47 protein-coding genes and 1 pseudogene (1 of these 48 running past the window's edge) are annotated in these 57,671 nt (G+C 42.0%); 26 read left to right on the top strand and 22 right to left on the bottom strand.

The features are described 5' to 3' along the window. The 4 genes from JWG44_RS14685 to JWG44_RS14670 all read left to right on the top strand — a co-directional run. Nucleotides 1-325, top strand: partial view of an ABC transporter permease gene (locus JWG44_RS14685; protein ID WP_232371658.1) — the end only. 1,982 nt of this gene lie to the left of the window's left edge; 325 of the gene's 2,307 nt are visible here — the last part of the coding sequence; its start codon lies off the left edge, out of view; the stop codon is at nt 323-325. A gap of 2 nt (nt 326-327) precedes the next feature. Beyond that, nucleotides 328-1,200 (top strand): efflux RND transporter periplasmic adaptor subunit, encoded by an 873-nt coding sequence (locus JWG44_RS14680; RefSeq protein ID WP_205275758.1) that lies wholly within the window; start codon nt 328-330, stop codon nt 1,198-1,200. A gap of 683 nt (nt 1,201-1,883) precedes the next feature. After that, the gene (locus JWG44_RS14675) at nt 1,884-2,450 is read left to right on the top strand and encodes a Panacea domain-containing protein (RefSeq protein ID WP_205275757.1); all 567 of its coding nucleotides are present in this window, start codon (nt 1,884-1,886) and stop codon (nt 2,448-2,450) included. Nucleotides 2,451-2,456: 6 nt separating this feature from the next. After that, entirely contained in the window at nt 2,457-2,837 is a 381-nt protein-coding gene (locus JWG44_RS14670; protein ID WP_205275756.1) for a hypothetical protein, read from the top strand. A 122-nt stretch (nt 2,838-2,959) separates the two neighbouring features. Here the strand turns inward: JWG44_RS14670 and JWG44_RS14665 are convergent, their stop codons facing one another. From JWG44_RS14665 to JWG44_RS14650, 4 genes are read right to left on the bottom strand one after another with little or no spacing between them, the layout of a single operon-like run. Further along, entirely contained in the window at nt 2,960-3,229 is a 270-nt protein-coding gene (locus tag JWG44_RS14665; RefSeq protein ID WP_232371657.1) for a hypothetical protein, read from the bottom strand. Then, a complete protein-coding gene (locus tag JWG44_RS14660; RefSeq protein WP_205275755.1) occupies nt 3,222-3,773 on the bottom strand; it encodes an RNA polymerase sigma factor in 552 nt (183 codons plus the stop codon). Before JWG44_RS14660 ends, JWG44_RS14665 begins: the two co-directional genes overlap by 8 nt. Then, nucleotides 3,763-4,200 carry a Spy/CpxP family protein refolding chaperone gene (locus JWG44_RS14655; protein WP_205275754.1) on the bottom strand — a complete coding sequence of 146 codons (438 nt, stop codon included), beginning with the start codon at nt 4,198-4,200 and terminating at the stop codon, nt 3,763-3,765. Before JWG44_RS14655 ends, JWG44_RS14660 begins: the two co-directional genes overlap by 11 nt. 58 nt (nt 4,201-4,258) lie before the next feature. Further along, entirely contained in the window at nt 4,259-5,098 is an 840-nt protein-coding gene (locus tag JWG44_RS14650) for a sterol desaturase family protein (RefSeq protein ID WP_205275753.1), read from the bottom strand. Nucleotides 5,099-5,207: 109 nt separating this feature from the next. On the opposite strand from JWG44_RS14650, the gene JWG44_RS14645 reads away from it, so the two are divergent. Continuing rightward, nucleotides 5,208-5,678 carry a MarR family winged helix-turn-helix transcriptional regulator gene (locus JWG44_RS14645; RefSeq protein WP_205275752.1) on the top strand — a complete coding sequence of 157 codons (471 nt, stop codon included), beginning with the start codon at nt 5,208-5,210 and terminating at the stop codon, nt 5,676-5,678. 7 nt (nt 5,679-5,685) lie between these two features. Here the strand turns inward: JWG44_RS14645 and JWG44_RS14640 are convergent, their stop codons facing one another. The 3 genes from JWG44_RS14640 to JWG44_RS14630 form a co-directional block, all read right to left on the bottom strand. Continuing rightward, nucleotides 5,686-6,363: a response regulator gene (locus JWG44_RS14640; RefSeq protein ID WP_205275751.1), complete on the bottom strand. Its 678-nt coding sequence runs from the start codon at nt 6,361-6,363 to the stop codon at nt 5,686-5,688. A 134-nt stretch (nt 6,364-6,497) separates the two neighbouring features. Continuing rightward, nucleotides 6,498-7,799, bottom strand: coding sequence for a GAF domain-containing SpoIIE family protein phosphatase (locus JWG44_RS14635; protein ID WP_205275750.1), 1,302 nt, complete (start codon nt 7,797-7,799; stop codon nt 6,498-6,500). 515 nt (nt 7,800-8,314) lie between these two features. Beyond that, a complete protein-coding gene (locus JWG44_RS14630) occupies nt 8,315-9,601 on the bottom strand; it encodes a lectin (RefSeq protein WP_205275749.1) in 1,287 nt (428 codons plus the stop codon). 505 nt (nt 9,602-10,106) lie between these two features. Here JWG44_RS14630 and JWG44_RS14625 point away from each other — a divergent pair. Further along, nucleotides 10,107-11,201: a PAS domain-containing sensor histidine kinase gene (locus tag JWG44_RS14625; RefSeq protein WP_205275748.1), complete on the top strand. Its 1,095-nt coding sequence runs from the start codon at nt 10,107-10,109 to the stop codon at nt 11,199-11,201. A 369-nt stretch (nt 11,202-11,570) separates the two neighbouring features. Beyond that, nucleotides 11,571-12,665: an SH3 domain-containing protein gene (locus JWG44_RS14620; RefSeq protein WP_205275813.1), complete on the top strand. Its 1,095-nt coding sequence runs from the start codon at nt 11,571-11,573 to the stop codon at nt 12,663-12,665. Between the two features lie 558 nt (nt 12,666-13,223). On the opposite strand, the gene JWG44_RS14615 is transcribed toward JWG44_RS14620, so the two are convergent. The 5 genes from JWG44_RS14615 to JWG44_RS14595 all read right to left on the bottom strand — a co-directional run bounded on the left by JWG44_RS14615 (nt 13,224) and on the right by JWG44_RS14595 (nt 20,100). Continuing rightward, nucleotides 13,224-14,300, bottom strand: a complete 1,077-nt coding sequence (locus tag JWG44_RS14615) for an NAD-dependent epimerase/dehydratase family protein (protein WP_205275747.1) — start codon at nt 14,298-14,300, stop codon at nt 13,224-13,226. Nucleotides 14,301-14,334: 34 nt separating this feature from the next. Beyond that, nucleotides 14,335-15,258, bottom strand: a complete 924-nt coding sequence (locus JWG44_RS14610) for an MBL fold metallo-hydrolase (RefSeq protein WP_205275746.1) — start codon at nt 15,256-15,258, stop codon at nt 14,335-14,337. Between the two features lie 154 nt (nt 15,259-15,412). Further along, the gene (locus tag JWG44_RS14605; RefSeq protein ID WP_205275745.1) at nt 15,413-17,740 is read right to left on the bottom strand and encodes an FAD-binding oxidoreductase; all 2,328 of its coding nucleotides are present in this window, start codon (nt 17,738-17,740) and stop codon (nt 15,413-15,415) included. After that, nucleotides 17,737-18,699, bottom strand: coding sequence for a class I SAM-dependent methyltransferase (locus JWG44_RS14600; RefSeq protein WP_205275744.1), 963 nt, complete (start codon nt 18,697-18,699; stop codon nt 17,737-17,739). Before JWG44_RS14600 ends, JWG44_RS14605 begins: the two co-directional genes overlap by 4 nt. Before the next feature lie 291 nt (nt 18,700-18,990). After that, nucleotides 18,991-20,100 (bottom strand): catalase family protein, encoded by a 1,110-nt coding sequence (locus tag JWG44_RS14595; protein ID WP_205275812.1) that lies wholly within the window; start codon nt 20,098-20,100, stop codon nt 18,991-18,993. A 335-nt stretch (nt 20,101-20,435) separates the two neighbouring features. On the opposite strand from JWG44_RS14595, the gene JWG44_RS14590 reads away from it, so the two are divergent. Further along, entirely contained in the window at nt 20,436-20,774 is a 339-nt protein-coding gene (locus JWG44_RS14590) for an STAS domain-containing protein (RefSeq protein ID WP_069606120.1), read from the top strand. An 8-nt stretch (nt 20,775-20,782) separates the two neighbouring features. After that, complete coding sequence (gene rdgB / locus JWG44_RS14585) at nt 20,783-21,376, top strand: RdgB/HAM1 family non-canonical purine NTP pyrophosphatase (protein ID WP_205275743.1); 594 nt, start codon at nt 20,783-20,785, stop codon at nt 21,374-21,376. A 13-nt stretch (nt 21,377-21,389) separates the two neighbouring features. On the opposite strand, the gene JWG44_RS14580 is transcribed toward rdgB, so the two are convergent. The 3 genes from JWG44_RS14580 to JWG44_RS14570 all read right to left on the bottom strand — a co-directional run bounded on the left by JWG44_RS14580 (nt 21,390) and on the right by JWG44_RS14570 (nt 26,325). Continuing rightward, nucleotides 21,390-21,746: an LA_3696 family protein gene (locus tag JWG44_RS14580; RefSeq protein ID WP_205275742.1), complete on the bottom strand. Its 357-nt coding sequence runs from the start codon at nt 21,744-21,746 to the stop codon at nt 21,390-21,392. A gap of 340 nt (nt 21,747-22,086) precedes the next feature. After that, the gene (locus JWG44_RS22325; protein ID WP_232371656.1) at nt 22,087-24,126 is read right to left on the bottom strand and encodes an adenylate/guanylate cyclase domain-containing protein; all 2,040 of its coding nucleotides are present in this window, start codon (nt 24,124-24,126) and stop codon (nt 22,087-22,089) included. Between the two features lie 564 nt (nt 24,127-24,690). After that, nucleotides 24,691-26,325 (bottom strand): ABC-F family ATPase, encoded by a 1,635-nt coding sequence (locus tag JWG44_RS14570; RefSeq protein ID WP_205275741.1) that lies wholly within the window; start codon nt 26,323-26,325, stop codon nt 24,691-24,693. A 111-nt stretch (nt 26,326-26,436) separates the two neighbouring features. Here JWG44_RS14570 and JWG44_RS14565 point away from each other — a divergent pair, with 111 nt between their 5' ends. Then, complete coding sequence (locus JWG44_RS14565) at nt 26,437-28,293, top strand: OmpA family protein (protein ID WP_205275740.1); 1,857 nt, start codon at nt 26,437-26,439, stop codon at nt 28,291-28,293. A gap of 581 nt (nt 28,294-28,874) precedes the next feature. After that, nucleotides 28,875-31,313 carry a transglycosylase domain-containing protein gene (locus tag JWG44_RS14560; protein ID WP_205275739.1) on the top strand — a complete coding sequence of 813 codons (2,439 nt, stop codon included), beginning with the start codon at nt 28,875-28,877 and terminating at the stop codon, nt 31,311-31,313. Here the strand turns inward: JWG44_RS14560 and JWG44_RS14555 are convergent. Then, entirely contained in the window at nt 31,291-32,850 is a 1,560-nt protein-coding gene (locus JWG44_RS14555) for an ABC transporter substrate-binding protein (RefSeq protein WP_205275738.1), read from the bottom strand. The two genes, JWG44_RS14560 and JWG44_RS14555, sit on opposite strands and share 23 nt — an antisense overlap. Here JWG44_RS14555 and JWG44_RS14550 point away from each other — a divergent pair. From JWG44_RS14550 to JWG44_RS14540, 3 genes are all read left to right on the top strand, one after another. Beyond that, the gene (locus tag JWG44_RS14550) at nt 32,850-34,745 is read left to right on the top strand and encodes an ABC transporter ATP-binding protein (RefSeq protein ID WP_205275737.1); all 1,896 of its coding nucleotides are present in this window, start codon (nt 32,850-32,852) and stop codon (nt 34,743-34,745) included. The two genes, JWG44_RS14555 and JWG44_RS14550, sit on opposite strands and share 1 nt — an antisense overlap. A 17-nt stretch (nt 34,746-34,762) precedes the next feature. Next, nucleotides 34,763-35,794 carry a tetraacyldisaccharide 4'-kinase gene (gene lpxK, locus JWG44_RS14545; protein ID WP_205275736.1) on the top strand — a complete coding sequence of 344 codons (1,032 nt, stop codon included), beginning with the start codon at nt 34,763-34,765 and terminating at the stop codon, nt 35,792-35,794. Between the two features lie 262 nt (nt 35,795-36,056). Then, nucleotides 36,057-37,379, top strand: a complete 1,323-nt coding sequence (locus JWG44_RS14540) for an LA_0442/LA_0875 N-terminal domain-containing protein (RefSeq protein ID WP_205275735.1) — start codon at nt 36,057-36,059, stop codon at nt 37,377-37,379. On the opposite strand, the gene JWG44_RS14535 is transcribed toward JWG44_RS14540, so the two are convergent. The 3 genes from JWG44_RS14535 to JWG44_RS14525 are packed head-to-tail and all read right to left on the bottom strand — an operon-like array spanning nt 37,361 to nt 38,937. Then, nucleotides 37,361-37,690, bottom strand: coding sequence for a helix-hairpin-helix domain-containing protein (locus JWG44_RS14535; RefSeq protein WP_205275734.1), 330 nt, complete (start codon nt 37,688-37,690; stop codon nt 37,361-37,363). The two genes, JWG44_RS14540 and JWG44_RS14535, sit on opposite strands and share 19 nt — an antisense overlap. Beyond that, complete coding sequence (locus JWG44_RS14530) at nt 37,687-38,448, bottom strand: HesA/MoeB/ThiF family protein (RefSeq protein ID WP_205275733.1); 762 nt, start codon at nt 38,446-38,448, stop codon at nt 37,687-37,689. The genes JWG44_RS14535 and JWG44_RS14530 overlap by 4 nt, the downstream gene beginning before the upstream one ends. 15 nt (nt 38,449-38,463) lie before the next feature. Further along, complete coding sequence (locus JWG44_RS14525; RefSeq protein WP_205275732.1) at nt 38,464-38,937, bottom strand: HEAT repeat domain-containing protein; 474 nt, start codon at nt 38,935-38,937, stop codon at nt 38,464-38,466. A gap of 617 nt (nt 38,938-39,554) precedes the next feature. Here JWG44_RS14525 and JWG44_RS14520 point away from each other — a divergent pair. The 3 genes from JWG44_RS14520 to JWG44_RS14510 all read left to right on the top strand — a co-directional run bounded on the left by JWG44_RS14520 (nt 39,555) and on the right by JWG44_RS14510 (nt 44,167). Further along, a complete protein-coding gene (locus tag JWG44_RS14520; protein WP_205275731.1) occupies nt 39,555-41,870 on the top strand; it encodes a M48 family metallopeptidase in 2,316 nt (771 codons plus the stop codon). A 404-nt stretch (nt 41,871-42,274) separates the two neighbouring features. Continuing rightward, nucleotides 42,275-43,435 (top strand): LptF/LptG family permease, encoded by a 1,161-nt coding sequence (locus JWG44_RS14515; protein ID WP_205275730.1) that lies wholly within the window; start codon nt 42,275-42,277, stop codon nt 43,433-43,435. A gap of 207 nt (nt 43,436-43,642) precedes the next feature. Further along, complete coding sequence (locus JWG44_RS14510; RefSeq protein ID WP_205275729.1) at nt 43,643-44,167, top strand: LIC10415 family protein; 525 nt, start codon at nt 43,643-43,645, stop codon at nt 44,165-44,167. 356 nt (nt 44,168-44,523) lie between these two features. Here the strand turns inward: JWG44_RS14510 and JWG44_RS14505 are convergent, their stop codons facing one another. Further along, the gene (locus JWG44_RS14505; RefSeq protein WP_205275810.1) at nt 44,524-45,849 is read right to left on the bottom strand and encodes an adenylate/guanylate cyclase domain-containing protein; all 1,326 of its coding nucleotides are present in this window, start codon (nt 45,847-45,849) and stop codon (nt 44,524-44,526) included. A 558-nt stretch (nt 45,850-46,407) separates the two neighbouring features. Between JWG44_RS14505 and JWG44_RS14500 the strand changes: the two genes are divergently transcribed. After that, nucleotides 46,408-46,914, top strand: coding sequence for an Ig domain protein (locus JWG44_RS14500; protein ID WP_232371655.1), 507 nt, complete (start codon nt 46,408-46,410; stop codon nt 46,912-46,914). Between the two features lie 262 nt (nt 46,915-47,176). Here the strand turns inward: JWG44_RS14500 and JWG44_RS14495 are convergent, their stop codons facing one another. Further along, a complete protein-coding gene (locus JWG44_RS14495; protein ID WP_205275728.1) occupies nt 47,177-47,875 on the bottom strand; it encodes an O-methyltransferase in 699 nt (232 codons plus the stop codon). After that, nucleotides 47,872-49,056: an acyl-CoA dehydrogenase family protein gene (locus tag JWG44_RS14490; RefSeq protein WP_205275727.1), complete on the bottom strand. Its 1,185-nt coding sequence runs from the start codon at nt 49,054-49,056 to the stop codon at nt 47,872-47,874. Before JWG44_RS14490 ends, JWG44_RS14495 begins: the two co-directional genes overlap by 4 nt. A gap of 79 nt (nt 49,057-49,135) precedes the next feature. Between JWG44_RS14490 and JWG44_RS14485 the strand changes: the two genes are divergently transcribed. From JWG44_RS14485 to JWG44_RS14450, 8 genes and pseudogenes are all read left to right on the top strand, one after another. Continuing rightward, a complete protein-coding gene (locus JWG44_RS14485; RefSeq protein ID WP_205275726.1) occupies nt 49,136-49,438 on the top strand; it encodes an LIC10362 family protein in 303 nt (100 codons plus the stop codon). An 83-nt stretch (nt 49,439-49,521) separates the two neighbouring features. Beyond that, a complete protein-coding gene (locus JWG44_RS14480) occupies nt 49,522-50,283 on the top strand; it encodes an electron transfer flavoprotein subunit beta/FixA family protein (protein ID WP_205275725.1) in 762 nt (253 codons plus the stop codon). 11 nt (nt 50,284-50,294) lie between these two features. Then, on the top strand, nt 50,295-51,254 hold the full coding sequence (locus JWG44_RS14475; RefSeq protein WP_205275724.1) for an electron transfer flavoprotein subunit alpha/FixB family protein: 960 nt from the start codon (nt 50,295-50,297) through the stop codon (nt 51,252-51,254). Between the two features lie 93 nt (nt 51,255-51,347). After that, the gene (locus JWG44_RS14470; protein WP_205275723.1) at nt 51,348-51,941 is read left to right on the top strand and encodes a LolA family protein; all 594 of its coding nucleotides are present in this window, start codon (nt 51,348-51,350) and stop codon (nt 51,939-51,941) included. Nucleotides 51,942-51,945: 4 nt separating this feature from the next. Continuing rightward, on the top strand, nt 51,946-53,778 hold the full coding sequence (locus JWG44_RS14465) for a hypothetical protein (protein ID WP_205275722.1): 1,833 nt from the start codon (nt 51,946-51,948) through the stop codon (nt 53,776-53,778). Beyond that, a complete protein-coding gene (gene trpS / locus JWG44_RS14460; protein ID WP_205275721.1) occupies nt 53,775-54,743 on the top strand; it encodes a tryptophan--tRNA ligase in 969 nt (322 codons plus the stop codon). Before JWG44_RS14465 ends, trpS begins: the two co-directional genes overlap by 4 nt. Nucleotides 54,744-55,365: 622 nt before the next feature. After that, the gene (locus JWG44_RS14455) at nt 55,366-57,318 is read left to right on the top strand and encodes a ComEC/Rec2 family competence protein (protein ID WP_205275720.1); all 1,953 of its coding nucleotides are present in this window, start codon (nt 55,366-55,368) and stop codon (nt 57,316-57,318) included. Beyond that, nucleotides 57,281-57,616, top strand: a pseudogene (locus tag JWG44_RS14450) (rRNA adenine N-6-methyltransferase family protein); the annotation flags it as partial. The gene JWG44_RS14455 and the pseudogene JWG44_RS14450, both read left to right, overlap by 38 nt. Nucleotides 57,617-57,671: the final 55 nt, after the last annotated feature.

Below are 57,671 nucleotides of genomic sequence, written 5' to 3'. Positions count from 1 at the left end.
TTCCTTATCCGAAAGGGTTTTCGAATTGGGCAGTTTAAGAATCCTCGGTTTTACAAGGGACGAAGTTTTTAGAATTTTAGCGGGAGAATTGGGGTTCGAGATCATCGCCTCTCTGCCGATCGGCTGCGTTCTTGGATACGCGTTCGCATATCTTTTGATGACGACCGTGGAGACGGAAGGATTCAAAATTCCTCTGATTATCTCGTATCGAACCTACGCCGTCGCAATTCTTATGACGTTAGGAACTTCAGTGCTGAGTTATTTTATTTTGTATTCAAAAATCAAAACCATGGATCTTTTATCGATCCTAAAGATAAGGGAATAGATATGAATTGGAAAGAAGACTGGAAGGCGATCGTTTCGAATCAAAAATTCAAAGTTGCAATCGGTATAGGAATTCTCGTTTTACTTTTGTGGTTTTTATTAAAACCCAAACCGGTTATATCCGAAACGGCAAAGATCCTAAAAGGAACCTATCAACAGATCATCGAAGAAGAAGGAATCACTAGGGTTCAGGAAAAGTTTACGATCTATTCTCCCGTAAGCGGGGTTCTCAAAAGAATCCATAAAAACGCCGGGGAATCAGTAAACAAAGGAGAAACCCTCGCGATCGTAAAATGGGACATCGATCGATCCGTAAAATCGCCTATCAACGGTAAGGTGCTGAAAGTGATTCGAGAAAGCGAGGGACCGATCGAGATGGGAGCCCCTCTTCTCGAAGTCGGAAACACGGATCGACTGGAAATTTCAGTGGAAGTTCTCACGCAGGAAGCGGTTCATCTTCAGCCCGGAAATCCCGTGGAAATCGAAGGCTGGGGCGGCGGGAAACTCGAAGGTAAATTAAGAATGGTGGAGCCTGCCGCCTTTACAAAAATTTCATCCTTAGGCGTGGAAGAACAAAGAGTAAGAGCGATCGTGGATTTTGATCCGCCTTCGACGATGGGTGAAGGGTTTCAAGTTCGTTGTAAAATCATAAGCGATAAAAAAGAAAACCAAACGATCGCTCCCACTGCGGCTTTGTTTCGCGAAGGCGACGATTGGTTCGTCTTTCAAGTTTTAAAAAACAAGGCGAGAAAAACCAAAGTTAAGATGGAGGCCAGAAGCGGGGAAAACGCGTTGATCATCGACGGTCTCAAAGAAGGAGACGAGGTGATTTTATATCCGGGCGAAGGCGTTCAAGAAGGCGCAAAAATTCGATAGACGATGGAGCACCCTTTCTCAAAAGAAGGAATATTCTAAAATTACGATTTTCGAATGAATGACTCAAATTCAAACGAAATCGATCGTAAACAATTAAAAAAAGACCGCTCCGGATACTAAGGGTTGGAGTTCTTCTCCAATCATTCCTAAAAACGCAAGAATCCATCTCGCCATGGTTTTGCCGGAATCAGCTTGATTTTTTTACCGGGCTCGGAGGAAAACGTATTTGCAATCTCGATTTTATTTTTTTCGCAAACGTTCAAACAAGAATCTTCGAGAACTCGTAAGCCCGTTATTCCTTCGGATCGAAGAAGAGATTTTAGTTCGTTATTGATTCTACTCTTTCCTAAAAAATTTTCTCCCGGAATTTTCGCCGCACACTGGGAACAGACCAAGATCGATCTCTCCCATCCTCCTCCATCCACCGTTTCTATAACGTCGGAAGCTTTTTCTTAATCTAGGAATTAGCGTCGATTCAAAAAATTGAACATTGAGTTCTCCTTAAAGGAAAGACAACCCGAACCAATTCCTGAATTTTTTCAGGATTTAGAGAATTAAAAAGGGAGAATGTTTTGGGACCAGAAATATTAAAAAAGAATTGCGAATATAGCAGTCCTTGTTTTACAATGGCTAAACGGATATTTAGTATTTTTTATGAATAGGTTTTCAATAGGAGCAACTAAATGATCAGATTTAAATTTTCCGAACATAAAGCAACGGAAGCAGTTTCAGTTCTTTTGCTTCAAAAAAATTCTGTTGATCGAAATAACTATACTAAAATTTTAAAACTGCTCTATCTAATAGATAGAGAGGCATTAAGAAAATGGGGTAAGCCTGTTACAGGCGATGATTTAATTTCGATGCCTAATGGAACTTTGTTAAGCAAGACTTATAATTTAATAAAGTTTCATATTTCAGATACAGGATTTTGGTCAAAATACATTTCAAAGAAAAATGGGTATATTATTGAATTAACAGAAAACCCTAATATACGTTATTTATCCATTGCTGAACTAAAGCTTATCGAAACAGTGGTGGATCAGTATAAAAACTATAGTTATAGTGATATGATTACCTACACTCATTCACTGCCAGAATGGAGTGATCCAAGAACAAATGGTCTTCAAGTCGAGAATATTGATAATGAAGATGTATTGAAATACCTTGATTACTCTATTGAAGATATAAAAGAAATAAAATCAGAAACAGAAAACCAGAATTATGTAAAATCCGTTTTACTTGGTGAATAATTTATTTTGAAGAAAGGCTCAACATTTCTTTCATTGACTCCGGGTAGTCGAGAAAAACATCTTTATTGTATTATTACAGATCCAGATAAAAATGGAAAAGTTATAATTGTAAATTTTACAAAAAGACACTTGGAATCTGATACGTCTTGTATCGCGAAAAAAGGAGAACATAGATTCTTAAATAAATATACTGAATCTATTGTGCAATATTCAGAAGCAACAGTTGTTCTTCTATCTAATATTGAAAATGCTATTCAATCTAGCCCAGACAATTTCTTTAAGCATGATGATTTATCAACTGAACTTTTAAATAGAATAATTTCAGGTGCGGAAATTTCAGAATTTTTAAATCGCTCTTGCTGGAACTTTTTTAACCGAAAAAAATAATAAATGAATTTTAAGGTACGATAACTTTAAAAACAATTTAGATCCTTCCGGAAAAATACGAACGCCGGAAAGATCCGGCTTCGGGTAAGATATACGTGGAAAAATAAAAAAGCCTTCAATCCTCAGCGATTGAAAGCCTCTTCCAATTCTTCAAAAACTCCGATGCTCAATAAATCCTGATCCCGAGAGTCCAAAAGGGAATCCTGAAACCAAAACCCTACATATACGCTTAAACCCAAAAAAAGAACCAGAGAAGCGCCTACGATTCTTTTGTTTCTGGTTTCCCTTTTGTCTCTTCGAACCACGTTAGACGAAATCTGCTTCACCCAATCTTGATTCTGTTTTCTTTTTAAAATCTCTCCCTTCATAGGAGAGGAATTACGATTATTCATAAAATTTCTCCTTTGTCCCAACTCGTTTCATCATCTCTTTGCCTCTCGCCGCCCTGGACTTAACAGTTCCCGGTTTTACGCCCATAGTTTCGGCGATTTGTTTTTCCGTATAACCCGCCAGATAGAATTCCAAAACCCTTCTGTATTTATCGGGAATCTTAACCAAAAGTGAACGAAGTAATCCGATCACTTCCTGAGAATTAGTTTCTGCATCGCCCGATTTTCCGTTCATGTTCGAATTGCCGGTAATAAAGTCTTCCGGTTTTTTAGAACGGGCCAACTTCTCGGTACGTTCTTCTTCTCTTTTCAGCTTATCGTTCATTCTTAGGGATTCGTTTCTGGCGATCGCGTACAACCAAGTGCTCAGTTTTGATTCTTTGCGAAACTGATCTTTTTTTAAAGCTTTGTACGCGCGAAAATAGGTTTCTTGCGCAACGTCGTCGATGGCGTAAGAAAACCTCTCTGCGAGGTTTTTTTCAATCGCAGAGAGGACAATGTCCCTAGTGGAACTAACGATATCTGTAAATTCAGATTCAGTCATCATGATGATGATGTTTCTTTTGAAACTCTGTAATCAAATCCACAAATTTATTTCTTTGGTCGGGAGTGAGAATCGTATGAAACTCAACGGCTTTCTTTGTCATAAATTGTCTCATCTCCGTCATCTTACTCATCTCCAATTCAAACGACTTGTTTATCTTTTTTTCATCCAAGGTCGGTTGGCGAAACTCGGCAAGGGCTTCCGCAGGAATACGCGGTCCTTCCAGTTTTAGTTCTTTTCTCTTAGACAGAACCTCGTCTTTGATACGATTGAGTTCTTTCTTTTGAGAATCGTTCAGATCCAATTCCGAGCTGATCTTTTTTACAACGAACTCGGCTCTTTTTTCAGGAGACTTATAAAATCTACATCCCCCTGCAAACAAGGCAGCGACCACAAGAATCAGACCGGAAACTTTAAAAAATCCTTTCATTGGATTCCTCCCATTTTCTAATCCTCTGACCAAAACCTCAAACTCAGGTTCCATTTTTTTAACGACTGTGATGATCGTTTTGCACTTCATTCTCATAATCAAAAGGTAATTTCATAAGGTTTACTATACTTTTTTCTCGGGTTTCGGAGTTTCTCAAAATGTCGATTCCATACACGACCTCGGGGATTTCCTGAATCGAAAAAGTTCCGAACAATCGATCCCAAAAAGAAAATATATTTCCATAGTTGCGATCCGAATAGGGCTGTTGAAAATGATGATGTATCTTATGTACGCCCGGCGTGATCAGAACCGAGGAAAGCACACGTTCCAAACGTTTCGGAAGACGTATATCGATATGTGTGAGTTGTGCAAATAAACCGGAAAGCGTCTGATAAAAAATTAGAATCTCGATCGGAACTCCTAAAATTCCCACACCCAAAGCGGTCATAAACGCTCTCAGAAGTGTTTCGCCAGGATGATGCCGAAGCGCCGTACTCACGTCAACCGAAACATCGGAATGATGGACAACGTGAAAGCGCCATAAAAAAGGAATTTTATGCTCCAAAAAGTGAGTCAGATACACCGCGAAAAAATCCAAAAATAGAATAGAAAGAACTACTGCGCTCCATCCTTGGATCCCAAAAATTTGTAGAATTCCGTATCCCCTTGAAATCGAAAAAGATCCGATCGTTACGATCAGTCCCGCGAGAATAAGGTTTATCAGAAGAGTCGTAAGCCAGAAGATAAGATTTACGCGCGTATGATCCAACTTGTTTCTCAGACTTTTATGAAGTCCGAATATTAGCTCCAAGGACCACGCGAGAACAAAACCCGCGATCAAAAACAAACTTCTTTGTGCGGAAGTCAACTCGGCGAAAAAAAGCAAATCAGTTTCCATGTAAGCCACCTCTCTTAAATACTTTGGGGCCAAAGGAAAATCTTGCCTTCCTCCCATACGCAGGCAAAAATCGTCCGAAATGTCAACTTTTTTTTAGAGAGATAGAAGAATGCTAGAAGGTTTAGATTCGTCCTTGATCCTTTATTTGATCACCGGACTCCGAGATTCCATCCTGAACGAAATCGAAATCGAGTATAAAAAATCGCCGATTCAAAAACTTCTTCCGGCTCAGGGCGCCGTGTTATGCGCTTTGTCGAAAAAAAAACAGAGTATGCGGGATATCTCCGCAAAAATTCTCCGTAACCAATCTTCGATAACTCCGATCATACAAAGTCTTGAAAATCTAAAACTCATCGTGAGAACAACTTCGGAAAAAGATCAGCGTATCACATTAGTAAATCTAACCGAATCGGGAACCGTCGCGAGAAAGGAAATTTTACGTCTTTCCCGTAAGGTTCACCTCTGGCTTTTTTCAGGTACGACGGCAAAGGATAGATCCGAACTTTTCCGGATCCTCAATCGAATGCGGGAGAATTTGATTCAAAAGCAGACCGCAAGAACAAAGACTAAAAAGAAGTAAGCCGAAATCACGGTTCGTTTAGAATGCCGATATCTTCCTTTTTGATTTCGTATTTGATCGCGAGACGATCGACAAGAGTGGAAAGCAATTGTTCGCCATTTTTGTAATAATAGAATTCTGGATTTACCTTGATCAAAATACTCCGCAAGGTCGGAAGCTCTTTTAGAAAAAACGAGATCTCTTGAACTAACTTTTCGATACTTTTGCCGTAAGGACAACCCTTCAACTCGATCCCGACACCGTGACCGGATTTGTTCCATGGATGTATCTCGAAAGGATAGGCTTTTTTATCGATGAGAGAATCCATTCGAATCCCCAAACCGTGGCAAATTTTTTCGAGCAGGATTTGTGTATCGACCGGTTTTAAAAGATAAGCGACGAGTCTTTTGTTATGCGCAGCTTGAATGATAGTTTCCTTTTCGTTGCTTACCGTTAAAAAAATAATAGGAGTTGTACGATTGACTTCCGGGATTCTTTCCAAAAGGCTAAGCCCGCTTTGTTTCGGCATTCGGTTATCCGTAAGAATCAAATCGTAACGTCGTTTCCTCAGTTTGATTTCCGCCGCAAAGCCGTCGACGACGTGATCCACTTCGAAATTATATCTTTCCAAATGACGAATGAGAAGTTCAGCGTTGTTTTCGTCGTCTTCAGCGAGAAGGATCGAATAGTTTGGTGCGATTTTCATACGTTCCTAAATCTCCAATAAAGAGTAACGTTACACTTTCCGTTTACCGTTTTCCTCCGGCTTTCTTTCCGAGAGAATCGCGTATCATTCCAAGAATTCGTTTTAAAAATGAATCAGGAACGTCGATTCGGGTTCTATTTTCTTTCAAGCGCCAAAAGCGTAAGATCGTCCGAAAAACCTTCGTGACCGACTCCCATAAAACGATTCACCTCGGAAAAAACTTTTTTACACAGTCCTTCCAGAGTTTCGTTTTCGGAGGAATCCAAATTGGAAAGAAGACGTTCCTCGGAAAACATCTCCCGATTCAAATTGAACGATTCTATAATTCCGTCCGTATAAAGAACCAGACGATCGCCGGGATCCAAATGAAAAGGAACCGTTTCCAATTTAAGAGGAATCAAATCCGTAAGCAAGGCGCCGGTTTGATAAAAAACGAGGGGCTTTTTTCCTCTACTCAGGAGGACGGGCGGACAATGACCGGCGTTGGTCATTCTTCCTTCTCCGGTTTTGACGTTTAGAGTTCCGAGGATAGCTGTAATAAAATGACCCGCAAATTTTCCGGCGAGGGATTCGTAAATATGAGCCACACCATATTCCGGATTTTGAATAAACGATCTCCAATTCGAATAAGACATCTTCACCATCGAAGCGAGCAAAGCCGCTGAAACTCCGTGCCCCGAAACGTCGCAAATAAAAAAGCCGAGAGTGAAACTTTCCTCGTCGTAGAGAAAGTCCACGAAGTCTCCGCCGAGTTCCATCATAGGTTCGTAAAGATATTGCAGATCCAAATATTCGGACTTAGGAAGAGTGGCCGGGAGAAGAGCGCCCTGTATTTTTTTGGCCATCTTGATCTGATGTTCAAGTTCTTCCTTTTGACTCAGAATAATTCGGGTTCTCGTTTTTACCGTGTATTCCAAACGTTCATTCGCTTTTTTTAATTCTTCTTCCGCCTTCTTTCTTTCGACGGCTTGAAAGATTCTAGGAATCATATCCGAGAGAGAACCTACGAAGGTTTGTTCCTCTAACGTCCAAGAATGTCGTTTGCCTACGTGTTCGTTACAGATGATTCCGAGGAGTTTTCCATCCATAAGGATCGGAGCGTCCAACATCGAAAGGATGTTTAAAGGAACGAGATAATTCTGAGCGAACTCTTTGGTGGCTTCGTCTTGAACCGCATCGTCGGCGACGATCAACCTCTCCTCTTTGAGTACTTCGAAATAACGAGGATAGTCTTTTTGAAGAAGTTCCATCCCGGAGTTGTGGGAATTTTCGGAAAGGATAAATAGATCGAGACATTGAATCGAAGTTTTTGTCTCGCTGTAAAACCAGATGCTACAGCGTTCGCAATCCAAGGCTCTGGAAATCGACTCCGTAAGGACGTTTAAAGCGGGATTCAAATCACCTTTGTCCAAAACCGGATTTTTTGCCAAGGACATCAGCTCCTTGTTAAAGCGACGTAAGGTCTCCTCCTTGGTTTGGATTGTGTTTGGCGGCATCGATTTGATTTAAAAGCGGTTTCGCTTAGAACCTTGGAAATTCAGGTCATTAGGCTGTCACAAAAATAGGAAAATTCCATCCATTTTTGTATCTATAAATCAATTATTTACAAGATCCGTATTCTCGCAAAAAGAACCGGCCTTATCGGATTCTTAAAACTTATCGTGTAAAAAAGGAAGCCGTCTTTCCAAAAGAGAACGGATTTTTTGCGGAACGAGATTTTAAGAAGAATCGAGAACGGAGCTCTCGGAATACAAAAAGGAATTTCAACCCGAAAAAGAAGGTCTTGCCGGAGTTCCGACAAGGATGAAACCTAAAAAAATGAATCGAACAAAAACAAAAAATTCCGAAACGAGTGCGAACTTGGAGAAACGGAAATCTGAAAAAAGATAAAAAAAGGGACGAAAAAAAATCCGCCCCTGGAAAAATTTTTCAAAAGAGTTGCTCTGCGGAATTAATTACCTAAGAGCCAGCTTCCTTCCGAAGTTTGATCGGTAAGGTTGATCCAAAGATCTCCGGCTCCGGAAGAATTCTTAGCTTCCAAGAGTTTTCTGTTTTCATAAGGAGTCAAAGGCGCCGAGAACTTATACCGTCCTGCCGTTTCAGAAGAACACTGGGAATTTCCGGAAGACCAAGATCCCCCGCCCGAAGTAACATACCAGTTACCTGAAGAATCCTTACAAGAGAAACGATTCCAAGAAGCGCAATTGAGATCGTTCCACCTTCCGTTCGACCAAACAACCGCGCAGTGTTCGTTTCCAGCCCAGTTGTTAGGCTCCGAAGTGTTCCAAGACCAGATCGCTTTTTTTGCAAAATCGGAATCAAACTGATCGATACCGAAAACGTTCACTTCGCAAGCCAACATCGATTGAATAGCAGAGTCCGTAAAAGAACCGCTTTCTTTGACGCCGTCGTAAAAACCGAAGTAGTTTGTGGTATCGTTAAAAAAACGAACCATCGTAGAATTGTAAGTCGCTCTGGAATAGTTACAATTCGGATAACCTTTGAATTCTTTAGGGCTTCCCGTAGCGCCTCCGAAAAAGATTTTCTTAAAATAGCCGCTCCACTGGGAATCGTAACAACCGTTGCTCATAAGAAGAATTCTCTTATTGGAGGCTACCATGTCGCCTAACTTGGGCATATTTTCCGGAGAAGGAACATCCGAACAACTTCCCGAATAACGATACAACCAAGGATCAAGATAGTCTTTGAGAGTTTGAAGCGCTTCCGAAGAATGGCCGTCGAATTTATCTTCGATATAAAGAACTATAACTTCGTTGCGATTCGAAGAATTGGAGACCCAGTTGCGAACCTCTTCCAAACCCTTGTGGAAGGGGCGATCAAAAACGTTACAACCGACGTGATTGTCCTGTCCGTGACAAAGAAGAAGTTCTTTGCGGGCGCGGGCGCCGAGAGCCCAGTGAACGTCCAGTTCGATAAAACGAGCGCCCAGACGAAGTTGATCCCCGATTGAATATTTTTGATTCGGAAAGGCATAAGAGAAAAATGGTCCCGCGTATGACTTGCTGTTATACGAATTGTGAGTTCCGTAAAAAAGCGCTCTATGAACCGGAAGGTTCGCGTTTACTTGAGTTTTTCTTTGAATGGAAAGGACTTTGTTTTCAAAAGATCTTTCAAAAACATCGATCGGGTTTTCCACAACGGCGCCGCGACTCGCGTAAAGATTTCCCATCGTTCCCAGAAAAAGAGAGAAGATAAGAATGGATAAAATTCTCTTCATAAGTTTCACCTTTTGTATATTTGGCTTTCCTCCAGTCCGGAGGTTTTCACTAAAAGAGGATAGTAACGGAAGAGTTCGAAAACCCACTTATATTCCGCTTACAAAAAAATATTTTTTATCACATCGAAGTTAAAACTCATAAATTCCGAGAATGGATAAAAACACGATTAACTCCCTCGGCACAAAAATAAAAAAAGCTGAAAAAACCCGGTCTATTCAGGATAAAAAAAGCGCTCAGAAATATTCTAAATTTAGAATATTCTCAATCTAAAAATCCGAAAAAGATGAGCGAAAACTCGCTTATCAATCTTTAAGAATGAAACCAAATCCAACGTAAAGTATGTTTATTGAATATTACTGACAGACTTTTGACACACAGACTTTCAGTTTTTGTAAAAAGAAATAAATTTTTAATTGGAGAATCCATTGATACAGTATACTATTAGAGATGTTTTATATTAGATAGATTTGGAAAAAAACCGGGTCTCATGCGGAATTCAAAAAGATGGAATTAATTCAGGAAGCCTTAGACAATATCGGAGATAAAATAAGATTCGTAGAATTCATTCCGTGTCCGGTATTGCTTGCGCAAGTCAAAGGGGATCAGTTCCAGACCCTCTATCTCAATCGAAGTTTTAGGGAAATCATCGGTTACAGAATCCAAGAAATTCCAACGCTTGAAGAATGGTTTTCAAAGGCGTTTCCCGAAGAATCCAAAAGAAAAAACGCAAGAGAAGAATGGCTTTCGGAAGTCAATCATGGGGAAGGAAACGAAAAAAGAAATACTTCGGTAAAGGCAAAAATCCGGACAAAAACAAACGGAGAAAGATGGTTTCAGATTCGAAGCACTGCGTTCGGAGGACTGAATGCGGTGGCCTTTCAAGACATAGACGAATTAGAAAAACTCAATATAGAACTTACTCACACAAATTCAACAAAAACACAGCTCCTTTCCATATTGGCTCATGATCTGAGGACCCCTCTGATTCAGATCATATCCCTGATTTCACTTTTTAAAAACGAGGATCTTTCCGCGGAAGATCTATATCCTTATTTATCAAAGCTGAATATACAAACCTATCTAACGATAGACTTGATAGACAATACCCTAAACTGGGTAAAAGCGAATTCAAAAAGTATCATAATCAGCAAAGTCCCTTTTTCTCCGATCGAGACCATTCAGGAATTGATCGCACTCTATAACGACTATGTAAAGTTAAAATCGATAAAAGTTGAAACCGATTTAGACGAAACTCTGAGAATTGTCGCGGACAAGGATATCTTTAGGGTTATCCTGCGGAATCTATTCGTAAACGCTCTCAAGTTTTCAAAACCCGGAGGAACGATCACTCTAAGAGCCCGTAAAAAAGAAAACAATAAAAACATAATATCTATTTTGGACGAAGGACTCGGAATGTCCGGCGAAGAATTAAAAAAAGTCCTCTCCAAAGAATCGTTCACTTCACCGGGAACGCTCAACGAAGGCGGAGCCGGACTTGGAATCAAACTCTGCAGAGACTTTGCGAAACTTACGGAAGCGGAGTTTTGGCTGGAGAGCGAAAAGGGAAAAGGAACGTCCGCAAATCTGGTTTTCGGTTAGCTTGGGCCGCGCCCCTGCGCCCTAACTTATAAAGCGGCGGTATTTTTTTTTGATCATCCAAAAATTACACAAAAACGCAACCTATCAGTATTTACGCAGGGTCGGGCTCTCCGCTCCAGTCAAGTTATTGAGATTTCTTGTTTTGAGATAGGAGTTCGAAAATCAATAACTTGACTCCGCATCGATCCCTCGCGGGGTCATTATTCTAATGTGTAAATCATCGAGAAAGAAATCATCAAAGACTTTTCAGACAAACAGCATCAAAAAAATCTTAAAATGAACCACGATTCCTTCTCTTTTGAGAAAACCATATTGAGTCTCAGAAAATAATTTCTTGAAAACGAAGGGTAACGTATGAGTATTCTTCAAATGCAAAGAATACTCGTAAGTTCTCGGTCGGTTTTTTCTAAAATCGCGTTAGCGATTCTTCTCTTATTCTCTTCCAATTTCCTGATCGCGGAAGACAAACTTTCCCTTCGATACGTTCTCACTTCGGAAGGAAAACTGAACGTCAGAGAGAAACCAAAGGACGGAAAAATTCTTTTCCAACTGGATAAGGGTGAAAGCGTCTGGGTCAAAGAGGATTCGCAATTCGAAGAATGGCAAGAGATCAAAACAAAAACCGGCGCGAAAGGTTTTGCGGCGGCCGAATTTCTCAGCAAAAGAAAACCGGAAGATCTCTCGGACGCAAAGTTATTCGGCTCCATCAAATCCGGAGCGGAAGGATCTTGGTTTCGATCTTTGGCGATTCGAATTAAAAATCAGTGGTTCTCGGCAAACGACTATTCCGCAGAAACATACTTCATAGAAAAAAAGAAGATTCAAGAAAAGGAAAAAGCCGCAGCGTTTGAAAGAGCAAACATCGCCGGAGAATTCTTACCGGAGACGAAGGAAATCACGGGTTGTCAGGAAGTTAGGGTTCTCAAAGGAACCTTCAACACATTTCGAAAGATCGATACGTATCACGATTCCGTCTTCGCCATTTTCGGATCTAAGATCGGAGAAAAAGTTCGATCGGATCTTTACTCGCCTTCCGAGAAAGTTTCTAAAATTTTAGACTCTTCCGTAAATTCTATCTTTAAAAAGAAACATCCAAAGTCGGCGGAATTAAAATTCTTAAAAAAAGATGAATTTTATACGATTCATTCTCCCGGAAAAAAATATATCTTTATCCGCTATGCAATCAAAACGGAACATGAAGAAAAATCGTATTATGCGGCTATCTTTGAATTTAACGGAGAAGAACTGGGGAAAAAAATATTCGAAAAATTTGATATTCTTATGAACGAACAGGCTGTCTACGGAGGTCAGTATCATTTTATAGACGCGATTGACCTGGATGAAAACGGGACCCCGATTTTAATTCTCCATCACAACGGCTACGACGGTTATATAAACGAATTTGCAAAAATTATAAACGGTCAACTTCAAACTTTGTTTTTAGCCGGAGGCGACGCCTGTTAAAGAATTCTTTCGGAAATCGTTCTTAAAAAGCTCAGTTTGAAAATACTACTTTTTGAAAAAGGTTTTTCCGAAATGCGATTTTTCAACGAATTCTTAAAAAGTCCCTTCCCGTTAAGTTGTAGTACCTTACCCACAAGTTTTAAAGCCATTTAGAATGAAGAAGGATCCCCGTAAGATTTTTTGTAGGAGTTCCTACAAAAGCTCCGAGAGAGAATATTCCTTGCAAAATTATAATTCTGTGATATAGGAAAATCTCCCGGAGTTTTCCGCCTCCCGCCCCTCCACCCAAAATTTCAGGGCGGGGCTTTCGTTTTACGGAGGACTGTCGTTGTTACGACAGATTTTTCTTAAGATTCGAACAACTTTGTGGATAAGGATATGCGTTATCTTGGAAGGGGTTTTGGTTTTTTATTCGAATTCTTCCACGATTTTTTTTTGTACCCAAATAAAAATTTGAATTGAGATCCTGTCCCAAAATCTTCAAAGAAATCATCCCACGCTCGGCAGTTCGAAATAAAAACGCGGAAGTTCCTACATTTTAGGTTTTTTTGAAAAACCCTATACTTTCTTTTTAGACAACATCTTCGAGGAAACAATTTGTTGAATATGATCGGCAAAGGTTTCCGAAATCGGCCGATAGGTAAGTCCTAAATCCTTTTTGCTGTAGGAATGATCCAGTTCAAAAGTAATCCCTACGTTACGCGAAATATAAGGCCAGGAAAGTCCGAAAAAAGGGCCGATCAAATACGTTAACAATTTTGGAAGAGCGTTTTTTGGAACCGGAAAACGGTTCCCGAATTTTTCCCGAATCTTTTTCGCAACGTCCAAAAATTTCAACGTCTCCGAAGAAACGATATGTCTTCCTTTTGCGGAAGGGGTAAAACCCGCTAAGACGTGAGCGCGCGCAACGTCCCTTACATCGACAAAACCTATCGTCATATCCGGAACTCCGGGAGCAAACTTACCGTTGATCATTGAAAGCATAAAGTTCACGCTCGTCCCATCCGCCCTTTCCGAAAGCGAAGGCCCCATAACAAAAGAAGGATTGATCGTTACTAAATCCCATTGCGACTGAGACTCTGCAATCTTCCACGCCTCTCTTTCAGCAAGAGTTTTAGAATACGGATACGGCTGATGAGAAAGACTACTCGTCGTGTTCCAATCCGCTTCCGAAAGACGATGATCCGGATGATGAGCCGCGTCGCTGTTATCACCCATCACTGCTGCGACGCTCGAAGTCAAAACGATCCGCTTCACCGAAGGGCTTTGATTCGCTGACAAAAGAACGTTTTTCGTTCCAAAGACCGCAGGTTCCACAAGTTCTTTCTGAGGATTTTTTACCCCGTCTATAAAAAAAGGAGAGGCCGTATGAATGATCAACTCAACTCCTCCTCTTTCCTGAATCGAGTTCAAGAAGGAACCTTCCTTAAGAAGATCCGCTTCAAAAAATTCTAATTTTCCCGGAAAACGTTCTCCGAGTTTGAGAAGATGGGAAATCTTTTTAGAATCACCCTTGTCTCTTACGGTTGCCCTCACCGAAAGTCCGTCTTCCAATAAATATTGAATCACCCAGGACGCGATATAACCCGCAGCTCCGGTTACAAGGACCGGTTTGGTACGATCGATTTCTTTCATAAAGATTCTCCAATGATTCTTCTCGACTAAAAAGTTAATTACGATTTTCTGATATACTTTGATGTCCAGGATGAACTTTGATTCCCGGAAATTTGGAAGCGATCCTATTCAAAAACTTAAGAGCCTCTCCGTTTTTCTCCTGATTTTCGGTAAAGTCTCCGGGAGGAACTTGGTTTTCCCATCCCCAACTCGTATGACAAGAGTCTCCTAAAAGAAGTTGAGGACCGGAAGAACTCTTTACAAGAAACGCAAGACTTCCGCGGGTATGGCCTTCGAGGTGAAAGATCAAAAGCGACTGATCTCCGAAGAAGTCAAGAACTCCGGGAGAATTCTCCGATTCTTCGAATACGAGTTCCGAAAGATTCGGATTTTTTCCTAAGACGTCGTCCGTCGTTCCACGAACAAACACATTGATAAAGCGTTTTCCGGTCGCTTCTTTTGGTCCGATAAAAATCGGAAGACCGGAATCAAAATCGGCCGTCCCCAAAATATGATCCAGATGCATATGAGTTAAAAAGATTCCTTCGATTTTTTTAGGATCCTTTTTGAGCCACTCGTCTGCGGTGATCTTAATCTTCAAAGCGGCCGTGTTCATTGCCGAAGCAACGATAGCCGAAACAGGCCAATCCTTTGGATCCTTCCTAAAGTTTTTGGAGATGCCCGTATCGATCACGTATCTTCCGAATTTCGGATGATCGATTACATAAAAATAAATCTGAATCGGTTCGGGCCCTTTTTTTAAACCGGTCGCCTTTGGATCGTTTAAATTGATCAGTCCGGCGCGATCCACTTCCCAATCCGCCGCGACGAATTTTTGAAATGCGATAGGTCCCTTTCCATCCTGATTCAAGTTTTGCAAAGAGAAGGGTTTGCCCAATGGAACCGATTTGGATTGGTGAGAGGTCACCGAACAGGAAAGAAAGAAAAAAAGAAACGAAATTCTAAGAATATATTTCATACTCTTAGAATTTTTATTAAACGGAAATGAGCAAGGTCAATTTGAAAACATCCTCTGAAAAATCGGAACGAAAAAAATCGAGAAACGATTTTTTTGGGAACTAAATCCGCTGATTCAAAAATATTCGAAACGAATGTAGAAAGAATCCCTTGATTCAATAATCGAAAATATGATCCAGTTGATATCCGTTCTTACCGGAGTTGATTAGAATTTCATGAAGTCTTTGAACGGGTACGATCAAAGCAACACGTTTCCAATTTGGAACTGTAAGAATTTCCCATTCGTAGAGAATCGTTTCCTCGTTTTGAAAATCAACGCCTACGGGAACGCGGAGTGTCAAAAGAATTTGACGATTCCCTGCGATTTCGACGAAGGAAACTTTTTTTTCAACAAGTTCCGGAACGGCCCGAGTAAACCCCTCATATCTCGGAATGGAAAGAATTTTACTTCCGCCGTTTTCCTTCACCCAGGCCTGGATCTGAAATGTTTCCGGCGCGTAAACGCCTTCCGTTCCCATCCCGATTAACTTTCCGTAAACGGCTTTTGCCAGGAGTTCGGTGGAAAAGAAAATTCTTCTTTCGTATCTTCGAACCCGGCTCGTATTTTCTCCGTCCTCGATCTTCCAGAATTCCTTGAACTTTGTATAGAACGGATATTCGTACCAAGGACGCAGACGGACAAAATCCGTGTATTCCCTTGCAACTTTCTGCATATAAGCTTCCACTTTCATTTCAGCGTTAGGCGCGTCGTTATCGGAAAAAAATTCAGTAATTCTTCCGATCGAATTCTCATACAATCCTTTGATCAGAAGTTCGGCGGAATAACTGACGCCGATCACGTTGATCATCAGGTGATAACCCCAGTTGAATTCGTAAGAACTCCAGGTTTTTCCGATTACACGTCCGTAAATTTTCCAGAATTGCGCGATACTGCTGAAATAAGGAAACTCACTCGGTGGAGAGTGTTTTAGAAAATCCGCATATTCATCCGAACTAAAAACGATATACCATTCCGGAAGAGTTAAAAAAGTCTGATCTTCGTTTCGGACATAATCTTTTAAAGAATCCAATTCTCGGCGGATCGTTCTGTCATCCGGGTTGTGAAAGTAGTATTTGTCCCAGAGTTTATTTCGAAATTTGTATTGAGGATCTAATTTTCTCTTGAGCGCGAAATAACGCCCCGAATCAGGATACGCTTTTTCAAACTGGGAAACCGTCGCGTGCAATTGATAAGGAAGATAATACGCGCCGCCTACGCTCACCACCGCGTCGATCAATTCCCGGGTCCATATTCCGACTTCCTTCTTTGCGCTTTCGTAAACTCTTTGTTTATAATAGATCACAAACGAAAAAACTTCCTTTCTTCCCCAGGCCAAATAAGATCCGGAGTCCTGTTTCGCGTGACGTATCGAAATGTTCATCACATTCGCGTCGTGTTTCTGAAGAATAGTCCGCATCAACGGATAGAATTCGTCGAACTTCTCAACCGGAACAAAATATTCTTGTAATACGTATGTGCTGATTCTGCGAGTGGGAGGTTCCAATTCTTGAACGTCGTAGCTGGCTTCGTAGTTTCTCCAGACGATTCTATCTTTGCGATAGTACAAAGGATCGAGAACTGCCTCTCTCAATTCTTTCCCATAAGGAAGTTCGGTTAACCAAAAATAGATCAGATTCTCCAGCCAATAACTTTCCTTGATGGGAACGATCTTATCCGGAACCGTAACCGGCTCTTCGGTTTCCTCCCATGTAACCGAGTTTACGTTTTCATAGGCGGGTGGATAAATATCTCCGTTGTGAAACTGGGCCTTCGAATTGTTTCTTATATTTTCAAAAAAGAATTTTTTGTATTCGGTGATCGGCAGCTTCTTTACAAATCGTTTTACTTTTTTATTTTCCGTAAGCTCCAGCGTGACTTCTACTATCACTCCGAGTCCGCCGTAACCTCCGATACAACCGTAAAAGATTTCGGAATTTTCTTTTGGACTTGCGGTTACGAGTTTACCGTCGCTTAACACAACTTTGATGGATCGAGTCGAAAGAATCATCGGTCCGTAACCCACATATCTTCCGTGGGCGTTTACGCTCAAAGATCCGCCGACCGTAAAGTTCGAATAGGTTTGTTTGATCTGAACCGAAAGATCAAACGGGTCGATCGTTTCCTGGAGTTTCCTCCAAGTGATTCCCGGTTCGACGGTGATCAATCTTGTCTTAGGATCAAAAGATAGAATCCGATTGAATTCTCTGGTATCGATAAAGAGCGAGTTCTCGGTGGCGATCTGACCGCCCATTGAAAATCTACCGCCTCCGATCGAAATCGGTCCTGAATGTTTTTTGACTAAGTCCTGAATCTCGCTTATGCTAGTTGGAGTGACAACTTGATTGACTACGATCGGATTGATCTGGGTCACGTCGTTGACGATCGTCGGATTCGCGTAAGAAGAACTTACGAAGATAAATAAGAGAAGAATAAACTTTTTCATCGGTGTCTCACAAAAGCCATCAGGGTATTTTTAGTCGGATCCCCTTTTTGTAAAATATATCTGCCCAAAGGTTTCAGTCCGAATCGGCTACATCGTTCTTCGATTTCGGCTACCGAAGTAAAATTTCTCACCTGAGTCGAGGTTTCTTTCCACGAGATTTCCAAACCTGCGTTATACACATCGTGGGCCAAAGCGACGATGTGTTTCATCTCTTTGGAATTTACGTCGTGATCTCTCAATACGAGTTTTCCTCCGGGTTTTAAGACACGAGCGATGGACTCGATAAATCCGTCCATACGAATGGAAGGAGAATGATGAAATCCGATAAAATTCGTAACCAAGTCGACACTTTCGTTTGCAATTGCTTTTTCGGGAATCGGATCGTAATCGCCCAAGGAAACAAATTTTCCGGCTTTCGCGATCTGTCCCCTTTCCACCAAATCTTCGGGGTTGAACTTAGGTTCTTGATCGTTTAGAATAAAAATTTCTCCGTCGATCTGAATTTTCTTTTTGAGGCCCTTTACGTATCTTCCCGTAGTTCCGATTTCAAGATAACCTTGATAACGGCTTCCTTCTCCGAGAATTTCAACGACCTCTTTCGAAATTTCTATCTTTTGTTTTTTGAGAGCCGGAAGAGCGTAAGTGATAATTCCGGCAAACGGTTTAATCTGAGGAAGTTCGGCGAGAATCGCTTCGTAGATTTCACGATCGTTTCGTTTCGATTTAGAAAGTTCGAATATAAGTTTATGAAAACGTTCTTCAGGATAGAGATGATATACGTTTTTGAGGAATAGAAAAAAATCGTCCCTCAGCTTCGGATCCAAATAGACGTTTTTAAAATTGGAATTTTCATTCCCGAAAGGAGAATTCTCATCCTTAGAAAGAAGATCCAAACTGAGACCGCTTAGAAATAAGTAGAAAAAGGATTTTAGAAACTGCTTTCGATTTAGATCTTTCATCGTCCGCCAGACTGAAAGATCTAAATCATTTACACAATTCTAATTTTGAAATCGCGAGTGATCGTTTTACTAACGTGAAATCAACCATTCTCCTTGAATCTTTGATACAAAGATAGGCACGAAGAATCCGATCTTCCTACTTTCGATCGGATTCTTTCCTGCCCACACTTTCAAAATACTCCTAAATCCTTTTTTAAGATCTTTAACCTCGTCGTCCTGAGAATAGTATCTCGCCCTTGCGAATTCCTTGGTTCGGAATTCCATCAGTTGAAGAAGTTCTTTTTCCTAAAATCACTTCGTAGGCTCGATCGGTTTGACCCCGTTTTGATCTCTTCTGTATTTCGAAATCGTTTCATAGGCGAGTTTTCTCACACGATTGATTCCGCCTAACGGACGATGTTCCGATAAACTGTGCCAAGGATTGAGGGAAAGATTTTCGCAAAATCGATCCTGTTCGACTGTGGCAAATTCTTGAATCGGGATTTCGATCTTGGCGACGGAAACAAAAGGAGAATCGGTTTCGTTCCAGTGAACCGCGGGATCTTCCACCGGCATAGAAATCGGATTTCCTTGTTTCTGAATCATAAATTCGAAACAAGCGGACTTCTCTTTTAGATGAGAAATCATCGTTTGACGAAGATAATTTTCAGCGGGAGAATCCGGCGCTTTCAGTTCTTTTATTTCACAAGGTTTCGCCGAATATTTTACCGCTACCGATTCTTTTCCCAATCGATAAGGAGTCGTACTCCAATAACGGATTTCTAATACGTCCGGAATTTTTTTTCTTCGGATCGAAATGGATTCTTTCAGAGCGGTGAGTCTCCAATTCCAAGGCAAACCTCCGAAAAAGTAAGACATAGGTTTTTTTGCAAACGCGGCTTTGAACAAGGAAAGATATTCTTCGGGCGCGCCTGAAGGAAGAACCGGATGATTGATCAAAAGAAAATCTTGAGTTCTTTTTTCGTCCTCCGCCAACTTAGGCCCGTCCACTCCCATCAATTTGATACCCATCCCGCGAATGTCTCCTTCGAAGTCAGGCTTCTTTGTGATCGAACCGTTCGAAAATCGAATCCATATCGGATACGTTTTCGGAGAATTGAATATACCAACTTTGAATTCTTCCGGTATTGTAGAGGAGATTGAAAAGGAACCTTTCACGCAGCCGTGAGCAAAAGGATGTGCGTCTCTTTTCGCTTCCGAACCTTTCGGATATTTTTCTTTCAAAGAAGAAATCAAAAGCGCTAACGTTTCTTGAGTAGTGTTTTCTTCGCCTGGAAAAACGAATTCCGCTCCGGGTTGTGTATCTTTCGGAATCGCAACCCTGGGCCCCTGCCCGACCCAAAATAACAAAACGAGTAAGAATAAAATTCCAACCGTTATAAATCCGATCTTCTTTAACATCATTCGCTCCGACGGACTAGAATCGTCCCGAGGATAAAATCATAGATTTCGAGAAATTCTTCTCTTTTATTTTGAAAGGACGTTTCTTTCGACTTCAGAAAAATTCGAATTCGATTCTTTCTAAAAAACGGGAAGTTTTCGGATTCTCCGGAGGTTTTGATTCGGATTGAGAATCCGATCAAAAAAACCGAAAAGTAAGAACAGCGACGTCGATTCTTCTTCAAGTGACATAGAAATCGGTGAAATTGTAAAAAAACGCGTCAAAAATCCCGTTCCGATTCGGTTTTTTAGTTGAAAAAGCGAAATCAAACAGCCACAGAAGTAACGGGACACCCATGGAAATAACCGTACAAGACGATATTCACATCATTAAAATTGCCGGATCGATTCTTCAATCCGATAGTGAAGAATTAGACCGAAACCTGAGTGAACACAATTTCGACCCTAGTCCAAAGATCATCATCGATCTTACGGAAGTGAGTCATATCTGCTCTACTGCGTTAGGCATCATTGTCTCCTACAAAAAGAAATTCAAAAGCGCCGAAGGCGATATCATAATCGTCGTAAACGACGAAGACCTTTTGCAACTTTTTGAAATTACGATGTTGGATAAAGTTTTCAAAGTGGTCCCGAACATTGAAGACGCTTTTGACGAATTCAAACTAAACCGTTAAATCGCTCTTTGAAGCAACTCGCTCTCGCCACAAACAACGCGCACAAAGTAAAAGAAGTAGGCTCGATCCTTAAAGAGTTAGGCGTTCAGATTCTTACACCCAAGGATCTGAACGTTTCTTTCGATGCCGAAGAAACCGGTTCCACCTTTTCCGAAAACGCTCTGATCAAAGCCAGGGAATTATTTAATCTCACCCAAATTCCATCCATCGCGGATGATTCCGGAATCTGCGTCGCAGCGCTCGACGGCGCTCCCGGGGTCTATTCCGCAAGATTTGGCGGCGAAGGACTGGATGACAAAGGAAGAGCGCTTTTACTTTTGGAAAAATTAAAGGGAAATCCAAATCGAAGGGCCTACTACTCATGTGTCATCGCGTTCGTGGACGGAAAAACGGAAAGGACGTTTGAAGGAAAGTGTGAAGGAACGATTTCGGAAGAATACGACACGATCGGAAAAAACGGCTTCGGTTATGATCCCGTTTTTATTTTTCCTAAGTTTCAAAAACCGTTTTCTCAGGTTTCCGATTCGGAAAAAAATCAGGTTTCACATAGAAAAGAAGCCCTGATCGGACTCCTTTCCTTTTTAAAAACCGCTGCGAACTGATCGAATTAGAATATCAGAATTTTACGATTATCGAAAATACTCCGATCAATCCGACGATCCCCCCAAATATCCATCTTGTCTGGGTCGCGATCATCTTGTGAATCTCCGCGATTTCCGATTTCATTTCCGAGCGATGATCGGCAAAATCCGCTCGAAGTCCCGAAAACTCGGAACGAAGACCTGACATTTCCAAACGGATTTGATTTGTTTCCTCCGTGAGACGACGCTCAAATCGATCGGTAACAATTTCGATCGTATTCGTTTGATTTTCTCCAAAGGAATGGTTTAGGAAATCCACAAATTCCACCGTACCTTCCCGACCTAAAACCTCTCCCAAACGTGTGGGCACCTTTTGAACTAACGCTGACATACGCATAGAATGCTCCAAAAAATAAATTCGGGCAAGAATTATTTTTCTCCCCGTAAAATACGGTTCCGAACCGGCGTAAGAACATTCCATTTTTTGAATTTATTTTTCGAAATTTAGAAAAAAAATCCTAGTTTCAAAAAAATAAAATTCAAAACATTTTATCAAAAATGAATTCGAAAGGGTAAATTATCAAGCAAGGAAAAAGCAAAAAGTATAAAAATTAAAACCGAGTTATAAAATAATGAGATCCGTCTACGAGATCATAACAATAAAAAATCCTGAATTGAATTTCTCAAGTCAGCTCTTCAATAGGAAATTTTTTAAAAGAAATCCCAAATCCTTATACCGCGTTGTTCCAAACGTGCCGCGCTCCTTGATCGATTGCTTGTTCGCATCTAAGAATATACAAATGGGTCGCCCTATCGTTTAAATTGATTTCCTGTACCTTTTTCATATAATCGATACAACTCTGATAATTTTGTTTCATGTATTCCAATACGGCTTTTTCAAATATTGGCTTTGTATATAATTTTAATTCCATTATAGTCGGTTCCGTACCGTCGATAATTTCATAAACACAAAGATGATCGCTCTTTCCTTTTACCGTGATCGTATCTAACAAACGATAATTGTATTTATCTGGATCAGGAAGTCTATACATCGTTTGTTCGCTGATAATGATCTTAGAACCGTAAATTTTGGTTAGACCTTCGATTCTAGAAGAAACGTTGACTGCGTCTGAAATCACCGTCCCTTCCATTCTTTCGTCGCTCCCGATCGTCCCCAACATCATCTTTCCATAATGGATTCCGATTCCGATCGTAATGGGTCTGTAGTTGGATTTAACTCGATGTTCGTTGTAAGTAATCAGATAATTCTGCATTTCTATCGCCGCGTCGACGGCATTTTCCGGACTTTCTTGAAACAAAGCCATGATTCCATCCCCAAGATACTTATCTATATAACCTGAATGAGACTGAATGATCGGGTTCATTCTTTTTAGATAAGAATTTAGAAAGTTAAAGTTTTCTTCCGGAGTCATCTTTTCCGAAAGTTCAGTAAAGGAACGTATATCAGAGAACATCACCGACATTTCCTTTTCTATCTGATCGCCTAAACTCACTTCTAAGATCGAATCTTTTCCTAAGTTATTTAAGAATTCCTTGGGAACAAAACGAGCGTAGGAAGTATAAAGTTTTGTCAACTCCTCATTCTTATTATACAATTGTTCGTTTAGAGTTTCGGTGCGGGAATGAATCTGGGAAAAACGGATCGAAAGAGAAAACGCAATGGAAAAAAGAAATAACAAAAATCCGAATTCCATAAACGAATTCTGATTTATATATCCCATATAGGAAAAAAAGCCGTGGAGCAGACTGAGAAGAAGAAGAATAAAGCCCACCAGCATAACCTTACTCTCATATAAATTCTTATTTAGATTTCGAATCGTATGATATAAACCGTAGAAAATGGAAAGGAAAATGTTAACGATAGAAAGCGGCAGCAAATTTCTCCAGAAAAAACCGATAAAAGAATATTCGTTTTCTCCGGAAAGAATTGGAATATAAGAAAGGATAAAACAAACGTAAATCACGGATGTAAAAACGATAAAAAGTTTGGAAAGAATCGAAAGACTGGATCTAAAAAAATCATGAAAGAATAGAATCATAAAAACCGAAAAAAGTATGATCCCTGTTCCGTTCAAAAATTGATTAAACCATGCGTTGTTATAAAACCAATAAGTAATCGTCCTGTATCCGAAAGTTTGTATTCCGGCGAGAAGGCAAAGGATTCCAAAATAGAGATAGTGTCTTTCGGTCTTTCTTACCGAATAAAAGAGGATATGATATAGACCGCAAAAAGCGAAGAAGCCGAATAAAATCGAAGCCCAAATCAAATGAAGATTGAATCGTTTTCGAATGTTCTGTTCCAAACCGATATAAAAATCGGTCAACGCAAATCCGCCTAAACCTCCGGCGCTTCTGATTCTTACCGAAATTACGTTTGGAACTCCGGTTTTTAAAAAAGAAGAATCGATCGTATAAACGTCGTTTCTCGTATCGGATCCAAGAAGATCGCCGCTTTCGGAGATTTCCCCTTTTTTTCCGATCAAACGGCCGTTGAGAAAAAATTCATGAGCGTTTTCGATATAAGGAATCATCACCGCTAGATTCTTACCTTCATACGCCGAAGAGAGAATAAAATTCATCCGAAACCAACCCACACCATCGTAATCATATCCTTCCAAATGCCAACTGCTCGCAACCTCAAAGAGACTCCAATGTGTATGGTAATAATTCGGTTCGGAATATGCAGCGCCGTCTATAGGTTTAAAATACCAGCGTCCGTTCATCGAATAATCTCGAGACGGGTTTTCCATCTTCAACGTTCCGAGTTTTACTTGGGCCCCCAGTTCTGAAGACCAAATCGTTAAAACGAACGAAGTTAAAAAAGAAAGTAAAAGTTCAAAAACAAGTTTCGACGAAATGGGAAAGATCCTCCCTCCGTTTGATTTCGGTTTCAAAGACAAAGAATCGCGACGTTCGGTATTTTCGTTTAAGGTCGGTAGAATCGAATTCATGATTTAATTTTTATTCCAACTTTGAGCAAATCGGATAAAAAGGAAAGGACGCCAAATTACGGGAAGTTCTTATGAAAAGACGTTTAAGAATCATCTTTTGCACTTTTTATCTTTGTCGAATTGTAAATAAATTTTCGAACAAAAGCCACTGTATTTATAAATGAGTTTGGACGGATTCCATGTCGTATTAATATTTATAAGTATACAACTGCGCGAGGCGAGAGAATATAAAAGATATGTTTTATTTAAGACTACTTTGGAGAAATAAAAAAACCTACTTCGACGTTTCGAAATAGGCTTCGTTTTTTTCTCGATTCTTAGATATTAAAAATCAAGTCGAGGAGAATTGGTTTAAAAGGATATTCAGGTTTCCGCAAGAACGGGACCGCCGGACAAACGTTTGTAAAATTCCGCACCTTCTCTTTCGAGAAAATCTTCATAACTTCCTTTAAAATCCCGAATTCCTTCCGTGGAAACTTCGATTACTCTGGTAGCAAGAGAGGAAACGAATTCGCGGTCGTGCGAAACGAAGATCACGGTCCCTTCAAAGACGGATAACGCGTAGTTCAGAGCTTCGATCGTTTCCAAATCCAAGTGGTTGGTAGGTTCGTCAAGCGCAAGAAGATTGTCTCCCGTCATAATCATTCTTCCGATGATGATCCGAGATTTTTCTCCTCCGGAAAGAACGCTTGTCGGTTTTTTAGCCATATCTCCGCTAAACAACATTCTTCCTAAAATCGCGCGAATCTCTTCCATCTCCGTTCCCGGATCTGCGTAACGATAGAGCCATTCTACGATCGTATCGGCGTCTTCCACGATTCCTTCTCTGTGATCCTGAGGAAAAATGGAAGCGGTAACGGAATCCCCGATCACAACTTTTCCGGAATCGGGTTCGAGTTGTTTCATCAGAGTTTTCAGAAGTGTAGTCTTCCCTACTCCGTTGGTTCCGATGATCGCGATCTTCTCACCCTTTGTGATGTTGGTCGTGAAGTCCTTAAAAATAGGACGGTCATAGGTTTTGGAAATATTCTCCGCGAGAATCACATCCTTGCCCAGAGGTTTTTTGATTTTAAAACGAATGTATGGAGAAACCCGAGAGGAAGGTTTTACGTCGTCGAGTTTGATTTTTTCAATCTGCTTTTGTCTCGAAGTGGCCTGTTTCGACTTACTCGCGTTCGCGCTAAAACGGGTTACGAACTCCTGAAGCTCGGCGATTTTTTCTTTCTTCCGTTTGTTCTCGTCCAAAAGTCTTTCCCGAGCCATCGTGGAAGCTTCCATGTATTCGTCGTAGTTTCCGGGATAGATTGTAAGTGATTGATAGTCCAAGTCGGCGATATGAGTTGCGATGGAATTGATAAAGTGACGGTCGTGGGAAATCACGATGACGACGCCGCGATAGTTGATTAAGAATTCTTCCAGCCAGTGAATGGTCTTGATATCCAAGTGGTTGGTAGGTTCGTCCAAAAGAAGAACTTCCGGTTTTTGAAACAAGACCTGCGCCAATAATACTCGGAGTTTAAAACCTCCGGTCAAAAAGGAAAGAGTCTGCGTGTGACTCGAGGTGGGAATTCCCAAACCTTCCAGAAGTTCTCCGGCGGTGCTTTCGGCTTCATAACCCCCGAGTTCTCCGTATTTTTCTTCGAGTTCGGAAACTCTCATTCCGTCCTCGTCGGACATCTCAGGTTTCGAATAGATCTCGTCTCTTTCCTTAGAAACTTCCCAGAGATCCTTATTTCCCATGATCACGGTATTGAGTACGGTTTCGTTTTCAAACTCGTAGTGATCCTGTTTTAAGTATCCTACTTTCACCCCGGCGTCGATGGAAACCGCGCCGTTGGCGGCTTGTTCGAGGCCCGCGAGAATTTTCATAAAGGTGGATTTACCGGAGCCGTTAGCGCCGATCAATCCATAGCGGCAGTTTTCCTTAAATTTAACCGTGACGTTCTCAAAAAGAATTTTTTTACCAAAGTTTAGGGTTAATCCGGAAGTGCTGATCATTTGAGAATACCTGCCAGGGGGAGAATCATGACCATGATTTTCAAGGTAGGGTTTTTTGCCAAGAAAAAGGAGAATTAAGAAGTTTCGAAATTCAACCGAAGGTTAGAATGTATGCGCTCAAAACTTCGATCCATTCTTCCGTTGATTCTGAGTTTTCCGTTTCTTACCGGTCTTCAGGCCGAGGATAAAATATTCACGGGAAAGATTCTCCAGTTCGGAAAGTTATTGAGTACGGAGAACTCATTTATCCCGATCGAATCGAACGAAATCACGGGCGAACTTTCCAAACTCAACGATAAGACCGTTCGGATTCTTTGCAACATGAAAGGTTCCACTTGTAATCCGATACGATACGAAATCTATCCATTCCTAAACACGAGCGAAATCAAACCTTGGACGATCAAAAAAATTCCGGACTATGTAAATCATAATATATTTGCTTTCAATCCAAACGCTTCTCCCGATGGGAAGTATCTTTTCTGGACCGCTTATATCAAACGGGGCAAGTCCGGAACTCAAAAGATCTGGTTTTCCAAACTCGACGAAAGAGGATTTTGGGAAGACGGAAAAGAAATGGGTTCTCCTCTCAACAACGAGATGCCTTCCGCGGTTATTTCAGCCTTACCCGGCGGGAACGAACTCTTCGTCTTTGGAACGTTCGGCGAAAAAGAATTGTTGGACGAACTCGGTAAAGAATTCGAATCCAAAGGTGAAGCGGCCGCCCGTTCTTCCAAAAACTCGAACGAATACAGAAAAAAAATCGAAGAACTCAGAAACGAATACGACGATAAATCAAAACAGATCACAAGAAGAGTTCCGCTCTATAAAAGTTTTAAAGAAAAGGAATCCTGGTCGAAGCCGAGTATATTAAAATTTCCTGATTTTTATAACCTCTATAGAAAAAAAAACGACTCGAGTCAGGAAGTGTTCGGCGGTTCCACTCTTTCTTCCTCGGGAAGAATTTTGATCTATTCTTCTCAACACAAAGACGCTAAGGGTAAGCTTGATCTTTACGTGAGCAGGATGTTATCCGATGGAACCTTTCCTCTCGGAATGAATTTAGGAGAAGTGATCAATTCCGAAAACGAAGAGATGGCTCCTTTCCTTGCGAGCGACGATAGAACTCTTTACTTTTCCAGCGACGGTCATAAAGGACTTTCCATCTATATGACAAAAAGAATCGGAGACGGTTGGGACCAATGGACAAAACCGACCGAGGTTTCCGAAAATCTAAAAGGTGTGAATTTTTTTTCCATTCCGGCGAACAGCGACTGGGCCTATATCAGCAAAGAAGGTCAGTTGTTTATGGCGTATCTTCCAAAGGAGATGCGTCCGGATAAGGTCGTTGTGATCAACGGGAAAGTCGTCGACACGGACGGAAATCCGCTTTCCGCGGAGATATATTACGAATCCTTAAAGTCTCACGAGAAAATTGGAAGCGCAAAAAGCGATCCCGCAACGGGTAACTTTTCAATCGTTCTTCCGTTCGGTGAAAACTACGGTTTTTACGCGCAGAAAAAAGGATATCTTCCCGTTTCTCAAAATCTAAACTTGAGTTCTAAGAAAAAAATTCCCGAAAACGTGGAAGTTGTCTTACAACTGCCTCCGATCCAAGAAAGAGGAACGATTCAAATCAATAACTTATTTTTTGAATCAAAAAGTTTTCAGATCGCTCCGGAATCCGCTCCTGAGTTGGATAGGCTCGCGGAGATCGTAAAAGAAAATCCGGAAATCGAAATTCAGATCGAAGGACATACGGATAACGTCGGTAAGAAAAAAGACAATCTCCTTCTCTCCGAGAAACGTGCGTTAGCCGTCGCCGAATATCTTTCCAAAAAACATTCGATTCCGATCGGAAGGATCCAAACTCGCGGCTTTGGAGACGGCGTTCCTTTGTATAAGAACGATTCGGAAGAAGGGCGTCGGAAAAATCGGAGAGTAAACTTTACGATTTTGAAAAAGAAGTGAGAGTGTGTGAGATCCCCCATTGATTTTGCTTTCGAAGGACCCGCACCTAAAAGAATAGTTTTATTTATGGGAGTTCCTACAAAAGTTTGGATTCCATTCTAAAGGTTCTTTTTAAGAAAACGTTCGGGACGCCGTTGTCGTTTTGTTTCTCCGAAAAAACAAAGGATGGCGGCTTCCCGTGGAGTTCCCGCATTCGTTTTCGTAGAAGAATTCGCTTTTCCGGTGTAAGGAAATGTAGGAACTCCTAATTTTAAGGAAATTTCCAAGATTTCTCTTCGGATTGTTCCCCGTTTCATCCGCTTAATTCTCGGAGTTCCGACTTTGATTCAGCTTCAGAACAAAGGCCAATGATTTTTTATAGGAGTTCCTACTTCGATTTCCAGAGATCCCACTTTCAACCCGGGGAAAAACAAGTCTTGTCGGAGTTCCGACAAAACCCCTTTTCTCAAAATTCATTTGACAAATTTCAAAATTCACCTGGGGCATCCTCGGAAACTCGTTCAAAAGAATTCTAATACTTTACAAGGATTTTGCGGTTTCTATTGTCTTTCTCTGAGATCAATAGAGATAAAGAGGAAACGATGGCATCCGGTAACGAGAAACTATTCTCCATTTTACATTCCCTAAAAAAGGGAATTCAAAATCTCTTCCTTTTTTCGAAGGCCCATTGGAAACAGATCCTAAGATACGGCGCGATCGCCGCCCTTTCAATCGGTTCCTTTTTGATAGGCGGCTCTTACGTGGTCTGGTTGACAAAAAAGGACGAAGTCGTTTCCAATCTTGATAAATTTAAAAATGAAGTCAGCAATTACTACGAAGTCAGTCAAATTCGTTCCATTCGGATTTTAGATCGAAATGGAAAAATGATCGGAGAATTTTCCAGAAGAAAGTTCAAACCGATCCGAACAGACAATCTCGCAGAACATGGAAACATCGTCTGGGCGCTTCTATCATCCGAAGACCGTGAATTCTACAACCACCACGGAATCAATTACACGGCTCTCATCAGAGCTCTGATTATCAACCTCACTACGTTTCAAAAACAGGGAGGTTCGACTCTTACACAACAGCTCGCAAAACTCACCCTAGATTTAGGAGCGAGAAACATCTTCAATAAAATTACGGAATTCTACTGTACCTTTTATCTCGAGAGTCAATTCGATAAGAACACGATTCTCGCCATGTATCTCAATCGAATTTTTCTGGGGGAAGGAAACACCGGAGTAGAAGAAGCGAGCCGCTACTATTTTAACAAGGCCGCGGCCGAGCTCACTCCGGAAGAAGCCGCTATGCTCGTAGGAATCATTCCAGCACCCTCCAATTACAACCCGGTCCGAAGTCTCAAAACGGCGTTAAAAAGACAAAAGCTGGTATTGGTTCCGATGGCGGATAACGCGCACTTAAATCCAAATCCTTCCAAAGTAGGAAAAAACTTTTCAAACCTTATAGAATCGAATCTCAAAAAGTTTAAAGCCATTTATAAAGTCGAAATCACAAAAGACGGAGAGAAAGAATTCTATTCTTCCGAAATAGCAAGATACGGTTTTGATAAGGACTTTACCGTCAACCTCGCTCCCGATTTTAACTATGGAATTCGCCAGCATATTCTGGACACGTTTTCCGAAATCGACATTGAAACGAGAGGAATGAACGTTTATACAACTCTCGATTACGAAAAACAAGACGCTGCGGAAAAATCTCTCAGAGAAGGAATCGAATCCGTCCGTAAAAAGTTAACCGAAATCAAATCGGCCTATCAAAAAAAGAACAACGCCGAAGAAGTAAGAACACAACAATCCATCATAGACAACATGAACGGTTCCCTTATTTCGATCAATCCGAGCAACGGTTATATCGAAGCGATGGTGGGTAGTTACAAAATTTCGAATATATTCCGGCTCAATCGTGCGGTCTCCGCGCTCAGACAACCGGGTTCCACGATCAAAGCTCTCGTATATGCGATCGCTTTTGAAAATCGAATCGTCACTCCTTCTTCCAAAGTTGTGGACGAGGAAATCAATATCCGGGGATATTCTCCGAAGAATTGGTATAAAGGTTATCGGGGTGAAATCACGGCAAGGGTCGCTTTCGCGCAGTCCATCAATACGGTTGCAGTAAAATTGTTAAACGAAGTCGGAGTCGGCGATTTTTTGGAAAAAATTTCCATGATCCTGGATATCGATAAGACGACCTTGGAAAAAAGATTTCAACCCAATCTTTCCCTCGCCCTCGGTTCGGGAGAATTATCTCCAATGGAACTCGCCCTTATCTACGCAACCATCGCCAACGGCGGGAAAAAAGTTACGCCGATTCAAATTTTAAGAATCACGGATTTTGAAGGAAGTGAAATGTTTTCGACTCCTCTCAAAGGTCCGGAAGAGGCGATTCAGATTTTGGATCCGGTCGCTTGCGCGGAAACGATAAATCTTTTGGAAGCGGTGTTAAGCGAACAAGGAACTATGAAACTCAGAGTAAACGCTGAAGATTCGTTTCCGATGGGTGGAAAAACGGGAACGGTCCAATCCCCGAAAGAAGCGCGTAAAAAATGGGGATCTCGCAAAGGAGTCAGAGACGCTTGGTTCGCCGGTGTAAATCCGGACTTGGTTACAACTGTCTGGATAGGGAACGACGTTGGAGCTCCCTTCGAAGGTTCCGGTTCCGCGATCAGCGGAAACATCTGGTTTCGTTACGTGAATTATATCGCGAGCAATATCGGCTTTTCGGATTCTTTGATCAAGCCGTTTAACGGTGATTTTGTGAAAGTGGACGTCTGCGGAGATACGGGTTCGCTTCTACATTCATCCGTTCCCTGCGCACACCCTCTTTATGGACAGTACTATTATATCGGAGAACAACCCGCTCCTCCGGCCGATGCGACTAACGCAGCGCAGGAAACCGCAACTCAAGAAAACGGCGCCGCGATCGGAGAAAGAAAAACCGCTTCGCCGCAAACCGAAGAAGGAGATGAGGATTCGGTCGAGCTCGAACTTCCGGAAGTTAAAGAAATTCCGCCAAATTAGAATACCGTTTTGCTCTCTCGGAAATGAGAAACGTTTCATACGGAGACCAGAGGAAAACCCAAGGATATTCTTTCAGAAGAATTTGGAGCGCCTTAGAGGTTTCCGATTCTAAATTCAAAGAATCGGATTTCCTCGTTTTGGAAAATAGAATTTCCAATTCGGAATTTTCATAATGAGCGCGATTGCCTCCGTTCCCCTTGTCTTTACCGGAAAATAAAGGATCTATAAAGTTCCAAGCGCCGGGAAGATCCGCGTACCAAAAAAGTAACGTTAGATCTCCTTTTCCCTCCGCGTTCTCTTTATAAAGAATCGCCTTTTCCAACGGACGAATTTTAATCTTCAATCCGATCTCTTTTAGAAAACCGGCCAAGGCCAATCCGTTCGCGCTATTCTCCTCGTCGCCGCGCATTCTAAAATCGATTTCTCTTTCCAAAATTTTTGGATAACAAGAGGACTTTTTGAGATATTCGATCGCGAGAATTTTCGAATGACCGGACACGGCGCCGATCTCGGAATTCTTATTTAGAATTTCCTGACGAGTCGTTTCGGAAACGGTTCCCTGGGGAACGGAGCCGAACGTCGGGTCTGCGTTTCCTTCGAGCAATTTTTGAATCACAAGATTAGGATCGATCGCCGCATTGATCGCCTTTCTAAAATTGAGATCAAAGCAGGGTTCCTTTGCTTGGATCGCAATGTATTGAACCCCGCTCCCTTTTCTAAAATACAAATTTTCTTTTTTTAGATTCGGATTTTTGAGTAGAAAATTGGGAAGACGCATCAGATCCATTCTTCCCTTGGAAAACAAAAACACGCCGGTAGAAGCGGATGCCAAAATTCTCAAACGAATTTTTTTGGGAAGGTTTCCGTGAAAGTGAGGATTTTTTTCCAAGAGGAGATAATTGTTCTTTTTCCATTCTTTCAAAACGTAACGACCCGCTTTTGGAATCGGCGAAATATTATTTTTTTCTAATGTTTCAAAGGATTCCGCATCGAGTGGATCCGATTCGTTTTGTTTACAACATACGATCGCGGACGGAGGTAAAGAAAGAGCGTCGACGGCTTGTCTGAGTCCTCCGGTGATTTTTAGTTCGATCTCCTTTTCTCCGATAACGGTAGTCCCTTTCAAAAAGGAATATTGATTCCTTCTCGGTCCCGGCGTGTTTACGAGTCGATCCAAAGATTCTTTTACGTGCCTCGCTCTTAATTCTTCTCCATTTGTAAGAAGATGGGTTTTGAGTTTGAGTCGGAGGGAACGAACTTCGCCGGAACCTTTCAACTGAAAGGACTCCACAAGTGGATCATCTTCTTTTCCGTCCGAAGTTTTTTGAAATAAAAACGGATATAAGAATTTGCCGAGAGTTCTCGAAGACAAATCCGTTGAAAACAAAGGATCCAAGCTGATCGGATCCGAAGGAATGGAAAGAATCAATTCTTCCGGATCTTCTTCCCGCGAATTACAAGCGGAAAAAAGAAGGGACAAAACAAGGATTCCTGCAAAAAAGGGTTGAGAAGTATTCAAAAGACTAAACCTGTCCAATGAACATCTATAAACGGCTCCTAAAGTATTCCTTCAAGTACAAATACAGACTGATTTCCGGGGTCGTACTTTCTTTTCTCGTTTCGGTCTTAAACGGAGCTTCTCTCACCTCTTTGATACCGATCTTCGATTCCCTGGGAACCGGAGAAAAGACGAGTTTTGAAATTTCCCTCACAAAAAAAGATAGGGCCCTCATCCAACGTTACGAAGAAAAAGATACTTTTTCGAGCGTAGAATCCATCGAACTCAAACTTGCTCAGTGGAAGATCAAACTCAATTCTTCTCTGAAAACGATGAGCCACGACGAACTCGTTTTGCTTTTTTGTTTTATCGTCTTTCCGGTTTATCTACTCAAACTGATCTTCTTGGCCGCCGCCGTATATTGTATCAACTCGGCGGGTTATCTAGCGATTCGGGATCTAAGGGCGGAGCTTTATGCTAAGGCGCAGACGCTTCCTCTCAACCATTTTGTACAGGAAAAAACCGGAATTTTGATGAGTAGAATCATCAACGACGTGGAAGTCCTCGGTAAACTGATCAGCTCCGATCTCAAAGACGCGATCATCGATTTTTTTTATATCATCACACATTTACTTCTTCTTCTCTACTTGAGCTGGAAAATGTTTTTGGCTGTTTTTATCATAGTTCCTCTCGTGATGGGACCGGTTTCGGCGTTCGCCGATAAGATACGAAGGGCGACCCGAAATCAACAAGAACGTCTGTCCTCGTTAAACGGACATCTGCAAGAAGTGATCTCCGGAATTCGTGTGATCCGCGCCTTCTCCATGGAAAAAGCCGAAGCGGATCGATTCCGGGAACTCAATCAGGATCTTTCGGACAAAACGTTCCAAGGACATTTTTATCATCAGATCGGCCCTTCTTTGACCGAATTGTTCAGTTCGATCGTCGCGGTGATTTTCCTAAGTTTCGGCGCGTATCTCATGGAAGATGGAACGTTTTCGAGAGGGATGTTTATGGCGTTCTTCCTAACGTTGATTTTTTTGATGAGACCTTTCAAACAGATGAGTATGCTCTCCAACTCGATTCAGAGCGCGATTTCCGCCGGTGAACGAGTATTCGAACTTCTTGATCAGGAAACTGACGTTAAGAATCCGGAACATCCGAAATTTTTAAAGAAGATGGTAAAAGGAATCCGATTCAAAAACGTAACCTTCAGTTATCCGGGTTCCAAAAATCCCGCGATCCAGGAAATCAATCTTGATATTCCAAAAGGAGAAACGATCGCACTTGTAGGAGCTTCCGGAGCCGGAAAATCCACGTTAGTCGATCTTGTCCCGAGACTTATCGACCCGCAGGAAGGCGAGATCTATTTGGACGATATCGATATTCGAGAACTGGATCTGAGCAATCTCAGAAAAAGAATCGGAATCGTAGCACAACAGGTTTTTCTTTTTAACGGAACGATCCGAGAAAACATCTGTTACGGAAATCAAGGCGTCACCGACGAACAACTCTATGCTGCGTGTGAACAAGCCTTCGCGATGGAATTCATCGTTTCGTTTGAAGAAGGATTTGAAACGATAGTAGGTGAAAGAGGAGTTATGCTTTCCGGCGGTCAAAGGCAAAGAATCGCGATAGCAAGGGCCCTTCTCCTAAATCCTGAAATTCTTATCCTGGACGAAGCTACTTCGGCGCTCGATACTGAATCGGAAAGACTCGTTCAACAAGCGTTGGAATCCCTTTATAAGAATCGAACCGTAATCATCATCGCTCACAGACTTTCCACCGTTCAGATCGCGAACCGGATCTTTGCGATGGAGGACGGAAGAATCGTAGAATCCGGAACTCATTCCGAACTGATCCAATTGGACGGAAAATACAAAAAACTCTACGACATCCAATTCGCCGAAACGGCGGAAAACGCTTCGATTTAGAAAATTCTAATTTACTCATGAAGTCCTTCACCGTTTTTTCACTCATCCAAGTCCTATTATTTCCGATTTTTTACGCGCTTTCGTTCGTTTATCGAGGCATCTTTCTGCTCGATCAGAAATTCACGGCTAAAAAAAAACTTCCCGGAGCCTTTGTGATCAGCGTTGGAAACCTATCTATGGGAGGAACCGGCAAAACCCCGTTCTCCATTTTTCTCGCTAAAACGATTCATAGAGAATTTCCGGATAAAAAAATCGTTCTTCTTTCCAGAGGTTACGGTTCTACAAAAACGAAAAACGGACTTAGGGTAACACAACAATCCAGTCCCAGAGAAGCGGGAGACGAACCCATACTCTTAAAAAAACATCTTCCCTTTGCGGAAGTATGGATCGGTCGCGATCGTTACGCGTCCTATCTTCGTTTTAGGGAAGAATTGGGAATTCAAGAGGAAACGATCGTCATTTTGGACGACGGTTTTCAACATCACGTATTGGAAAGAGACGTCGACATCGTTCTTTTAGATTCGAGCAAAATTTTTACAGAAAGATTTTTGATTCCCGCCGGTAATTTGAGAGAACCGTTTTCGGCCCTTTCGAGAGCCGACTGGATCGTGTTTTCAAAATACGAACCTTCGGTGGAACGTGTAGTTCAGAATTTACAGAAAAAATTCTCAAAGGGAATCTTAAGATTTTCCTTAGAACCGGACAAACTCTTGTCGCCGAATTTAAAATTGGATTCCACAAAACTTTTATACGGGAAAAAAGTTTATGCGTTTACTGCGATCGGAAATCCCGAAGTTTTCTTTTCGATGATCCGAAGTTTTCATCCGGTTGAATTGTTGACGAGATCGTTTAGAGATCATCATTCTTATACGATGGAAGATGAAAACGAACTCATGTCGATTTCGAAATCCTTTGACTTCGTGATCTGCACCGAAAAAGATTTGGTAAAAATTTCCGAACCTCCGGAAAATCTAAAAATTCTTATCTTAGAAAGTAAACTGGATAAAGAAGACAAACTCATTTCATCCCTTAAGAATCAAATCGTATAACTTCTTTCTCGGAAGATAAATTCACTCTGATTTTTCTACCTTGATCCGCATCTTTTCATTTTTTAAAAAAGAATTTCGTTCCATTTTGCAAGTTATAGATTTTTGTTTTTTATTACAAATGTGATCTCAATTTGAATCGATTCCTCAAGTTTCTAAGAAAAATTTTTTCTTTCTAATTTGATTCTTAAAACGTTAAATCGAATTGCAGGATTTAAGCTGTGTGTTAAGATTCCCGATACTGGTTTTAAAACCAGTCCATACTATGAAAAAAATTATTTCCTTACTTTTATCGGCGTTTCTTTTTGCAAATGTATCTCTCGTTGGTGAAACGATTCTTCTTAAATCCGGAGACAAGTTAGAGGGCACGATCGTAGCTCAGGACAAAGAATCGGTAACTTTCAAACTCGCCGAAGGAAATACGAAAGTTTTTCCGAAGTCAGCGATACGGAAAATTTCTTTCGGAAAGATCAAAGAACCTTCTCCCTTAAAAAAAGAACCTCAGGTTTCCGAGGAGGAAAAGAAAATCAAAGAGGAAAAAGAACTCTCTGAAAAACGGAAACAGGAAGAAGATAAACTCAAAAACAAAGAAGATAAACTTAAAAAAAGGGAAGAAGAACTTTCAAAGGCAAAACGACATTATTTGGAAGGTTCTTTTGGAGTCGGGGGTGGAGAAAGCCAAACAGAGCTCCGTCCCTTCTTTCAAACCGTTCAATACGCCGGACTTCTTTTTAGCAGCGGCGGTCAGGCGGAAATACAATCGACTCCCTTCAAAGGTAAGAATAGCAGCTCTACAACGCGGTTATTTTATGCGTGGAACCGTTTTACCTTCGAGGTCCGAGGAACGGAGGCAAAAGGGAATTTAAACGTCGGCGGATTCCAAACCCTTTCTTTTGGGGGAGGTTCTTCTTCGTCTTCAACCGCCGAAAAAACTACGAATGTCATTTTCGGAAACGGGACCACAAAGTTTCAAAAAGTTTCCACGCGCGTCGGCTTTACTCCATACCCTCATCCCCTTTTAGATCTTCAAGTGATCGGAGGAATCGAAAGGATTTGGACGAAAACTTCTCAAGAAGTCGATAGTATAGGAGCCATTACTCCCACCGGAATCAATCCGAACCGGGTGAGTTATCGTGAAACGAGCAATCCGTTCAAAGGATATAGTTTGGGAATCGGGTTTGAATGGAAATTTTTGGAAAGATTCACCATCCAAGGCCAGATTCTTCGTTTGGAGATGCAGGGCCCTTCCAGTTTCAGAAGTAATGAATTCAGATGGGAATCCGCTCCGTTCAAATACAACCAATTCGGTCTGGACTATCAGTGGAAATCCACAGGAACCGAAGTCAATCTCAAGTTTTCCGCAAAGGTAAAAGGAGATTTGAGTTTATTCGTGGAAGCGAGCAACCTGACTCTTAAAAACAAATTACAGTCCGGCTATATAACTGAAAACGACGGAGGAGGAAATTCGGATCCATCTCAAATCTTACTCAAAGTTTTCGCGCCTCAAATTTTAATACCGATCTTATTGGATTCAAAAACGGTTTTGACGTATGTTCAAGTCGGCGCGAATTATCGTTTTAATTTTTGAGATTTGACGGAATCTTTCCAGTTCCACCACTTTAACTTTTCCGAATTCGGTCTTTTTGTGTTTAGCGCGTAGTGGACACAACGAAAAACATAGAGCATACAACGATCGACGTGTGCTCCGTGATACTCGCAGATTTGAACATAGAGTTTTTCCGGATCCTGCGATTTGATTTCATCCAGACTTCTAAATCCGAGATTCCAAAAGTCCATCGCGATGGACTTGCCTACTCCGGGAAGAGTTTGAAATTCCTTTAGGATATCGGATTGCTCCATATAGTCCATAGGAGATTTAGAATATTCTTTTTTACTCATATATGAGAGCACGCCTTACAATCGGATCGTTTTAAAAGCGAAACTTTGTGGAAGTTCATGGACTTTGCCTCCAATTGAAGAATCGATCCGAAAACTCCGGGAGATTCTTCGTTTACCAATCCCAATAAGAATTTAACCGCTTCCGTCGCTTGAATACTTCCTATGATTCCCGCCATACTTCCGATCACACCCGCCTCGGAACAACTCGGGATCGCGTTCGAAGGAGGAAGAGTTTCGTAGACACAACGATAACAGGGATCGATCCCGGGACGGATTCCTAAAACCATACCGTCGAAACGAAGGATCCCTGCGATGATCAGAGGAATGTTCAACTTACAACAGAGATCGTTGATCAGGAACTTGGTTTCAAAATTATCGGAACCTTCTAAGACGAGGTCGTTGTCTTTTAAAAAATTCTCCGCATTCTCCTCGTTGATACGCAAAGGAAAAGATTCGATTTCGATAAAAGGATTCAATTCTTGAATTCTTTGTCTTGCGATTTCCGATTTGGAAAAACCGATCTCGGAATGTTTGAAAAGAATTTGTCTTTGAAGATTGGTTGTGTCGATGGAGTCGGAATCTAAAATTCGAATCTTTCCAACTCCTGCCGCGGCGAGATAATAGAGAACGGGAGAACCCAATCCCCCCGCGCCGATCACCGTGACGCGAGAAGTTTTGAGGGTTTCCTGGCCCTTCCGTTTGACTTCATCCAGAAGAATGTTCCGTGAATAACGGCTTATTTCCGGAGGAGTCAACAAGGGCTTAAGAGAAAATCAGAGTTTGAGTTTCTTTTTGATAAGATCCAGGATGTCGGAAACGTATTCGTCACCTCTGCGATTCTTATCCGCAAATTCGAAGGCCTCTTTTGTAGAATCTTCTAATTTTTCGTTTTTTGTAGTCAGGTTCAGAAGAGAAGCTAACGATGCGTAGACGATATCCCCGTTTTCGGAAGAAATAATTTTGTTTTTTAAGGCGATCGAAGTATCTCCCGGTTCGGCAATTTTACCGAGAGCGATCGCAGCGGCGGTCGCGATTTTCGGTTCGTTGTTTCGGTTGAGAAGATTGATGAGTTCCGGAATCGCGGATTTTTCTTTGCCTTTTCCAAGAGCCACTGCGGATTCGTATTTCTCGCTGTCGGAACCGGAAGAAAGAGTTTTGATATGTTCGTCGGTCGATTTTTCCGCGAGAAGGGCTCCGGAAGTGAAGGAAACAACGAAGGCAAGAATTAGAAGAGAACGAAATTTCATAAGGGACTCCTTTCCCTCGGAAGAATCGCCTCCGGAAACGGTGTCGTCAATCGAAAATTGACCTTCCTTTCGGTTCGAAAATTCAGAGAAGAATTTGGATTTTTCCAAAAATCGAGAGAATTCTTTTCAGAATCCTTCTTTCGCCGTAATTCTTTAAGGCTCTTTTGTAAAACCTCCCGACTTCCATTGAAAGGAAATTCTGAAGGATAAGAATCCCGAATTGTGAGGCTCATTTGTCGGAACTCCGACGACTTTACAGTGAAAACGCGGGCCCCGCCCAAATTTCGCATATCCTTACCCGCAAGTTAAAAAAGCGATTTCGAAGGAAGAAGGATCCCAGTATGACTTTTTGCAGGAGTTCCTACATTTGAAACTTTTTACAGGCAAAATATTGATTTAAGGATAGAGCAAAGTCGCTCGGAGTTCATGCCGGCCGGAAAACTCACGTATCTTTCGGAATTCCGACCAGAAAATTTTTCCAAAAACAAGATCGCGGATTTTAGAAAAATTCTTTTCCGCAACTTTCTTCCGAAATATTTGTCCCGTTCTCCGACTTTTCCGACTATACTATTCAAAACCAAAGTTTAAAAATTTCCGAATCAATAAGGACGATCTTTATGGATGCAATTTCTCCCACTGTTCACATTCCCTCCGAGCTTGCAGGACCGAATCAGGCACACAAACGGAATCTTTGGCTGACCGTCCTTGGACTTGTTCTTTTTGTTCTTGTCTATCTCTCTTTAAGCGGATGGTTCGCCTGGGCTTCCTATTCTTTCATCCGTCATGGTTTAATCGGAAGCGGAGCGGACCTTTTTTCTTGGATCGCGGGAATCGGCTCAGGCTTGATCTCCTTGTTTATGATCAAGGCCCTATTCTTTGTAAAAAAAGGGAGTATGGGAAACGAATATGAAATTACCGAAAAAGACCAACCGCAACTTTTTCAGTTTCTCTATCAATTAGCGGATGAGACCGGAGCCCCGAGACCACACCGAGTCTTTCTTTCTCCGCAGGTAAACGCCTGTGTCTTTTATGATCTTTCCATCCTAAATTTTTTCTTTCCTTCTAAGAAGAATTTAGAGATCGGACTCGCGCTCGTAAACGTTTTGAGCGTCAGCGAATTAAAAGCGGTCCTGGCTCACGAGTTCGGACATTTTGCGCAAAAGAGTATGGCCGTTGGGAATTGGGTTTATATCGCGCAACAGATCGCGGCTCATCTGATCGCGAGACGAGACTCACTCGATGATTTTTTGCGCTCCGTTTCCCGTTTTGATATTCGTGTCGCTTGGATCGGTTGGATCCTTCGCCTTGTGATCTGGTCTCTGCGTTCGGCTCTGGAATCTTTTTTTAATTTGGTGGTTCTCGCACAAAGGGCCCTTTCTCGAGAAATGGAATTCCAAGCCGATTTAGTGGCGGTCTCCGTTACGGGAAGCGACGCGTTGATTCACGCCTTGCATAAATTGCAAGCTGCGGATGAAGCCTGGGAAACGACACAAGGATTTATCATGGATCATATAAGGACCGGGAAAGGCGCCAAGGATATATTTCCGATCCATTCTAAGATCATCGATCATTCTCGAAAAATCTGGAATAATCCCCACTATGGAAAAGTTCCGGAGTTGCCTTCGGAGAATCCGGAGAACCACCGCGTCTTTACCTCCGAAATCGCACAACCTCCCCGTATGTGGGCGACTCATCCTTACAATCATGAAAGAGAGGAGAACGCAAAAAAAAGATACGTTCCCAGATCCTTGGACGATCGAAGCGGATGGCTGGTATTCGACGACGCGGAATCCTTACGTGAAAAATTTACGGAACGAATTCTTTCCGACCTTAAAACTGAATTCAGCCATGATCCGGAGATTCTAACATCCGTAGACGAATTCTACAAAAAGGAATATCTCAACAGCAATTATAGAGGAACCTACTTAGGAAGATCTTTTGTACGTTATGCGTCTTCTCCAAGCGAATTTTATAACTATAAAGTGGATTCTCCGAAAGAAGAAATAGACAACCTCTATCCTCCGAGTTTGTCCGAACAATTGGAAAAACTCCGTTCCTTAGAAAAGGAAAAAAATTTATTAGCCGGTTTGCAGGACGGGTTTTATACTCCGGTCGACGGAATCATTCGTTTTCGAGGAAACGAATTAAAAAAGAGGGAACTTCCTGGTGTGATCAAAAGTTTGGAAGAAGATTGTAAAGAAATCCAAAATCTCATCTTCGATCACGATAAAAAATGTCGTTCCGTTCATAGAAAAGCCGCCGAAGAAATCGGAATGGGCTGGCCCGAATATTTACAAGGATTATTGGAGATTCTCCATTACGCAGATCATTCCCGGGCCAACATCGAAGACAGCAGAGCGTTGTTGAACAACGTTTACACGGTGGTCACAGCCGATCGACACGTCAGTAACGCGGAGTTGGTTCGTCTCGTCGCCGCCGGAAATCAGGTTTATGAAGCCCTTTCCGAAGTCCACAAACATAAGGAAAATATAATATTAAGTTCGGAACTTCTAACGGATCTGGAATTGAAGGATTGGTCGTCCGCCTTTAGCAAGTTTGAATTTACGAGAGCCACCGAGGACAATATGCAGAAATGGCTCGAGGTCGTAGATTCATGGATCGACGAAGCCCTAAGCGCCCTTTTTGCACTCAAACACGCCAGCCTCGAAAGGTTATTGATCGCGGAATCGAAAGTGGCTGAAAAAATCCGAAACCGCCAATCCACGATAGAACGCGCCCCCGAACCTCCCAAAGTAGTTTCGGAATATTCGACTTTGACCCCTGGAAAGGAAAGGGAATTGCAGAAACGTCTGGATCTTTGGGATCGGTTCCAAACCGCAGACGGACTCGTTCCCGGAATTTTGCGCTTTGCCGTTGCGACGGGAATTTTGAGTGGAGCGTTATACCTCACGAGTTTTGCGGTTCTTCGTTAGAACCGCAAAACGATTCCGGAGAAATGGAGAATTCGGATTCTACCTTCGATACTTTTGCATTTTATAGGAGTTCCTACATTCGAGACTTTTTACTTGCAAAATATTAATTTTCTGATAGAGCAAAGTCGGCCGGAGTCTTCCGCCCCCCACCCCACCACCCGAAATTTGGGCGGGGCGCGCGAGTTTCACAGAAGATCGTCGTAGTTCCGACAAATTCTTTTAAAGATTCAGTCCGCACTTGTGGGCAAGGTCTTGCCGAATCTAAAAAGAATCGAGATTGCAGATCCCCTTTTGTAGAACGGAAGCCAAGAACCGAAAAACTCGCCGTTTTTTAAACCCTCTTGTGATTGTCATTTCTCAGAGTTTCGTAAGAATGGTTCGAAGTTCAGAAACTTCACAGAGATATGTCCGCACTTCCACTCAAACTTGATCCGATCAAATCCTTCTTTCAATACTGGAAGAAAGAATTCTTCCCTCTCAAAATTCTGGATAAGTATCTATTCGGAGAATTTTTTAAAATTTTTATAGGAACCGTGATTCTTCTGACCGGGATCATGTTACTCTCGCTCGTAAACGATAACATGAGAAACTTCACGACTACAAAAGCTCCTCGTTATCACGTCGCCCTTTTCCTCATTTATAATCTTCCCAAGATCATCTCCACAACCGTCGTATCGATGTCTTTGATGTTTTCGATCTGTTTCACAGTGGGACAGTTTTCGGTAAACAAAGAACTTGTCTCGATGATGGCGGCGGGAGTTTCCTTTTTTAGAATCGTAACTCCATTGATTCTTTTTGGAATTCTGATGTGGATCGTCATGCTTTTGGGAACCGAGCTCATCGTAAGGCCCGTCAACAAACTCGCAAAGATAGAACACGATACGCTTACGGAAGGAATGGGAACGTTGGCAAACAGCGTCTATCAGTTCCACGTAAAGGGAAAGGAAGGATTCTACTATTTATACTTTTACGATCCTGACAAGGACGAGATCAACGGTGGATTCAATTATATCCGACTTCGTCCGGACGGATCTCCCGAAACAGTGATCTCCTCCTTAAAGGCAAAATACAACTACGAGACCAAACTCTGGAAAATGAAAAGAGTCGAAGAATGGCATTTTGATAACGACCTCAATCTTTCTTCACAAGAATCCTTTGATGAAAAAGAGTACGAATTACCCGAAGACCCGACCTATTTCAAAGTTCCCGCAGGTTCCGTGGAAGAAATGAATTTGATTCAACTAGGAGAAGAGCAAAAAAGAAGAATTCAGAAAGGTCTTCCTTACGGAGATGTTCTTACCGAAAAACATTCGGTCTTTGCACTTCCTATGATGACGATTATCGTAACATTGATCGGAACGATCGCAGGTTATTTTACAAAAAAGACCGCAGGCGTCGCATCATTAGGAATTACGATCGGAGTCGTTTTGATCTATTACATCTTCAATTCTGCGGGAAAATCTTTGGGCGAAAACGGCGTCATTCCGGCATTCTTAGGCGTTTGGCTCACTCCGGGAATGTTTTTAGGCTTATGTTTTTGGATGTTTCGTCGAATGAATCTTTGAAATCTTAAGTCAATTTATTTTTTTTTTACAATTTTGGAAAAAAAATTCATTTATTTCCCGAGTACCGTCCGATATCTAGTATAGATTGTCTACAGAATTAAAATCTTTGATGCGACATAGAGCACTTAAGGAAAGAAGTCCCTTCTAAAGTTCACAACACAAGTTGGTGTTCTTTCCGGATTTATCATTCTGAAGGGAGGAAAGAACATGGAAGTTCCACTCACAAATCTGATCAGCTCTGCGGAAAAACTCATCCGCGACAAACGGTCTTCCGTTAGCGGAAGAACTGCGTCCGCGCAGGAAGGACAAGGAAGTCTGGACAAAACGGAATTTTCTTCGGGACTCACTTCTCGATATCTGAAAATCCAGGAAACCCTTTCCAGCTTGCAGGGAGAATTCTCCAAAGAACAGATGAAACTCGGAATCTTGAATGAGGGAAGCGCGCCAAACAGCGAACTTATCAACATTCTTTTCGGAGAAACACCTTTGTTCAGAGAATTGTCCGAAAATCCTGATATGGATCAGGCCGTTCTAAAAGAGCAGATTCAGGATAAAAAGAATAAACTAACGGATTCGATCCGCAACTTGGAAGTAGAATCGGAGAATATTTTTTCAGTGGGAATGTTGAAAGGTCAGGAGAATTTCTCCAAATCCTTGGAAGCAATCACCGGAAAAGGCGTTCAAATGAAACCGCTTTCCGAAAAAGCCATAGAACGATTGATTAAAGAATAAGAATCGGGGAATTTTCTAGAGTTAAATTCCCCCATTTTTTTACGGCTTTCATCTCGAAAATCCGAATCCACGCTTTCTCAAAGCGTGTTCCCCTCCTTCTAATTCTTTCCGGATTCTTTGCCGCAATTTAGAATTGCACCTCATCTCCTTTCCTTCAAGGCCAACTTGATGATTTCATTCCTAGTGGAAAGCCGCGTTCAAAAACTGAAAAATAGAACCGAATTGTTTATACAATGGAGTGCAAAACTATCACTCGCGATTCGACACAGACAGCACGAAAGCCGTCTCATCGATTCAAACTCAAATTAAAATTAAAATTTTAAAACGTTAGTCGTGCTCATTATTAAAAAAATTCATTAGACTCTCTCCAACTCGTAAACGTCCACCGGCTCCACCCTTCCTTTTACTTGAATAGAAGAAAGATGCCTTCCCCGATTCCGTTCTTTGATATCGTCGTAAACCGCTTGTGTAACTAAAAGTTTCGTACCGAATTGTTTATTCAACTGTTCAACCCTGGAAGCGAGATTGACCACGTCTCCAATAATCGTATATTCTTTCCTAGTTTCAGAACCTACGTTACCCGTCATCGCATTTCCGGCATGTAATCCGATTCCGATCTGTGTCTCCGGAATTTTACCTTCCTGATTGAGAAATTCGATTTTCTTAAGAATTTCCATAGAAGCATCGACTGCATTTTTTACGTCGTTCGATCCGTCCGAAAGCGGAGCGCCGAAAACCGCCATAAAACCGTCTCCAAGAAATTTATTGATCATGCCGTTACGCTGATTCACGATATCGATCAAATGGCTGAAGATGTAATTCAGATAGTCGATAACTTCTCCGGGTTCTCTTTTTTCGGAAAAACCCGTAAAATTTCGAATATCCAAAAACATAACGCAGACACTTTTGAACTCGGAAAAGTTTCCGCTTTTCTGTTCTAAAAGTTTATCTACGACATCGGGCGACACGTATTGACCGAACATGCCGACCACTTTGGTCTTTTCCTGATCCGCAGAAATAGCGGAAACCAAGGACCGTCTTAACTGAAGCCCGACCAAACCCGCGGCGACGCCGCCTAAGGTAAACAAAACCGCCTTGGAAATAAAAGGCGCAAAGGAATTAAAAAAGTGAATCGGCATAGGAATCGGATTCTTAGGAATATAATAATATGCTAAAGCAAAAAGTTCCGCACCCGCCAGAAATCCGGTGAATGCGCTCAACCAGAATTCAAGACGTAAAACCGAAAGAATTACGAATATAAAGAAAATCATCACTACCGGCGAATACAAAGGAATTAAAGGAGATGCGAAAATCTCAACGTTCAAACAGATCAAAAGACCGATCGCACTTATCTCTACGAAAACGTTTAAGTATCTAGCAAATGAAAAAACGTTTTTCCGATTTTTCAGAAAATAATTAAATACACGGTTTACGATCAGTTCGTAGATCGCAATTCCAACATTCACCCCGAGAACGGGATAAAAAGGAATTTGCCCGCCGATTTCCTTCATGATCGTTTCCCGAAAAACGGTGAATACCGTTGCGATCAATACGGAAGTGAAGGAAAAAAATATAAAAAGAATTTTGGTTCTGATAATTTCGCTTTTCAGAATTTCATGAGACAAAGAGTCCATTGTCGGCTTTTTGGATTTCTGATTCAGGTCTTGAATTGGATTCACAATTTTGGCTCCAAATAGTTTGTTATTCTTACTTTAAGCAAAAAGAATTCGATCAAAGTAGAAGGCATCTTTTGAACGCTGAATCATAAGGGAATCATAAATCTGAGCGAACCTGAAAAATAAAAACGGATCGATGAGAATCCTCAAAAAGTTTCAAATTCGAATCATCGAGTTCTAATTCCCTACTTGAAATTTGGAAAAAAATAATCCGTATCAATACGATACATACAAAAGAAAGAAACCTTCCTGAAATGAATTCCATAAAAAGCGAATGGGTGGAACAGTATCCAATCGTACAAATACATACAAAATATATAATCATTTCATATTATAAAAACAAAGACTTATGCTAATGCGAAATCAATTATATCCTTTCGAAACTTCGGTAAATATCCATTCTCATTATCGAAAGTGATAGGGTTTAATTATTTTATTATAAATTTATTATTCTTATTAAAACGAAATACATTTAAAGCGAAATCAAATCCCATAATTTTCTTTTCAACCCTCTATCGATTTTCAAAGTTGGCCGCAATTTCTAAAAATTTAAACAGAGGAAAAATGAAAAAAATTCTCACCACACTCACGTTAACTGCGTTGTATTTTACGTTCTCGTGTAAAAGCGAACCGAAAGACGACGAGACGACCAACCTATTGCTGTTGTTAACCTTAACGAATCAGACAATCACCTACGGCACCGATGTCATTGTTTTTGTAAAGAACACGACAAATTCGTTTAAACCGACAATCACCAATCCTTCCAATTCGGACATTGTAACGATTTCGCCGAGTTTAACAAATTCGATTTCCGTCGATGGCCGCCTCGGAACGCTTTCAGGATCGCCTACTCAGTCCCAGACAAGAAGAAGTTATTCTGCGAGTTTAAACTCGGGAAAGGCGACCGCTAAGTTCGATCTTATCGTTGAAAACAATGCAGAGTCCGGTCGCTGTAATACGAGCGGTGTTGCCGCAGGATGTGTTGGAGCGCAACCTTATTCTTGCGTCGACCAACCCAACACATGCTTTCGAGAATTGTCCGACTGCAAAAGAGACTCCTATTGTTATTGAGTCGGATTTGAATGAATCGGAAAACGTTTAGATAAAAGATTTGATTCGATGATAGAAAAAGAGTTCCCTTCGAACATTCTAAATCTTGCACTTTGATTTAAGATTTTTTCGAATACTGCAAAAGGTCCGTTCCGCTCGGAAATTTCTGAGAGCGTGTCCGGCTCGTTAAAAAGTATAGAAAAAGTGGTCGGTCCTGTTCGCAAACTTGTGGATCCGTAATAAAACAAGAAAAAATATAAATCCGCTTTTACCAAGGCTAAGGCTATTCTTTCTTCCTCACCAACGAAACCCCGTCGGCGATCGGAATCAAACTAAGATCCACACTGGGATCGCCGTGCACGAGCTTGTTGAATATTCGAATTCCGATCGTGGAAGGTTCTTGATGGGAATCGTCGGCGACACTTCCGTCCCAAAGAACGTTATCTGCGATCAAAAGCCCTCCGGGTTTGAGTATTTTAAGAATGAGAGGATAGTAATTGGGATAATTTTCTTTGTCAGCGTCGAGAAACACGAGATCGACAGAGGACGGACCAAAACCGAAGTCAGCCGCCCAACTCGGCGAAGTTTTAGAATCTAAAATTACTTGCAAGGTTTCTAATGCAGACCCGATCTTCAAATGGATCTTGTGTTCGAGTCCGGTTTCTTTCCAATATTTCTTTGCGACCTTTGTCCATTCTTCGCTTATATCGCAACAGAGAATTTTTCCGTCTTCCGGCAATGCGGAAGCAAAACAAAGCGAAGAATAACCGGTAAACGTTCCGATCTCTATGATTCTCTTGGCTCCGGTGATTTTGGTAAGGATGCTGAGAAACTGCCCTTCTTCCGGGCTTATCTGCATGTTCGCCTGAGTCAACTTTGCGGTTTCTTCTCTGAGTTTTTGAAATGAGAAAGGTTCGCGAACTGAAAACCGGAAGATATACTCTTCCAGTTTTTCAGTCAGTTGAATGTTCTTTCGACTCAAGGAGTACCCTCGTAGATTTTTTTCAAATCGGCAACGATGTTTTTCTGCATCGCCTCGTTTGTTCCTCCTCCGATCGAAAGAAGAATCGAATCTCTATGAAGCCTTTCCACAGGATATTCCCTGCAATATCCGTATCCCCCAAGAGCCTGGATCGCGTTCCGAGACACTCGTTCCGCCATCTGAGTCGCGACCAATTTTGCGGAAGCGGCGCCCAATGAATTTCGATTTTCAGGATGAATCTGAGAAGCTACGTTGTAAACGAGAGCGCGGGCCGCTTGAAAATCCGCATAGGATTCCGCTAAGAGTCTTTGGATCTGTCCGAACTCGGCGAGTTTTTTTCCAAATGCCTCTCTGTGACGAATCGTATAATCGGCCATGATGTCCACACAACGTTTTGCGATTCCCAAAGACTGCGCGGCGAGAGTGATTCTTTCGATCTCGAGATTTCTCATCATGTGAACGAGAGCTCCGTCTTCCTGACCGACCAAATTCTCCGCAGGAACTTCACAATCTTCGAATATAAGTTGAGTCGTCGGGGAGGAACGCATTCCCATCTTCTCTTCTTTTTTTCCTACGCTGAATCCGGGGAAAGAACTCTCTACGATAAACGAAGTCATTCTTTTGGAATTCTTATCCAACTTCGCGTAGATCAAAAATACGCTTCCCGTACTTCCGTTGGTGATGTATTGTTTGGATCCGTTTAATATATATTTGTCGCCTTTTTTGGTCGCGATCGTTCTCATTCCAAGAACGTCAGTTCCGGCTCCGGGTTCGGTCATCCCCATTCCTCCGATCCATTCTCCGGAGATTACTTTGGAAAGATACTTCGCTCTTTGCGCCGGACTCGAACTGTGATAGAAATTGTTTACGAACAATACTTCGTGAGCGAGATACGAAAGCATAAATCCGGGATCATAAGCTGACAGTTCTTCGTGTATAATTACGGCCGCTACGGCATCCATTCCCATTCCTCCGTCCTCTTCCGGAACGGTAACTCCGAATAGGCCGAGTTCGGAACCGATTCTTCGAAAGAGCGGGAGATTGAAGGTCTCGTGTTCGTCGTTCTCCTTCGCCTGAAGGTCCATATTCTCCTTCGCAAATTTGGCTACGTTTTCCCGAAGCGCTAAGTGGTTCTCGGTCGGGTTGAATAAATCATTCGGTTTTTCTAGTAATGCTCTCATGTGTTCCTCTTCTCTAATATCCTTCTTCCCTGCGACTAAATAGCTCGACAGAGAATCTTTCTTTTCCAAAAACTATCTTATGATCTACGCTCTCATTTTGACAATCCTTTGTGGACTTTTTTTCTTCCTATCTTACAAGGAAGAAGGAACTCCGAAAAGCCTTTCTTCGCTGAGGATCGGGTTTCAGAAGGCCCTCAATTCTCCGTTTCAAAAGAATTCTCTCCTCCTACTTCTGTCTCTTTGCGCTTGGATGTTACTCCCGCTTTTTTGGGGACTTGCTTTTTTCTTAAAGACGGATGCGAATGTTTTGATCGTAATCGGATTTATGGTCTGGACGTATTACTGGTTGAAATATCTCTTCTCAACCGATGAGATCGCTTAGACTTGCTTAAAAAAGTGGTTTGCACTACATAGACACAAGATTTTTGTGTTAACAGCACTAATTTTTTTTGGAGTACCCATTTAATGAAAATCATCGTATTAGTGAAACAGGTACCTGACACCGAAACCAGTATTAAAGTAGGGGATAAATCCATCAACGAAGCCGGAATCAAGTGGATTATTTCTCCCTATGATGAATTTGCTATCGAGGAAGGAATCAGACTGCGTGAAAAACACGGTGGCGAAGTAATCGCTGTTTCCCTTGGACCAGACAGAGTTGTAGAAGCTCTTAGAACCGCTTACGCTATGGGCGCCGATCGCGCGGTTCATGTTAAAGTCGACAACTACGTTCCTTTTGATACGAACAACACTGCCGAGCTGATCGCTAATTTTGCGAAGGCTGAAAACGCGGACGTAATCATCGGAGGAAGACAGTCCATCGATACTGATTCTTCTCAAGTTGTAGTTCAAGTTGCGGAACTTCTCGGAATTCCTCACGTAGCTTTCGCAGTAAGCCTTGAAATCAACGGAACTGCGGTAAAAGCAACCAAAGAAGTGGAAGGTGGAACTCAAACCATCGAAACTTCCACTCCTGTGGCTCTTACGGCGCAAAAAGGACTCAACGAACCTCGTTATCCTTCTCTCAAAGGAATCATGACCGCTAAGAAAAAGCCCGTGGAAACAAAATCCGCAGCCGATCTTGGTAGCCCTGCAAGCAAAATCGAAGTTGTAGGATTGGAGCCTCCTCCACCGCGTATTCCCGGAAGAAAACTGGAAGCGGCAGACGCAAACGCATTTGCATCTCAACTCGTAAAAGCTCTCAGAGAAGAAGCTAAGGTTATTTAAGGAGAACACCCGTGAGCAACGTATTAATTGTTGGCGAATTGAAAGACGGAGAACTTAAAAAAATCTCCAGAGAAATCACTTCTGCAGGAAGAAAGATCGCTGATTCCATCGGCGGTAAAGTTGTAGCTCTTCTGATTGGAAGCGGAGTTGAAAAACACGCTCCCGAATTAGCGGCTGTCGGAGCTGACACCATCATCACCGTAAACTCAGGCGAATACAACGCAGAAACGTATTCCAATCTGGTTGCGGAAGTAATCAAAGCGCAAAACCCTGCGGTAGTTCTTCTTCCTCACACTTCACAAGGAAAAGATTATTCTCCTCGTGTTGCCGTAAAGGCAGGCGCTGGAATCGTAGCGGACGTCGTTGGATTCTCCGTTGACGGCGGAAAGGTTGTCGCAAAAAAACCGATCTACTCCGGAAAAGCTTACGCAAATTTTAAAGTAACAAGCCCGATTCAAATTTTTACCGTTCGTCCGAACTCTCAGGAGATCACTCAAAAAGCGGGAGCGGGAGCTGTAGAAGCGGCTTCTCCAGCGGCCGGTGATGCGAAAGTAAAAATCGTTTCTACCGATCTAAGCGGCGGTTCGAAGGTTCAGTTGACCGAGGCTTCGATCATCGTTTCCGGTGGTCGTGGAATCAAAGGACCGGAAAACTGGCCGATTCTCCAAGAACTCGCAGACACTCTCGGCGCGGCTCTCGGAGCTTCTCGCGCTGCCGTGGACGCAGGTTGGATTTCTCATTCTCACCAAGTTGGACAAACCGGAAAAACCGTTTCTCCAAACTGCTATATCGCATGCGGAATTTCAGGCGCGATTCAGCACTTAGCCGGAATGGGATCTTCTAAGTATATCGTAGCGATCAACAAAGACGGAGACGCTCCGATCTTCAAGGTTGCGACTTACGGAATCGTTGGAGATCTTTTTGAAGTTGTTCCTGCGGTTACTGCAGAGTTCAAAAAAGTACTTGGATAATCAACCTGCGAAACGACCCGTAGGGAGTTGAGCATGAGTTTTTATTCAAAAAAAAGTACTTGGATAATCAACCTTCGCGCATAGTTTGAAACTATGGCATTTTTGAAAATCAGGAGACTACTCCCAGGTGCCGCAGGACTGATCCTAGTCTGCGGCATTTCTGTTTCAGGGGATCCTGGACGCGACAGACTCAACGCACTCTTAGGAAGAATGGGAGAAATTTCCAGTCTTCGAGCCAGCGTAACCATCAATAACGAAATTTCCGGAACCCTTTCCTTTAAGAAACCGAACTATTTACACGTCAAATTCTCAGACGGCAGAGTTGTATCTTCCAATGGAAGATTTCTTTGGTTCTATTCTCCAGCAAGAGCGATCGTCGGCAAACAGGATCTCCGCGGAAGTACGGGCGGCGTTTTTGGATTGTTAGGCGGTTACGAAGAAGTTTCCCAAGTTGGCGGATCGATCCGACTCAAATCGCCGACAAAAACATACGAAGAAATTGTTGTAACAATGAATCCCGATAACACTCCTAAATCGTTAAGAATGAAACACAGAGGAACAGGCGAATACACTTCGATCAGTTTTTCCGGTGTGCAGACTAACGTAGGATTGTCGGCTTCCCTTTTTAACTTCAGCGCACCCTCCAGCGCGCAGATCGTTGAAAACCCGTTAAACGAAAAGGAATAGTCTTTTGTCTCTAAACTCAAGGACCGACGCCCACAAGATATTTGCGGATCTCTATCGTAAACAGAGAAGCCCGGAACATCAGGAGCAGATCGACGAAGTCATCCAAAAGTCGAACGATATCTTTATTCGAATCGATTTGATGAAGAAGGTCGACGAAGACTTTGAGAAAAAAAAACAGGAAGACAATAAGAAGACGGACGAAGAAGATAAGTCCAAAAGAAGTTCGGAAAAAACTTCCTCTTCCGTAAAAACAGCTTCGAAACAAAACCAACAAAGAAAAAACGACACCGCCGCTTCTGCTGCGGGAATCGGATTTCTCGCAAACCTCTTCGGAGGAAACGCGGCGATCAATAAATTCGCAAAGGATACCGGGACGATCGACGTAGGTTTTCTCGGCAGAAAGCTGCAGATCGCTCCCGGAGTTCAGAACCTTTTCAAATTCTTAAAAGAAGATCAGATCATCGCAACCATCCAAGCGCTTCGTTTTTGCGAACAACAAGGTTGGCGATATTGGAAACCCCTCGTTTACAACGTGGTATTGAACTTCAACAAACTTCTGAACAGCATCATCTCCTTGGACAGTTTATTCATAGATCAGATCTCACCCGAAATTTTTCTTAACCGTGCGACTAAATTAGAACTTTATTATGCAAGACATTTGAGCCGAGAAGATTCGAAAGATATCATCATGACCCAGGTTCCGGAACTCATTCGAAAAGACGAAAAACTCGTCCCGAGAATGCCTCAGATCATGGCCGGCCTCACCTACGGTCTTAATCTCGAAAACGGAAGACCAAGAATGACCGACGCCATCCGTGCGTTTCATATCGTCGCGACAAAAAGAATGATCTCCTGGGAGGAAATCGTTCAACAGCTCAACGTTCCTCCGATCAATGAAACCAAGTTTCAAGGATCTTCCGATATCATCAAAGAAGTGGAAACCACTCTGATTCGATTGGCGGACGATATCCAAACTCGACTCAATCGAAAAGAGGAACTTCAGAATCTTAGAGAAAGATATTTTAAAATCGACGATAAGGGAAGAATGAACTTCGACTTTCTAAATCAGATCGTCGACGATTATTTCGAAAATCACGTTCCGGAAAATATGCAATCAGCTTCGATCAAATCGGCTTTCAAGGGAACTCCTCACAAACTGATGTATCTTCTGCTTCGCGACTTTCAGGCTTCTTACGCTCCGATCCTCGAAGGAACAGTAAAGATCGGAAGTAAGAATCAAAGCCGGGACGTGATCATCATGCTCCCCGGACTTTTTAAAGGCGACATCGAACAGATCAACAACCTACTCCGCCTTTTGGATGCGTTTAACAAAAAGTATCCGAGTTTTCAGTACAGCTTTGCGACTTACAACGAACATACGACTTCCAGCACCGGAGTTGAAGATCAAATCACACAGAATCTTTTGAAGTTGCTCGGAGACGCCGCGGGTTTTATGGGAAAGTTTGCGGAAAAGCTCAACATTCTTGTGGAAAACCATCTTTTAGCGAGACAATACGAAACGGCAGGAAAGTTGAATGACAGGGTTTTAGTCTCCAAGGAAAAAGTGATCGAAGAGATTAAAATTCTACATAGATTTATTCCGTACTACGATTCTACGGTTGTTTCAGGAAATCGTCTCAACGGAAAAACTTTGGACTTCACCTTTTTGGAAATGGCAAAACTTCTCTACAATTACGCCGTAATCTACAAAGACAAACCCACGATTACAAAACTGACCTTACACAAAAAAATCGATACGGAACTCACAGCTCTGATGAAAGAATACGAAAGACTCGCCGGTAAAGAATACGAGACGACAAGAATGGAGGAAGCATGAGGATTCTCACAGGAGTCCAACCCTCCGGAAAACTTCACTTAGGAAATTTTTTCTCCGTCATTCGTAAACTCAAAGAATACCAAAACACAACTGATCTCTATTGTTTCGTTGCGGATTTACATTCCTTAACCACATTCTCATCCAAAGAAAAACAAAGAGAAAACACCTATAACGCCGTTTGTGATTTTCTCGCACTCGGAATCGATCCGGAAAGATGCGCCTTCTGGCTGCAATCTTCGGTTACGGAAGTAACCGAGCTGACTTGGTATCTGAGTCATTTTATTTCGGTAAATCAATTGGAGTTGGCGCATTCTTATAAGGATAAGGTTGCAAAAGGTTTTCATCCGAGAGGCGGACTTTTCTTTTATCCGGTCCTGATGGCAGCCGACATCCTAGGGTTTGACAGCGATCGAGTTCCCGTCGGAAAGGATCAGAAACAACATTTAGAATATGCGAGGGATATCGGATCCACCTTCAATCGGGAAGTTGGAAACGTTTTTAAGATTCCGGAACCTGAAATAGACGAGGTCACCGCGCTCGTCCCCGGGACCGACGGGCAGAAAATGTCCAAGTCTTATGGAAATACGATCAACTTTTTCGATTCCGAAAAAGAACTTAAGAAATCCATAATGTCTATTATGACAGATTCCGCGGGTGTGGACGAAGCCAAGGATCCGGATAAAAGTTATATTTATACGATCCATTCTTTATTCTTGGATGCAAAGGGAAGGGAAACACTCAGGGAGAAATTTCTCACGCCCGGAACCGGATACGGAGATCTAAAAAAACAACTTCTGCAAGACACGTTAGACTACTTTGCGCCCTATCGAAAAGAAAGGGAAAAAATCGGAGCAGACCCCGGCTTTGTCGAAAGCTCCCTCAAAAAAGGAAAAGAAAAAGCGCAAAAGACGATCACCGTGGTTTTGGATCGAGTTCGAAAAGAATTGGGAATGTATCGTTTTTAAAAAGCGGCGATTCTTATCTTTGATTTGCGAAACGAACCCGAATTTCGTTCTTCCATTCGCCTGAAAGGAGCGACGGCTTCCAATCAGGGAAAAGAATTTTCTTACACATATTCAAGAAGAGTTTTGAAATGCGAACGATCACCAAGGGAACCTTTTATAGGTGCTTCCACAACGAGAGAGAGTGACTTTTTCTTTGGAAACATAAGTTTTCTCTAATAGAGAAAAGTATCTCGAGTTTTTCCGCGACTCGGTCTCCAGTATCCGAAATCTGCCAACATTACCCAAAAGTTGAGAAATTACATAAGATCAAGATAATTCCGATGGACCTTTTTGTAGGAGTTCCTACAAAAAGAGAGGAAACTTTTTTACTTGAAAATATAAGATTTTTCTGATAGAGCAAAGTCGTCCCAACTTTTTCCCACGGACCCGCCTCCTCCGCCCAATTTCAGGGTGGGGCGCGCGACTTTCACTGTAAAAGTCGGAACTACGACAGATTCTTCTTAAGAATTCAAGTTTTTTGCGGGCGGACGACTCAGGTCCGATGTGAGAAATTTCCATTCCTAAAAAAAAATATTTTCATTAAAACCGATCCGCGTAAACGTTCTTGGGAACCGTTTCCGGTATGGGAAAACACATACACAACTGGATACCTTGCTCTTCGTTTTCAAAGTTTTCATTCGGAACCCTTTTCGGAATCTGCATCCGCCTGATTTTTCCGGAAACGTCTCTGCTCTGGATCGGAATAACCCTGGCGCTCATCTCGTGCAGTCTTTTCTTAAAAAAACGATTTCGAATTTCAGAATATATAATTTTTGGAATATTCTTTCTCATCGCGGTTACGGCGTTATACCCGGATCGTTTTCAAATAGACGCGGGGAAACAGACGTTCTCCTTCCAAAGAAAGAATCTATTTGGAAAAACGGAAACGCTCTTTCAAGACCGATTCCGGGAAAGAATTTTACGAAACCTCGAAGAAGCTGATCTTGAAAAAAATACGAATCGAATCGCCTTAGGACTTATTTTTGGAGAGGCGAAACAACTCTCTAAGGACTTTAAACAAAAAGCCAAAGAAGGAGGAATCTTACATCTTTTCGCGGCTTCGGGACTTCATTTGGGAATCCTCATGGGAGTCCAATTTCGTTTTCTCAATCTTTTTCCGATTCTCGGTTACTCGGCCCCGAGGATTTTACCCCTTCTTACGGGCTTTCTCTATTTATCGGCCTTGGGTTATCCCGTATCTTTGACGAGGGCATGGATCTTTGCCGGAATCCTTTTGGTTCAAGGGTTGTTTTTTAGAAAACTTCGGCCGGTGGATCTTCTTCTTTGTTCGGCTTGGATTCTTTGGATTTGGGATCCTCTTCGTTTTTATTCAGTTTCATTTTGTCTTTCATTCGGCGCCGTCGCGGGAATCTTTTTCTTTTCCTATCCTATGCAGGTTTTACTCCGTTTTCTTTCGAGTGAGAATCCGGTTCTTTCCTTGTTTAAGGAAAATCTCATCGTTTCCTTTTCAGCCGGTTTAGGGACGATGCCCGTTTTGCTCATCGCGTTCGGAGCCTTCAGTTTTGGATCGATCCTCCTCAACCTCGTCGTCGTTCCGTTAGCCGGAATTCTTCTTCCGATTCTTTATCTTTCCCTTCTGCTTCACGAAACAAAAATTCAATTTGTTTTAGAATCCTCTTGGTCCGTAACGGAGTTTTTAATTCAGATTCTTTTTTATCTCTCCAATAGACTTTCCAAACCGCTCGGATTTTATAAGGAAATGGGGGAAGCACTTTGGCTCGGAATCATCGGCTGGTTGATTCTTTCCGTTTCCGTCTTTTTTTTCGCGGTCTGGATCGAAAAAAAATTCTTTCTAAGGGAAGAATCCAAGGACGTTTTAAAAAACATTCAAAATAAAGAATATACTATCAAATCGAAAAAACTAACGTCTTCTAAAAAATTCCATTCCGCTTATTGTATCCTTTTTTTTCTGGGAATGATCGGATTTCACTTTTTTCTTTATAAGGCTCCGGATTATTTTCCGGAGCAAAATCGGATTGTAAACGATCGATTTTTCTTTCTTCTTAGAAACGGAGATTCGCTCTTTTTTTCAGGAAAATGCAAGTATTCAAACAAAAAGATCGCGAATGCGTTTCGAACTTCGAAACGTCTTTACTGCGGTCCTTTCCAAGGAAAAAACCTCAACAAAATCTATGTGGAAGAAGAATCCTGTCTGAGCTGGGCCTTTCTCTGTTCCCAAGAATCTCCGGCCGGCGAACTACTCTACTCCGGTCGCGACATCGATCTTTGGAATCATACAAGCCGTGTCCCTCTCAAAAAGTCGGATGCAATTCGTGAGATCGCACTTTTCGGCGATTCTAAGATTCTTTTTTTTCATACAAAAAAAGATTCTTTGTCCAGGCTCGCACAAAAGACAAGATCAGGCAAAGGTTGGATTCTTCTCGAAACTCCTTTCGGGAGCAAGGACCGCGCGGAAGTCTGGAATCGAAATCGAAAACTGCTTGGGCTTTCGGAGAGTTGGTTGTTTCTGGAGAAAGATGAACTCCAGAGAATACCCCTTTCGAAAAGTTTCTGAAATTCGGAAATTTCTGGAATCTAAATCTTCGGCTCCACTCAAAAAATGGGGCCAAAATTTTCTCATCGATCCGAACGCGATTCAAATCATTCTCTCCGGTTTAAACGAAGACCTTCTTCCGTCTATCGATCGGATTTTGGAAATCGGTCCGGGTTTGGGGGCGATCTCTCACGGGCTTTTGGACTTTCATAAACCTGTGACTCTTTTTGAAATCGATCCGGTTTATGCGGCCTGGCTTCGGGAATATCTTCCCGAGTTCGAACTCAGAGAAGGAGACGCGCTCAAGGTAAGTTCGGATGAGATATAATAGGGAAGGTTTCCGAAAAGATAAACCTTTTGATTTGAATACTCCG

Source organism: Leptospira ainazelensis (genome assembly GCF_016918785.1).
Classification (GTDB): domain Bacteria; phylum Spirochaetota; class Leptospiria; order Leptospirales; family Leptospiraceae; genus Leptospira; species Leptospira ainazelensis.
Note: the sequence above shows the minus strand (reverse complement) of the source record. Positions and strands in the feature narration are given on the sequence as shown.

Bases quoted from the DNA above. Each gene is read 5' to 3' on its own strand.
- JWG44_RS14665 (WP_232371657.1), bottom strand. From the start codon at position 3,229: ATGAATAATCGTAATTCCTCTCCTATGAAGGGAGAGATTTTAAAAAGA.
- JWG44_RS14570 (WP_205275741.1), bottom strand. From the start codon at position 26,325: ATGATCAGCACTTCCGGATTAACCCTAAACTTTGGTAAAAAAATTCTT.
- JWG44_RS14620 (WP_205275813.1), top strand. From the start codon at position 11,571: ATGCAAAGAATACTCGTAAGTTCTCGGTCGGTTTTTTCTAAAATCGCG.
- JWG44_RS14480 (WP_205275725.1), top strand. From the start codon at position 49,522: ATGAAAATCATCGTATTAGTGAAACAGGTACCTGACACCGAAACCAGT.
- JWG44_RS14500 (WP_232371655.1), top strand. From the start codon at position 46,408: ATGAAAAAAATTCTCACCACACTCACGTTAACTGCGTTGTATTTTACG.
- JWG44_RS14485 (WP_205275726.1), top strand. From the start codon at position 49,136: ATGATCTACGCTCTCATTTTGACAATCCTTTGTGGACTTTTTTTCTTC.
- JWG44_RS14515 (WP_205275730.1), top strand. From the start codon at position 42,275: ATGTCCGCACTTCCACTCAAACTTGATCCGATCAAATCCTTCTTTCAA.
- JWG44_RS14520 (WP_205275731.1), top strand. From the start codon at position 39,555: ATGGATGCAATTTCTCCCACTGTTCACATTCCCTCCGAGCTTGCAGGA.
- JWG44_RS14645 (WP_205275752.1), top strand. From the start codon at position 5,208: ATGCTAGAAGGTTTAGATTCGTCCTTGATCCTTTATTTGATCACCGGA.
- trpS (WP_205275721.1), top strand. From the start codon at position 53,775: ATGAGGATTCTCACAGGAGTCCAACCCTCCGGAAAACTTCACTTAGGA.
- JWG44_RS14600 (WP_205275744.1), bottom strand. From the start codon at position 18,699: ATGAAAGATCTAAATCGAAAGCAGTTTCTAAAATCCTTTTTCTACTTA.
- JWG44_RS14580 (WP_205275742.1), bottom strand. From the start codon at position 21,746: ATGTCAGCGTTAGTTCAAAAGGTGCCCACACGTTTGGGAGAGGTTTTA.
- JWG44_RS14525 (WP_205275732.1), bottom strand. From the start codon at position 38,937: ATGAAATTTCGTTCTCTTCTAATTCTTGCCTTCGTTGTTTCCTTCACT.
- JWG44_RS14635 (WP_205275750.1), bottom strand. From the start codon at position 7,799: ATGTCCTTGGCAAAAAATCCGGTTTTGGACAAAGGTGATTTGAATCCC.
- JWG44_RS14610 (WP_205275746.1), bottom strand. From the start codon at position 15,258: ATGAAATATATTCTTAGAATTTCGTTTCTTTTTTTCTTTCTTTCCTGT.
- JWG44_RS14540 (WP_205275735.1), top strand. From the start codon at position 36,057: ATGAAAAAAATTATTTCCTTACTTTTATCGGCGTTTCTTTTTGCAAAT.
- JWG44_RS14455 (WP_205275720.1), top strand. From the start codon at position 55,366: ATGGGAAAACACATACACAACTGGATACCTTGCTCTTCGTTTTCAAAG.
- JWG44_RS14590 (WP_069606120.1), top strand. From the start codon at position 20,436: ATGGAAATAACCGTACAAGACGATATTCACATCATTAAAATTGCCGGA.
- JWG44_RS14655 (WP_205275754.1), bottom strand. From the start codon at position 4,200: ATGAAAGGATTTTTTAAAGTTTCCGGTCTGATTCTTGTGGTCGCTGCC.
- JWG44_RS14675 (WP_205275757.1), top strand. From the start codon at position 1,884: ATGATCAGATTTAAATTTTCCGAACATAAAGCAACGGAAGCAGTTTCA.
- JWG44_RS14470 (WP_205275723.1), top strand. From the start codon at position 51,348: ATGGCATTTTTGAAAATCAGGAGACTACTCCCAGGTGCCGCAGGACTG.
- JWG44_RS14535 (WP_205275734.1), bottom strand. From the start codon at position 37,690: ATGAGTAAAAAAGAATATTCTAAATCTCCTATGGACTATATGGAGCAA.
- JWG44_RS14490 (WP_205275727.1), bottom strand. From the start codon at position 49,056: ATGAGAGCATTACTAGAAAAACCGAATGATTTATTCAACCCGACCGAG.
- JWG44_RS14625 (WP_205275748.1), top strand. From the start codon at position 10,107: ATGGAATTAATTCAGGAAGCCTTAGACAATATCGGAGATAAAATAAGA.
- JWG44_RS14615 (WP_205275747.1), bottom strand. From the start codon at position 14,300: ATGAAAGAAATCGATCGTACCAAACCGGTCCTTGTAACCGGAGCTGCG.
- JWG44_RS14605 (WP_205275745.1), bottom strand. From the start codon at position 17,740: ATGAAAAAGTTTATTCTTCTCTTATTTATCTTCGTAAGTTCTTCTTAC.
- JWG44_RS14595 (WP_205275812.1), bottom strand. From the start codon at position 20,100: ATGTTAAAGAAGATCGGATTTATAACGGTTGGAATTTTATTCTTACTC.
- JWG44_RS14565 (WP_205275740.1), top strand. From the start codon at position 26,437: ATGCGCTCAAAACTTCGATCCATTCTTCCGTTGATTCTGAGTTTTCCG.
- JWG44_RS14650 (WP_205275753.1), bottom strand. From the start codon at position 5,098: ATGGAAACTGATTTGCTTTTTTTCGCCGAGTTGACTTCCGCACAAAGA.
- JWG44_RS14640 (WP_205275751.1), bottom strand. From the start codon at position 6,363: ATGAAAATCGCACCAAACTATTCGATCCTTCTCGCTGAAGACGACGAA.
- JWG44_RS14660 (WP_205275755.1), bottom strand. From the start codon at position 3,773: ATGATGACTGAATCTGAATTTACAGATATCGTTAGTTCCACTAGGGAC.
- JWG44_RS14630 (WP_205275749.1), bottom strand. From the start codon at position 9,601: ATGAAGAGAATTTTATCCATTCTTATCTTCTCTCTTTTTCTGGGAACG.
- JWG44_RS22325 (WP_232371656.1), bottom strand. From the start codon at position 24,126: ATGGAAAACCCGTCTCGAGATTATTCGATGAACGGACGCTGGTATTTT.
- lpxK (WP_205275736.1), top strand. From the start codon at position 34,763: ATGAAGTCCTTCACCGTTTTTTCACTCATCCAAGTCCTATTATTTCCG.
- JWG44_RS14510 (WP_205275729.1), top strand. From the start codon at position 43,643: ATGGAAGTTCCACTCACAAATCTGATCAGCTCTGCGGAAAAACTCATC.
- JWG44_RS14680 (WP_205275758.1), top strand. From the start codon at position 328: ATGAATTGGAAAGAAGACTGGAAGGCGATCGTTTCGAATCAAAAATTC.
- JWG44_RS14550 (WP_205275737.1), top strand. From the start codon at position 32,850: ATGAACATCTATAAACGGCTCCTAAAGTATTCCTTCAAGTACAAATAC.
- JWG44_RS14560 (WP_205275739.1), top strand. From the start codon at position 28,875: ATGGCATCCGGTAACGAGAAACTATTCTCCATTTTACATTCCCTAAAA.